This is a genomic window from Paraburkholderia sp. RL17-381-BIF-C, from assembly GCF_046026435.1.
Taxonomy (GTDB): domain Bacteria; phylum Pseudomonadota; class Gammaproteobacteria; order Burkholderiales; family Burkholderiaceae; genus Paraburkholderia.
Genome location: NZ_JARESX010000014.1, coordinates 1 through 56,954 on the forward strand (window position 1 = coordinate 1; position 56,954 = coordinate 56,954).

At 62.8% G+C, this 56,954-nt stretch carries 54 protein-coding genes and 1 tRNA gene (1 of these 55 running past the window's edge); 25 read left to right on the plus strand and 30 right to left on the minus strand.

Features of this window, described 5'->3' with window-relative positions; translation table 11 throughout:
• The first annotated feature begins 87 nt into the window (after positions 1–87).
• From P0D70_RS11405 to P0D70_RS11425, 5 genes are all read left to right on the plus strand, one after another.
• Positions 88–996 carry a dihydrodipicolinate synthase family protein gene (locus tag P0D70_RS11405; RefSeq protein ID WP_408184634.1) on the plus strand — a complete coding sequence of 303 codons (909 nt, stop codon included), beginning with the start codon at positions 88–90 and terminating at the stop codon, positions 994–996.
• 341 nt (positions 997–1,337) lie between these two features.
• Positions 1,338–2,177: an ABC transporter permease subunit gene (locus P0D70_RS11410; RefSeq protein WP_091792840.1), complete on the plus strand. Its 840-nt coding sequence runs from the start codon at positions 1,338–1,340 to the stop codon at positions 2,175–2,177.
• Positions 2,174–2,917, plus strand: a complete 744-nt coding sequence (locus tag P0D70_RS11415) for an ABC transporter ATP-binding protein (protein WP_408184554.1) — start codon at positions 2,174–2,176, stop codon at positions 2,915–2,917. Before P0D70_RS11410 ends, P0D70_RS11415 begins: the two co-directional genes overlap by 4 nt.
• Before the next feature lie 35 nt (positions 2,918–2,952).
• Positions 2,953–3,957, plus strand: a complete 1,005-nt coding sequence (locus tag P0D70_RS11420; protein WP_408184555.1) for an NrtA/SsuA/CpmA family ABC transporter substrate-binding protein — start codon at positions 2,953–2,955, stop codon at positions 3,955–3,957.
• 11 nt (positions 3,958–3,968) lie between these two features.
• Positions 3,969–5,183: an acyl-CoA dehydrogenase family protein gene (locus P0D70_RS11425; protein WP_408184556.1), complete on the plus strand. Its 1,215-nt coding sequence runs from the start codon at positions 3,969–3,971 to the stop codon at positions 5,181–5,183.
• 39 nt (positions 5,184–5,222) lie between these two features.
• Here the strand turns inward: P0D70_RS11425 and P0D70_RS11430 are convergent, their stop codons facing one another.
• Positions 5,223–6,284 (minus strand): LLM class flavin-dependent oxidoreductase, encoded by a 1,062-nt coding sequence (locus tag P0D70_RS11430; protein ID WP_408184557.1) that lies wholly within the window; start codon positions 6,282–6,284, stop codon positions 5,223–5,225.
• 418 nt (positions 6,285–6,702) lie between these two features.
• Here P0D70_RS11430 and P0D70_RS11435 point away from each other — a divergent pair, with 418 nt between their 5' ends.
• On the plus strand, positions 6,703–7,959 hold the full coding sequence (locus P0D70_RS11435; RefSeq protein WP_408184558.1) for a cation:proton antiporter domain-containing protein: 1,257 nt from the start codon (positions 6,703–6,705) through the stop codon (positions 7,957–7,959).
• Positions 7,960–8,047: 88 nt separating this feature from the next.
• Here P0D70_RS11435 and phoU read toward each other — a convergent pair whose 3' ends face one another.
• Complete coding sequence (gene phoU / locus P0D70_RS11440) at positions 8,048–8,755, minus strand: phosphate signaling complex protein PhoU (RefSeq protein WP_408184559.1); 708 nt, start codon at positions 8,753–8,755, stop codon at positions 8,048–8,050.
• A 67-nt stretch (positions 8,756–8,822) separates the two neighbouring features.
• Complete coding sequence (locus P0D70_RS11445) at positions 8,823–9,263, minus strand: hypothetical protein (RefSeq protein ID WP_408184560.1); 441 nt, start codon at positions 9,261–9,263, stop codon at positions 8,823–8,825.
• A gap of 402 nt (positions 9,264–9,665) precedes the next feature.
• Between P0D70_RS11445 and P0D70_RS11450 the strand changes: the two genes are divergently transcribed.
• Positions 9,666–9,863 (plus strand): DUF3562 domain-containing protein, encoded by a 198-nt coding sequence (locus P0D70_RS11450; protein ID WP_408184561.1) that lies wholly within the window; start codon positions 9,666–9,668, stop codon positions 9,861–9,863.
• Positions 9,864–10,019: 156 nt separating this feature from the next.
• Here the strand turns inward: P0D70_RS11450 and P0D70_RS11455 are convergent, their stop codons facing one another.
• A complete protein-coding gene (locus P0D70_RS11455) occupies positions 10,020–10,943 on the minus strand; it encodes a LysR family transcriptional regulator (protein ID WP_408184562.1) in 924 nt (307 codons plus the stop codon).
• 103 nt (positions 10,944–11,046) lie between these two features.
• Here P0D70_RS11455 and P0D70_RS11460 point away from each other — a divergent pair, with 103 nt between their 5' ends.
• The gene (locus P0D70_RS11460; protein ID WP_408184563.1) at positions 11,047–11,790 is read left to right on the plus strand and encodes an SDR family oxidoreductase; all 744 of its coding nucleotides are present in this window, start codon (positions 11,047–11,049) and stop codon (positions 11,788–11,790) included.
• Between the two features lie 61 nt (positions 11,791–11,851).
• On the opposite strand, the gene P0D70_RS11465 is transcribed toward P0D70_RS11460, so the two are convergent.
• A complete protein-coding gene (locus tag P0D70_RS11465) occupies positions 11,852–13,603 on the minus strand; it encodes an IlvD/Edd family dehydratase (RefSeq protein WP_408184564.1) in 1,752 nt (583 codons plus the stop codon).
• Positions 13,604–13,903: 300 nt separating this feature from the next.
• Between P0D70_RS11465 and P0D70_RS11470 the strand changes: the two genes are divergently transcribed.
• From P0D70_RS11470 to arsH, 4 genes are all read left to right on the plus strand, one after another.
• Positions 13,904–14,236, plus strand: a complete 333-nt coding sequence (locus P0D70_RS11470; RefSeq protein ID WP_408184565.1) for an ArsR/SmtB family transcription factor — start codon at positions 13,904–13,906, stop codon at positions 14,234–14,236.
• 129 nt (positions 14,237–14,365) lie between these two features.
• The gene (gene arsB / locus P0D70_RS11475) at positions 14,366–15,451 is read left to right on the plus strand and encodes an ACR3 family arsenite efflux transporter (protein ID WP_091792829.1); all 1,086 of its coding nucleotides are present in this window, start codon (positions 14,366–14,368) and stop codon (positions 15,449–15,451) included.
• The gene (gene arsC, locus P0D70_RS11480) at positions 15,448–15,870 is read left to right on the plus strand and encodes an arsenate reductase (glutaredoxin) (RefSeq protein ID WP_091792828.1); all 423 of its coding nucleotides are present in this window, start codon (positions 15,448–15,450) and stop codon (positions 15,868–15,870) included. Before arsB ends, arsC begins: the two co-directional genes overlap by 4 nt.
• Complete coding sequence (gene arsH, locus P0D70_RS11485) at positions 15,870–16,634, plus strand: arsenical resistance protein ArsH (RefSeq protein ID WP_408184566.1); 765 nt, start codon at positions 15,870–15,872, stop codon at positions 16,632–16,634. The genes arsC and arsH overlap by 1 nt, the downstream gene beginning before the upstream one ends.
• Positions 16,635–16,724: 90 nt before the next feature.
• Here arsH and P0D70_RS11490 read toward each other — a convergent pair whose 3' ends face one another.
• From P0D70_RS11490 to P0D70_RS11540, 11 genes are all read right to left on the minus strand, one after another.
• Complete coding sequence (locus P0D70_RS11490) at positions 16,725–17,951, minus strand: HlyD family secretion protein (protein WP_408184567.1); 1,227 nt, start codon at positions 17,949–17,951, stop codon at positions 16,725–16,727.
• On the minus strand, positions 17,952–19,472 hold the full coding sequence (locus tag P0D70_RS11495; protein ID WP_408184635.1) for an efflux transporter outer membrane subunit: 1,521 nt from the start codon (positions 19,470–19,472) through the stop codon (positions 17,952–17,954). It abuts the gene before it with no gap.
• A 44-nt stretch (positions 19,473–19,516) separates the two neighbouring features.
• Positions 19,517–20,503 carry a glycosyltransferase family 2 protein gene (locus P0D70_RS11500; protein ID WP_408184568.1) on the minus strand — a complete coding sequence of 329 codons (987 nt, stop codon included), beginning with the start codon at positions 20,501–20,503 and terminating at the stop codon, positions 19,517–19,519.
• Positions 20,504–20,513: 10 nt separating this feature from the next.
• Positions 20,514–22,034, minus strand: coding sequence for a DHA2 family efflux MFS transporter permease subunit (locus P0D70_RS11505; RefSeq protein ID WP_408184636.1), 1,521 nt, complete (start codon positions 22,032–22,034; stop codon positions 20,514–20,516).
• Positions 22,035–22,168: 134 nt separating this feature from the next.
• Entirely contained in the window at positions 22,169–23,500 is a 1,332-nt protein-coding gene (locus P0D70_RS11510) for a glycosyltransferase (protein WP_408184569.1), read from the minus strand.
• Positions 23,501–23,510: 10 nt separating this feature from the next.
• On the minus strand, positions 23,511–24,080 hold the full coding sequence (locus P0D70_RS11515; protein WP_408184570.1) for a methyltransferase family protein: 570 nt from the start codon (positions 24,078–24,080) through the stop codon (positions 23,511–23,513).
• Positions 24,081–24,094: 14 nt separating this feature from the next.
• The gene (locus tag P0D70_RS11520) at positions 24,095–25,057 is read right to left on the minus strand and encodes an alpha/beta fold hydrolase (RefSeq protein ID WP_408184571.1); all 963 of its coding nucleotides are present in this window, start codon (positions 25,055–25,057) and stop codon (positions 24,095–24,097) included.
• Positions 25,058–25,490: 433 nt separating this feature from the next.
• A complete protein-coding gene (gene argE / locus P0D70_RS11525) occupies positions 25,491–26,660 on the minus strand; it encodes an acetylornithine deacetylase (protein ID WP_408184572.1) in 1,170 nt (389 codons plus the stop codon).
• The gene (locus tag P0D70_RS11530; RefSeq protein ID WP_408184573.1) at positions 26,653–27,330 is read right to left on the minus strand and encodes a DUF1028 domain-containing protein; all 678 of its coding nucleotides are present in this window, start codon (positions 27,328–27,330) and stop codon (positions 26,653–26,655) included. Before P0D70_RS11530 ends, argE begins: the two co-directional genes overlap by 8 nt.
• A 10-nt stretch (positions 27,331–27,340) precedes the next feature.
• Complete coding sequence (locus P0D70_RS11535; protein ID WP_408184574.1) at positions 27,341–27,778, minus strand: RidA family protein; 438 nt, start codon at positions 27,776–27,778, stop codon at positions 27,341–27,343.
• Between the two features lie 59 nt (positions 27,779–27,837).
• Positions 27,838–29,181 (minus strand): flavin-containing monooxygenase, encoded by a 1,344-nt coding sequence (locus P0D70_RS11540; RefSeq protein WP_408184575.1) that lies wholly within the window; start codon positions 29,179–29,181, stop codon positions 27,838–27,840.
• A gap of 261 nt (positions 29,182–29,442) precedes the next feature.
• Between P0D70_RS11540 and P0D70_RS11545 the strand changes: the two genes are divergently transcribed.
• The 6 genes from P0D70_RS11545 (at position 29,443) to P0D70_RS11570 (ending at position 36,129) form a co-directional block, all read left to right on the plus strand.
• Positions 29,443–30,369, plus strand: a complete 927-nt coding sequence (locus P0D70_RS11545) for a LysR family transcriptional regulator (RefSeq protein WP_091792817.1) — start codon at positions 29,443–29,445, stop codon at positions 30,367–30,369.
• Between the two features lie 182 nt (positions 30,370–30,551).
• Entirely contained in the window at positions 30,552–31,715 is a 1,164-nt protein-coding gene (locus P0D70_RS11550; protein ID WP_408184576.1) for an SRPBCC family protein, read from the plus strand.
• Positions 31,716–31,744: 29 nt separating this feature from the next.
• Positions 31,745–32,926 (plus strand): ABC transporter ATP-binding protein, encoded by a 1,182-nt coding sequence (locus tag P0D70_RS11555; protein WP_408184577.1) that lies wholly within the window; start codon positions 31,745–31,747, stop codon positions 32,924–32,926.
• Position 32,927: 1 nt separating this feature from the next.
• Positions 32,928–33,974 carry an ABC transporter substrate-binding protein gene (locus P0D70_RS11560; RefSeq protein WP_091792814.1) on the plus strand — a complete coding sequence of 349 codons (1,047 nt, stop codon included), beginning with the start codon at positions 32,928–32,930 and terminating at the stop codon, positions 33,972–33,974.
• A gap of 37 nt (positions 33,975–34,011) precedes the next feature.
• Positions 34,012–35,265, plus strand: a complete 1,254-nt coding sequence (locus P0D70_RS11565) for an ABC transporter permease subunit (RefSeq protein WP_408184637.1) — start codon at positions 34,012–34,014, stop codon at positions 35,263–35,265.
• Between the two features lie 36 nt (positions 35,266–35,301).
• The gene (locus tag P0D70_RS11570; RefSeq protein WP_408184578.1) at positions 35,302–36,129 is read left to right on the plus strand and encodes an ABC transporter permease; all 828 of its coding nucleotides are present in this window, start codon (positions 35,302–35,304) and stop codon (positions 36,127–36,129) included.
• Between the two features lie 7 nt (positions 36,130–36,136).
• Here P0D70_RS11570 and P0D70_RS11575 read toward each other — a convergent pair whose 3' ends face one another.
• From P0D70_RS11575 to P0D70_RS11600, 6 genes are all read right to left on the minus strand, one after another.
• Entirely contained in the window at positions 36,137–36,712 is a 576-nt protein-coding gene (locus tag P0D70_RS11575) for a TMEM175 family protein (protein ID WP_408184579.1), read from the minus strand.
• A 141-nt stretch (positions 36,713–36,853) separates the two neighbouring features.
• Entirely contained in the window at positions 36,854–37,210 is a 357-nt protein-coding gene (locus P0D70_RS11580; RefSeq protein WP_408184580.1) for a cupin domain-containing protein, read from the minus strand.
• Positions 37,211–37,237: 27 nt separating this feature from the next.
• On the minus strand, positions 37,238–38,638 hold the full coding sequence (locus P0D70_RS11585; RefSeq protein ID WP_408184581.1) for an FAD-containing oxidoreductase: 1,401 nt from the start codon (positions 38,636–38,638) through the stop codon (positions 37,238–37,240).
• A 167-nt stretch (positions 38,639–38,805) separates the two neighbouring features.
• Entirely contained in the window at positions 38,806–38,994 is a 189-nt protein-coding gene (locus tag P0D70_RS11590) for a hypothetical protein (protein WP_091792808.1), read from the minus strand.
• 221 nt (positions 38,995–39,215) lie between these two features.
• On the minus strand, positions 39,216–41,525 hold the full coding sequence (locus P0D70_RS11595; RefSeq protein ID WP_408184582.1) for a putative bifunctional diguanylate cyclase/phosphodiesterase: 2,310 nt from the start codon (positions 41,523–41,525) through the stop codon (positions 39,216–39,218).
• A 291-nt stretch (positions 41,526–41,816) separates the two neighbouring features.
• Positions 41,817–42,629: an SH3 domain-containing protein gene (locus P0D70_RS11600; protein ID WP_408184583.1), complete on the minus strand. Its 813-nt coding sequence runs from the start codon at positions 42,627–42,629 to the stop codon at positions 41,817–41,819.
• A 299-nt stretch (positions 42,630–42,928) separates the two neighbouring features.
• Here P0D70_RS11600 and P0D70_RS11605 point away from each other — a divergent pair, with 299 nt between their 5' ends.
• Positions 42,929–43,507, plus strand: a complete 579-nt coding sequence (locus P0D70_RS11605) for a lysozyme inhibitor LprI family protein (protein WP_408184584.1) — start codon at positions 42,929–42,931, stop codon at positions 43,505–43,507.
• Between the two features lie 208 nt (positions 43,508–43,715).
• Here the strand turns inward: P0D70_RS11605 and P0D70_RS11610 are convergent, their stop codons facing one another.
• From P0D70_RS11610 to P0D70_RS11625, 4 genes are all read right to left on the minus strand, one after another.
• Complete coding sequence (locus P0D70_RS11610; RefSeq protein ID WP_408184585.1) at positions 43,716–44,258, minus strand: nucleoside deaminase; 543 nt, start codon at positions 44,256–44,258, stop codon at positions 43,716–43,718.
• A 43-nt stretch (positions 44,259–44,301) separates the two neighbouring features.
• Positions 44,302–45,432, minus strand: a complete 1,131-nt coding sequence (locus P0D70_RS11615) for a BMP family ABC transporter substrate-binding protein (RefSeq protein WP_091792804.1) — start codon at positions 45,430–45,432, stop codon at positions 44,302–44,304.
• 162 nt (positions 45,433–45,594) lie between these two features.
• Positions 45,595–45,903 (minus strand): helix-turn-helix domain-containing protein, encoded by a 309-nt coding sequence (locus P0D70_RS11620; RefSeq protein WP_408184586.1) that lies wholly within the window; start codon positions 45,901–45,903, stop codon positions 45,595–45,597.
• A 17-nt stretch (positions 45,904–45,920) separates the two neighbouring features.
• A complete protein-coding gene (locus P0D70_RS11625; RefSeq protein WP_408184587.1) occupies positions 45,921–47,363 on the minus strand; it encodes an aminotransferase-like domain-containing protein in 1,443 nt (480 codons plus the stop codon).
• Positions 47,364–47,534: 171 nt separating this feature from the next.
• On the opposite strand from P0D70_RS11625, the gene P0D70_RS11630 reads away from it, so the two are divergent.
• Entirely contained in the window at positions 47,535–49,850 is a 2,316-nt protein-coding gene (locus P0D70_RS11630; RefSeq protein WP_408184588.1) for an FdhF/YdeP family oxidoreductase, read from the plus strand.
• 24 nt (positions 49,851–49,874) lie between these two features.
• Here the strand turns inward: P0D70_RS11630 and P0D70_RS11635 are convergent, their stop codons facing one another.
• The 3 genes from P0D70_RS11635 to P0D70_RS11645 form a co-directional block, all read right to left on the minus strand.
• Positions 49,875–50,378, minus strand: a complete 504-nt coding sequence (locus P0D70_RS11635; RefSeq protein ID WP_091792800.1) for a M48 metallopeptidase family protein — start codon at positions 50,376–50,378, stop codon at positions 49,875–49,877.
• Positions 50,379–50,397: 19 nt separating this feature from the next.
• Positions 50,398–51,030 carry a hypothetical protein gene (locus P0D70_RS11640; RefSeq protein WP_408184589.1) on the minus strand — a complete coding sequence of 211 codons (633 nt, stop codon included), beginning with the start codon at positions 51,028–51,030 and terminating at the stop codon, positions 50,398–50,400.
• A 192-nt stretch (positions 51,031–51,222) separates the two neighbouring features.
• A tRNA-Leu gene (locus P0D70_RS11645) sits at positions 51,223–51,307 on the minus strand.
• A gap of 194 nt (positions 51,308–51,501) precedes the next feature.
• On the opposite strand from P0D70_RS11645, the gene P0D70_RS11650 reads away from it, so the two are divergent.
• Positions 51,502–52,572 carry a LacI family DNA-binding transcriptional regulator gene (locus tag P0D70_RS11650; protein WP_408184590.1) on the plus strand — a complete coding sequence of 357 codons (1,071 nt, stop codon included), beginning with the start codon at positions 51,502–51,504 and terminating at the stop codon, positions 52,570–52,572.
• Between the two features lie 111 nt (positions 52,573–52,683).
• Here the strand turns inward: P0D70_RS11650 and P0D70_RS11655 are convergent, their stop codons facing one another.
• Entirely contained in the window at positions 52,684–53,337 is a 654-nt protein-coding gene (locus P0D70_RS11655) for a hypothetical protein (protein WP_091792797.1), read from the minus strand.
• A 489-nt stretch (positions 53,338–53,826) separates the two neighbouring features.
• On the opposite strand from P0D70_RS11655, the gene P0D70_RS11660 reads away from it, so the two are divergent.
• The 4 genes in view from P0D70_RS11660 to P0D70_RS11675 are tightly spaced (at most 47 nt apart) and all read left to right on the plus strand, a layout consistent with a single transcriptional unit that may run on beyond the window.
• Positions 53,827–54,876 carry an ABC transporter substrate-binding protein gene (locus P0D70_RS11660; protein WP_091792796.1) on the plus strand — a complete coding sequence of 350 codons (1,050 nt, stop codon included), beginning with the start codon at positions 53,827–53,829 and terminating at the stop codon, positions 54,874–54,876.
• Positions 54,873–55,697 carry an ABC transporter permease gene (locus tag P0D70_RS11665; protein ID WP_091792795.1) on the plus strand — a complete coding sequence of 275 codons (825 nt, stop codon included), beginning with the start codon at positions 54,873–54,875 and terminating at the stop codon, positions 55,695–55,697. The genes P0D70_RS11660 and P0D70_RS11665 overlap by 4 nt, the downstream gene beginning before the upstream one ends.
• 47 nt (positions 55,698–55,744) lie before the next feature.
• Positions 55,745–56,647 (plus strand): ABC transporter permease, encoded by a 903-nt coding sequence (locus P0D70_RS11670; RefSeq protein WP_408184591.1) that lies wholly within the window; start codon positions 55,745–55,747, stop codon positions 56,645–56,647.
• Positions 56,644–56,954, plus strand: partial view of an ABC transporter ATP-binding protein gene (locus P0D70_RS11675; protein ID WP_408184592.1) — the 5' end (the start) only. Its footprint extends 736 nt past the window's final position; only the first 311 of its 1,047 coding nucleotides appear in the window; the start codon lies at positions 56,644–56,646; its stop codon lies beyond the right edge, outside the window. The genes P0D70_RS11670 and P0D70_RS11675 overlap by 4 nt, the downstream gene beginning before the upstream one ends.

A 56,954-nucleotide genomic window follows, 5' to 3' on the forward strand; every position in this document is an offset into this window, starting at 1 on the left:
TGCGGATCTGGATTTCCTGGTGGGATCGAGCGGTGCGCCGGTGCCGCGCGACTCGCACTGATCCTGAACTGGCAGCGGATGCTATCCATGACACCTGACACCCATTCTTCACCGAGCGGAATCTGGCCTGTCCTCTACGCCTTCTTCGACTCCCGCAACCAGTTGGATCGCGAAGCGCAAAGAATTCAGATCAACGCGACGATCGCGGCGGGCGCGCGGAGCATCGTCATACTCGGTCTCGCGACCGAGGTAAACCGGTTGACGCTCGAAGAGAAACATCGCCTGATCGACTGGGCCAGCGAAGACATCGCGGCACGTGTCCCGCTCGTCGTGACGATCACGGGCGACACCGTGGACGCGCAAGTCGCGCTGGCTAACTACGCCGTTGAACGCGGTGCTTCCTGGCTGATCCTTCAGCCTCCGTCGATGCGCGACAAACCGGAGTCGTTCTATTTCGACTTCTTTGCCGCGGTGATGCAGCGCACACACGCCCCCGCAGGCATTCAGAACGCCCCGGAATATCTGGGCGTCGGCCTGTCAGCGGAATCGATTGTGACGCTTGCGAGTCAATGCCCCAACTTCCGCCTGCTTAAAGGCGAGGGACCGGCGACAACGATTCAGCACACCGTCGACCGGCTGCGCGGGCTCGGTCACACGTTACCGGTCTTCAATGGCAGAGGTGGGCAAGAACTTGTCGACAACCTGCGAGCCGGATGTGCGGGACTGATCGTAGCGCCAGACACCTTCGACCGGCAGGTCGCGATACACCGGGCATTCGCTAACGGACTCGAACGGGAAGCCGAAGCACTGTACGCGCAAACGTTGCCGGCTATCGTCTTTGTGATGCAGTCGCTCGACGCGCTCACGTGCTACGGCAAACGGATCGCCGCGTGGCGCATGGGCTTCGACGTGCAGCACGATCGCGGCGTCGCGCCGACGGCGTTTGGGCTGGAATGCGCGCGGCGCTTCGCCATGCAGCTCGGTCCCTTCGGCTAACGAAAAACCGCACACGCCGGCTAGAAACGCCAACCTTCCGCCACTTACACCCGTGCCGCGCAAACCTGCGCGGGCCCTCGGCAACGGCGTCATCACGCGCCAGGCATTGCCGCCCTCGAGCAATGCTTCAGAACTGAAAAGCAAAGCATAAATAACTGTTTGTCATCGCAATGCGAATCGGCCTTTAATAACAAACTCGCCTTCGCGAGGCACCGCCTTTTGCCGATACAAATTCGCCGTCCGGATCGCTGGGCAAAATGAAGCCGCCCTGAGGTGTGTTGACCCGTACTGGCTCCATCTCGGAGCAGTCCTTTTTCACGGCTTATCTGGGACCAACCGACATGGCTGATGTCACCTATTCACGCAACGGCTATGCCGCTTCGCCCCGGTTTTACCGGGGCGTTTCGAAACGCACGCTCTACAGGTGGCTTTCGTGGGCCGTTCCAGCACTCGTGCTCGTGCTGTGGCAAGTCGCGGCGCGCATTGGACTGATTGCGCCACAGGTTCTCCCGGCTCCGAGCAGCGTAGCCGCAAGCGCGTTGGATCTGGCCAGAAACGGTGATCTCTTCATTCACCTCGGCGTGTCGCTATTGCGTGCCGCTACGGGATTTGCAATCGGTGGAACGATCGGACTCGCGCTCGGCATTCTGGTCGGCTTCTCGCCGCTCGCTCAGGCGCTGCTGGATCGTTCGATCCAGATGGTGCGCGCAATTCCTTTCCTCGCGATGCTGCCGCTCGTCATCGTCTGGTTCGGCGTGGGCGAGGCGGCGAAAATCTTTCTGGTCGCGCTTGCCGTGCTCTTCCCCATCTACATCAACACCATGCTGGGCATTCGCCAGATTGATCCGAAGCTGATGGAACTCGCGAAGGTGATCGGCTTGAACCGGAGCGCGGTCGTGCGGCGCATCATTCTGCCTGGCGCGATGCCGTCGATCCTGACGGGCGTGCGTTACGCACTCGCCCATGCCTGGCTCGCGCTCGTCATTGCGGAAACGCTTGCGACAACGAAAGGCATCGGCTTTCTGGCCATGGATGCCCGCGAATTCCTTCAGACCAACGTCATTCTGTTGACCATCATCATCTACGCGATCGTCGGCGTCGTGGCGGACGCGCTGGTGCGGTTGCTCGAAGCGCGCTTCCTCTCATGGCATGCGAATTACGCCAAAGGAGCACGCCAGTGAGCCTCGATCTTGCACTGCCCCAGGATGCCGCCGTTCAGGCGCTCAATGAGGAACGGGTGAACCGCTCGCCGCTCGCCGTATCGGTGCGCGGTCTGCAACGCAGCTACGGCACGCGTGTCGTCATCGATGCGCTGGATCTCGATATCCGCGAAGGTGAATTTGTCGCGCTGCTCGGAGAAAGCGGTTGTGGCAAGACCACCCTGTTGCGTGCGCTGGCCGGGCTCGATCTACCCGACGCCGGCCAGATCCGTGCGCCCGAACGGCCTTCCGTCGTGTTCCAGGAGCACCGCCTGCTGCCTTGGGCGACGCTGTGGGAGAACGTCGCGCTCGGTCATGAAACGACGATCGGCCGTGCGGGAGCGGCGCGTGCGTTGGCCGAAGTCGGACTCTCCGGCCGGGAAGACGACTGGCCGCGCAATCTCTCCGGCGGTCAGGCGCAACGCGTGGCGCTGGCGCGCGGCCTCGTGCGCGATCCCGCGCTGCTGCTGCTCGATGAACCGTTCGCGGCGCTCGACGCGCTCACGCGCATCAAGATGCACGGACTCGTCAAGGAACTCGTCGCGCGCCATCACCCTGGCGTGCTGCTCGTCACGCATGACGTCGACGAGGCGCTCACGCTCGCCGACAGGATTCTTGTCATGCGCGCGGGGCGCATCGCGGCGTCCTTCCAACCCAACAACCACACGCCGCAGGCACTGCGGCCAATCCTGCTCGACGAGCTCGGCGTTCAGTCTCACTGAGCGCTTTTCCGCATGACTCCAAGGAACTGACAAGGATGAACGATTCTTTACTGAGCCGCCGCCAGTTGTTGCGCGCGGCGGGTGGCCTGCTGGCCGGCGCCGCCGCCAGCGGACTGTTTCCGGCTCGCGCCGCCGAGCCGCGCAAGCTGACCCGCAACACCGATACGGTTCGCGTCGGCTGGGGCTACGGCGCCCTGCCGGACATCGCCAAACAGCGCGGTGTGTTCGAAAAGACACTGGCTGCAAAGGGCATCAAGGTCGAATGGGTCGGGCCGTTCCCCAACCATGCGCCGTCGATTCAGGCGGTCGTCGGCGGCAGCGCGGATTTCGGCTTCTGGGGATCGACGACGCCGGCGCTGGCCGCGATGCTGGCCGGCTCCCCTCTCGTCTTCAACGCGTTCGACATCTATTCGCCGCGCTCGACCGCGATCATCGTGAAGAAATCGAGCGGTATCAATTCGGTCGCCGATCTCGTGGGCCGCAAGGTCGCGGTCAATCGTTCGGGACTGGGCGAATTCCTGTTGATTGCCGCGCTGGAGAAGCATCACATCGACCGCAGCAAGGTCGAGTTCGTCTACCTGAATCCGCCCGATGCCGCGCCGGCGTTTGCGCAAGGCGTAGTGGACGCGTGGTCGATGTGGTCGCCGGCCGTGGACATCGCACGCCATGCCAACGACGCGAAGGACATTTTCAACGAAGGACGCGACCTCGATTTCCTGATCGATTACAGCTCGCTCGTGACACGCCGAAAATTTACCGAAGAGAATTCCGAGCTGATTCGCGCGGTGATCGATGCGTACTACGTCGAAGGCGCGTGGCAGTCGGCACATTCCGCCGAATCCGAACAGCTCGTGCAGCAGGAAGCCAGATATCCGGATCAGGTGCGCGACTATCTGACGAGCCTGAAGCGCGTGAACCAATTCCACGAACCGGACGACGCCGCGTTCATCGCGCAGTTCCAACGTGCCGCCGATTGGCTCGCGGAACGCAAGATCATCAAGTCGCGAATCAAGGTCGCGGACTACAGCGTGAAGGTTTGATAGGACATACGATGGCAACCAGACTCGTCTCACCCTTGTCCGCCACACTCGGTTTCGCCGATGCGCTAACCCATATCGCAGCGACCGCGGTGGAGCGGGAACGCAATCACCGTTTGCCGCATGAGGAGATCGCGACGCTCAAGGCGCTCGGCTTCGGCGCGCTGCGCCTGCCTGCGCAGGCCGGCGGCCGCGGTGTGTCGTTGAGCGAACTTTTCGTCGTGGCGCGCGACGTTGCGGCAGCGGATTCGAACATCGCCCACGCGTTCCGCAATCATCTGTGGCAAGTCGAAGCGGCGCTCAGACGCCGGGATCACCCGTTCCATGCGCACGTTCTCGATCTGACGGGCAAGAACAAAACCGTTGGCCTCAGCTTCACCGACAGCGACGCCGTGGCGGCGGGCGCGCGTCCGAGCCAGGTGCTGAGCCGGCTCGAATGGGACGAAGCGCGCCGCGCGTATATCGGCTCTGGCGAGAAGGTCTACGCGACCGGCAACCTCTACAACGACGCATTCGTTGGACTCGCGGTGGAAAGCCGTGAGGGCCGAACCGTGCAATACGTGCTCGACCGGGGCCAGGGTGTCGGCAACGATGACGACTGGCAGGGATTTGGTCAGCGCCTGACGGGCTCGGGTACGGCGAAGTTTCATGCCGTGACGGTGCCCGCGGCGCACGTGTATCCCACAGACCCACCGCGCGGCGAAGAAGCGGCGCCGTGGGGCTACACCTTTCATCAGGTCTATCTGACCAACTGCATTGCAGGCATCGTGCGGCGGGTCGCGTTGGACGCCGTCGAGGTGTTGCGCGCACGCGGGCGCAACTTCTATCACGGCGACGCGGCGCATCCCAGCGACGAGCCGGTACTGCAAACGCTGCTTGGCCGGATTCGCGCCTACGCCGCCAGCGTCGAGGCAACCGCCGATCGTGCCGTAGCGGCGCTTCAGCGCACCTGGGACAGCTATGGCACAGCCGACGAATATGACACCACGCTCGCCGCAACGCTCTCGGCGGCGGAAGCCAAGGTCGTGATCGACGATCTCGCCCCGCAGATCGCCAGTTGGCTGATCGATCTCGGGTCGGGCTCGGTCGTATCTCGCGTGGGCGCGCTGGACCGGCATTGGCGCAACATCAAGGTGATTGCTTCGCACAATCCGCGCCTATACAAGGAGCGGTTGCTTGGGCAGAACCTCTTGACCGGACAGCTTCCGCCCACCGGCGCGTTCTTCTGATTGAACACCGGATCGCGCGCGATCCGGAAACGGTTGCGCTCAGTTCGAAAGAAGCCGGCGAACGCGCGGCACGACCTCTTCCGCAAAGCTGCGCATGTCGGCTTCGAAAGGCTGGAACTGCAGCATGAAGAGTTCGATGCCCGCGCGGTGAAACGCGGCAACGCGCTGCGCGACGGTGTCGTAATCGCCGACCAGTCCCGCGGCCGTGCCGCCATTCGAGCCGACACGCGGCGATTGCGCGAAGGTCTGGTGCATCACCGCTTTCGGATCGATATTGGCTTTCTGCCGCTCGCGCAGCGGCTTGTCCAGCTCGGCCAGCGCGAACAGATGCGCGAGATGCCCCTCTGCCTGCGCCTGTGTCTCGCGTGCGATCACGAAAGCCGACAGACCGAAACGCAATGCAGCCTGCCCGGCGGGACGCGGACGAGCGGATACATCGTCGATCAGACGCGCGACCTCGTCGTGCGGCTGACCGTTGATGAACCACACGTCGCCGTGCGCCGCCACCAGTTCGCGCGCCGGCTCCGACTCGCCGCCGACATAGATGCGCGGACGCGCGCGAAACGGATCAGCGGGACGCAACTGATATTCGTCGATACGAAAGTTGTCGCCGTGATGATTCACCACTTCGCCGCGCAACAGCGCCGCCACGACTTCGATCCATTCGCGGCCGTAGGCGTAGCGTTCATCGTGCTCAGGAAAGCCAATGCCGGCACGTTCCAGCTCTGGACGATTCCACGCGTTCACCAGGTTGATCGCAAAGCGCCCGCCGCTGATGTGCTCGATCTGCTGAGCCATCTTCGCGAGCACGACCGGATGATAGAGATAAGGCTTGATCGCCGTGATGATCTCGATGCGCGACGTGAGCGCCGCCAATGCAGCCGACGCGGTCCATGCCTCGAGCTGGTCGAGCGAAGGATCATGCGGATTGACAGTGTGTTGAGCGACGAGCACCGAGTCGTAGCCGAGGCGCTCGGCCTCGAGTACAAGAGCCTTGTTGCGCTCCCATGAGGCGTCATAGGGTTCGGCGGGATCCTGCAACGCGGCGCGGCTACCGTGCACGAGCGCCCAGACGCCGAAGCGTGGAAGTTTGACTGACATCGCTTTTGATATTCGGAAGGCGGAAGAGCAAAACGCCCATGCTAACCCTGCCCGCGCGCGCGGCCTTCCAATTTCTATCGATATGGAAGTGACGGAAAGGCATTAAGAAAGCGAGGCGCCTCGCTGCTGGCCAGGAAATCTCGATTGCGATTGCATGGAGCCGGGACGCAACACGCTATCGGGTCAACCCCAGGATGCCGGATACAAGTCGCAGCTCTCTACGCACTACCGCGCATTCCTTGATCTCCGGCAAATAACTGCGGCGTAAGCTGCCTAGGCTTAAACACAGGATGGGACTGCGTCTCCCGTCCATGCAGCGATCAGCGACAGCGGGTGCGCTTCCTGCCGACCAATACACCATGTTTGAAACGCAACACCCGGATGGCGGCACATCATCGGGTATTCGAAGGATTGGCCAATGTTACTGATCGCCGCGTTCATTTCGCTCGTGTTCCTTTACAGTCTGGTGTCGCGAAGACTGGAGAAGACGGCTATCACCGCACCGATTCTGTTCACCGCAGCCGGCGCCCTGCTCGCGATTTTTCCTGAAGCAGCAACCGAGCTAGTGCTCGACCGTAAAGGCTTGCTCCTCGTTGCGGAGCTGGGGCTTGTCATGACGCTCTTCACGGACGCCTCACGCGTCAGCCCGGGGATGTTGAAGGGCCATACGAACCTGCCAGTCCGCCTACTGAGCATCGGCATGCTGCTAACGATCGTGCTCGGCGCACTATGCGCCATGGTCGTTTTCCGAACGATTTCCTGGTGGGAGGCCGGCATTCTCGGCGCGATTCTCGCACCGACCGATGCCGGGCTCGGTCAGGTGATCGTGAACAGCGAGCTGGTGCCACAACGGATCCGTCAGGCGCTGAATGTCGAGGCAGGGCTCAATGACGGGCTCGCAGTCCCCTTCATGATGTTTTTCATTGCACTGGCGGTGGCGCAAGAGACCCACACTGGCGGCGCCGTGTTCGTCAGATTTGTCGTTGAGCAGCTCGGCTACGGAGCGCTTGTTGGACTCGTTATCGGGCTTCTAGGCGGCTGGCTGCTAGGCCTTTCGCGCCGCAAGAAGTGGATGGCCGAGCCGCTGGCCCAACTCGGTGTGGTGACGCTGCCACTCGCTTGCGTGCTGGCTTCGGACGCCGTCGGCGCGAGTATGTTCATCGCGGCTTTCGTGGCAGGACTCGCCACTCAAGTGGGCTTTAACGAGGTTGGCAAACATAGCGTCGAGTTTGCCGAAGATTGGGGCCAACTTTTCAACCTGTTCGTGTTCTTTCTCTTCGGTCTGGTCGTTAGCCGGGTGTGGGCGCACTTCAGTCTCGTCGTGGTGATCTACGGCGTACTGAGCCTGACATTGATTCGCATGGTGCCGGTAGCGATTGCGCTGATAGGCACGCACCTCAGCCGTCCGACCGTCTTGTTCATGGGTTGGTTCGGTCCGAGGGGGCTTGCGTCCATCGTCCTTGCACTGGTTTATCTCGAAGGAGAATTGAATCTGCCGGCCGAATCCATTATCAAACAAGCCGTCATGGCGACCGTACTGTTCAGCATTTTTGCCCACGGGATCACAGCACTAGTGGGCACGCGACGCTACGCAAAAGCGATTACTCCCTTGAGCAGCAGTGCGCCGGAGCATGAGACGGTCGCGCCCGCTGTGGAGTATGTTGAGGATGCCTGAGGCATCTAAGGCATAACCCGACAGCCAGATTGAATTGTCGAGCAAACGCATGATGGTTGAATCCAGCCCGACTATCAGCATCTCGGCCTTATTTGCCGTAGATTTCGTGCCCACGCTGCTTTCTATGCTCGTGGCGAATGTCGGTACCCCGAACGACATAGACGACGGATTCCGCGATGTTGGTGGCATGGTCGCCGATACGCTCGATGGATTTCGCAATCAACAGGTAGTCGAGCCCAATCCGGACTGTCCGGGGGTCTTCCTTCATGGAGGTGACAAGCTTGACTACGCCGGCCCGAAATTCGGCGTCGATGGCTTCGTCGTCGCGGACAATCTGTGCGGCCGCCGTTGCATCCATGCGCGCAAATGCGTTGAGCGCTCTGCGAAGCATCTGCGTGGCCATTTCCCCAGAAGTCTTGATTTCAGCGATATTGAGTTTCCACGCGCCCGCATCCACGGCGACGCGGCGAGTTCGCTTCGCTATCTTGCGTGCCTCGTCGCCAACACGCTCAAGGTTGGCTGCGCACTTCAACGTCGCCATCAGAAGGCGCAAGTCGGAGGCTGCCGGCTGCCGGCGGGCAATCACGTTGACCACTTCGTCGTCGATCTCTATTTCCATGAGATTGAGCCGGCGTTCAGCATCGCCAACATGCTCGATAAGCGCCAGATCGAACGATTTCAGCGCTTCCAGCACGCACGCTATCTGTGACTCGACCAACCCGCCCATTTCGAGCAGCTTCGTGGAGACCCGAGCGAGTTCGGTATCAAACCTGCTTGAAAGATGCTTGTCTGGCATGATCTGCTCGACTAGAAGTGGCGATGCTGTGCCGACGCGGGTTGCCTGCAGCACAGCAAGCGCCGCGTTACGATTTTGCGGGTCGACCGGTTTTAACTGTTTCGACAGCCGAAATCGCCTCAAGCAGGCGTTTCATTGATGCCGTCTCGAGCAGAACCAAGCCCGCTCGCAGAAGCTCACTCTTCTTCACCGACACGCCCGCGTCCAGGCACTTCTGTTTCAGTGCCGCAATCTTTTCATAGTCGGACTTCGGCATTGTGAAGCTGTCACGTACGACCTTCTCCTTCTTTTGACGCTGCGCTTTTTCCTCTACGGCTATCTCGATTGGTGTGGCTTCCTGCGGCACCACACGCTTTTGTTTCTTCGCCTTTGTCGGAGCAGCCCGAGTATCGGCGGCTACCGCTTCCGGCGCTTCCGCCTGCCTCTCCTCGGGTAGCGCATGGCCATTGGCATGCTTCGGAAAGTGAGAGGCCTTCTTCGTCGCCTTCCTGACGCGGGGTTCAATCATGGTCAACTCCAGATTTAACAAACGATATAAACAGTATATACCGTTTAAGAAATCTTTCCTGGCAGCAGGATGAATGGTCCCGACGCGCCGCATGAGCCGAAAACTGTCCACAGAATCTGTTCGCAAGGCTGTGGACAACACATGGGCAAGCTCGACAAGTCGTTGATAGGACAGCTTTTGTGTGACGCGCGCTATACACGGGCGAGGATCAGGGCCGGATGACTTTTTTACTATGGAGTAGGCACACCGCGTACTGGAAGATTGCTCAGTATGTTCAGACAAGTCGACGACAACTGACATGCGTCAACCATAGGCCGATTCAATTTGCGCGCAGGCCGGCAACGTCGTCTAATCGACTTCCCGCTGGCTTGCATCCCTCTCTTTGAACGCCAGGAGCACGTAATGGCCGACCTCAACTTTGACGACGTCGTCAAGGCAATTGCATCTGACACCAACACCCCGACCGAGACCGTATCGAGGATGTACGCTGAGACGTGGGCCCAATACAGTGACGGGGCGCGCGTGCTGGACTATCTGACGGTTCTCGTCGCTAAACGCGTCCGCGAAAATCTGCGTGGAATCGCGCAAGACAGGCACTAGCCGACGGCCACAAGATCTACCTGAGCGTTTCGCGGCGCCCGACTTCCACAGGTGGTCTGTTGTTGAAGAAGACAGACCAGTTCGGCTCGACCGACTCTCGAAGTCTTTCGGCCGCCTGTCGGCATACCGTCATTCTGATTGATCAGTTTTCCTCTATTAGCGCGCGTCGAACTTAGACGCGTACTTCTGCCTTTTAAACGCGGCCACCACGAACTCAATGAACACCCGCGTCTTTGCCGGAAGCAGTTTCTTGTTCGGGTAATAGAGCGAAATCGGACCCTGCTCGGCGTACCAGGCCGGCAGCAAACGCACCAGCGCGCCGCTCGATAGCCAGCGGAACGCGTGGGGCATCGGCAGAAACGCGACGCCGTAGCCGAGAATTGCCGCGTGCGCGATCGCCTCAGGGTCATCCAGGATGATGCGCGTTCGACACTCCGCCTGGCATTGTTCGCCAACCTGGTTCTTGAGCGTCCACACCCTGAGGCGTCCGGTCTCGGCCGAGCGACGCACGATCCCTTCGAATTGGCTGAGTTCCGACGGGTGTTTCGGCATCGTGCGGCTCGACATGTACGCAGGAGACGCGGCGACGATCACATGCGTGCGCGCAAGTTCACGCGCTACGATCCCCGGTGTCAGTTCTATTCCGCCCCCGATAGCCACGTCGAAGCCGCCGGCAATCAGATCGACAGGCCGGTTGTCAAAATGCCAGTCCGGTACGATCGCTGGATATAAATCGAGGAATTCGCCGAGCAGCGGCACCAGATACTCACGGCCGAATGCGAGTCCCAGGCTAACCTTGAGCGTCCCGGCCGGTTTTCCGTCTTGCGTGACGACATTGGCGAACGCATCCTGCAAGGCCGTAAAAGGCTGGGTGACGTCACTCAGAAACTGCTCGCCGGCTGCGGTCAGCGTGAGACTGCGTGTGCTGCGCTGGAACAGCCGCAGTCCAAGCGTCGCCTCCAGTCTCGCCACGTTTTTGCTGACCGCGGCCGGCGTCAGACCCAGTCGACGAGCCGCCGCGGAGAAACTCCCGTGCTCTGCGCTGAGAAGAAACGATTCGACCAGGTTGAGCGCTTCCATATCATTTGATACAAGTGGTTGAAAGAGATAGTCTAGATCACCCGCTACTCAAGCTTGAATGTCAGGACGATACTCCTTTCATCAACTCTTCTGGGAACACAACATGACTTCGAATCTGACTGGCAAAGTGGCGTTCGTGACCGGCGGCGGCCGTGGGATTGGCGCGGCGATCGTGCGGCGCCTCGCGCAAGACGGCGCAGCTGTCGCCTTCACCTACAAAGGCTCGGCGGCCACCGCCAATGCACTTGCTCAAAGCATTGCGGACAGCGGCGGACGAGCCATTGCGCTGCAGGCGGACGCCGGCGACGCCAGCGCTTTGACCCGCGCCATCGACGAGGCCGCTGCGAAGTTCGGCAAGATCGACATCCTCGTCAACAACGCAGGCGTTCTTTTGATGGGCCCGGTGGACACCTTCTCGCTGGAAGACTTCGACACCACGCTTCAGGTCAACGTCCGTGCGGTGTTCGTCGCCATCAAAGCTGTTCTGCCGCATATGGGCAATGGCGGCCGTATCGTGAACATCGGTAGCTGCAATGCCGAGCGCATGCCGTTCGCCGGCGGCGCGGCCTATGCGATGAGCAAGTCCGCCCTGCAAGGGCTGGTTCAAGGGTTGGCCCGCGATCTCGGGCCGCGGGGAATTACGGTCAACAACGTTCAGCCGGGCCCGACCGATACGGATATGAATCCCGAGTCCGGCGACTTCGCCACTGCGCTGCACGGCCTGATGGCGATCCAGCGCCACGCGCATCCCGACGAAATTGCCGGCATGGTTGCCTATGTGACCAGCCCGGAAGCGGGATTCGTCACCGGCGCGAGCCTGACCATTGATGGCGGCTTCAACGCCTAAGCGCACGAGGTGTTGCGCAACGAGCCGCCCCGCCCGTGTCCTACGGTGAGGGGCGGACTCGTTAGCCCTTCGGCGTCGTGCCGACACGCCTCGGCGCGCGCAAGAAATCGAAATCGACGCCCTGGTCGGCCTGCAACACGGTGTCGAGGAACAGCTTCTGATAGCCGCGCTCGGCTGTCGGCATATCGATGAGCGCGGCCCCCGCGCGGCGCGCCAGTTCGGTGTCCGATACGAGCAGCGCAATTTCGCGGGCGGGTACGTTCAGCCGGATGCGGTCGCCGTTCTGCACATGCGCCAACGGGCCGCCGACGGCCGCCTCGGGCGTCACGTGCAGCACGATGGTGCCGAAGGCGGTGCCGCTCATGCGCCCGTCGGATATCCGCACGATGTCCTTCACACCCGCGCGCGCGAGCTTCTTCGGGATGGGAATGTAGCCGGCTTCAGGCATCCCCGGTGCGCCTTTCGGGCCGATGTTCTTCAATACCAGAATGTCGTCGGCCGTGACATCGAGATCGTCCGAGTCGATACGCTCAGCCATGTCCTTGACGTTCTCGAACACGACCGCGCGTCCCTCGTGCTGCATGAGCCGGGCATTGGCGGCCGATTGCTTGATGATCGCGCCGCGAGGCGCGAGGTTGCCCGTCAGAACGGCAATGCCGCCTTGCGGATAAATCGGGTCGGCGATGGTGCGCACCACGTTCTGCTCGAAGCCGGGGCCGGCCAGTTCGATCTCCTCGCCCAGTGTGCGGCCAGTCACCGTCATCGCATCGAGCTTGAGCAGCGGCTTGAGTTCGCGCAGCAACGTCGCCATGCCGCCGGCATGATGAAAGTCTTCCATGTAGTGCTGGCCGGATGGTTTCAGGTCCAGCAACACCGGCGTTTCGCGGCCCATGCGGTCCAGTGCCTGCAGATCGACATCCAGTCCCATGCGTCCCGCTATGGCGGTCAGGTGAACGATCGCGTTGGTCGAGCCGCCGATCGCCAACAACACGCGTATGGCGTTCTCGAATGCATCGGCGGTGAGGATCCTGTCGATGGTCAGGCCGCTCCGCGCCATCCGCACGGCCTGGGCGCCCGTCTCCTCCGCGATGCGGATACGGTCCGCGGTCACTGCCGGCGGCGATGCGCCGCCCGGCACGGTCATCCCCAACGCTTCGGCCACGCATGCCATGGTGCTGGCGGTGCCCATCACCGAACAGGTGCCCACGCTCGCCACCAGCTGATTGTTCACGGCGGCGATTTCCTGGCTATCGATCTCGTCCGCGCGAAATTGTCCCCAGTAGCGCCGGCAATCGGTGCACGCCCCGACACGCTCGCCACGGTGAGAGCCCGTCAGCATGGAACCCGTGATCAGCTGGATGGCGGGAATGTTCGCCGATGCAGCGCCCATTAACTGCGCCGGCACGGTCTTGTCGCAACCGCCGATCAGTACGACCGCGTCCATCGGCTGGGCGCGGATCATCTCCTCGGTATCCATCGACATCAGGTTGCGCAGGTACATGCTGGTCGGCTGCGAAAAACTCTCATGGATGGAAATGGTCGGGAAATCCATCGGCAAGCCGCCAGCCAGCATCACGCCGCGCTTGACCGCCTCGATCAATTGCGGCGCGTTGCCATGGCACGGGTTGTACGCGCTGCCGGTGTTGGAGATGCCGACTACCGGCCGATCCAGCGCTTCGTCCGTGTAACCGGCCCCTTTGATGAAGGCTTTGCGCAAGAACAGCGAGAAGCCGCTGTCGCCATAGTTCGTGAGACCTTTGCGGATTCCGGTGGCCGGTGCGGTGAGCGATTCTTCTGGTTTGGTCTTGGACATGGGGATACCCGGCGAAAGAATGAGTGGCAAAGGGGCCAGGCAGGTGCGGGAAGCGATGCTGCGCACCCGCGTGGCGGGACAACATTCACATTCATTATCGAAAATGCGGGACAACACAAGAACGCACTGTTGATATTTTCAAACAACAAAGATTTTTCTGGTCGGCGCGAGCGCTGCATCGAACCAGCGGTCCGCCACCGAGCGGGGTTGACCGCTCGCCTATCGAGCACCGCCACATCCCGCCTCATCGTCATTTCAACAATACTTGAAATGTAGAAACAAAACCTCTATCGTTCGGGTATGGACTCAAACCTCGTTGTACGCGCCTTGAGCGCGCTTGCCCATGAATCGCGCCTCGCGATCTTCCGGCTGCTGGTCGTAGCCGGCCCGGACGGCATGGCTGCCGGCGAAATCGCCCAGCAGCTCGGGCTTTCCCCTTCCAGCCTTTCGTTTCACCTGAAGGATTTGTCACATGCAGATCTGGTGACGCCGCGACAGGACGGACGGTTCGTCATCTACACGGCGAACTTTGACGCCATGACCGGTTTGATCGGCTTCCTGACCGAGAACTGTTGCGCGGGAGAGACCTGCGCGGCGAGCACTCTCCCAGGCTGCTGCGCAGACAAAGCATGAAGCGTGGCCGCAACCCTATCGCGGTTGCGAATCTGAGCGACAACAGCCGGCTTTACCTTGCCCTGTTCGATCACAACGCGATTCAGACAGCAATCCCTGACGTTGGCGCAAGCCGTGTAGAGGAATTTAATGAGCAGCACTAATACAGCGGCCGGCGGCGAACGACCGGCTATCGGTTTTTTCGAGCGTTACCTGACGGTCTGGGTCGCGCTCTGCATCGTTGGTGGCATCCTCCTTGGCCAACTGCTTCCCCTGCTCTTCCAGGCAATCGCCCGCATGGAAGTGGCGCAGGTCAATCTGCCGGTCGGTGCACTCATCTGGGTGATGATCATCCCGATGCTGGTCAAGATCGACTTTGCGGCGATGTCCCAGGTCAAGAGCCAGTGGCGCGGCATTGGTGTCACGCTGTTCGTGAACTGGTTCGTCAAACCATTCTCAATGGCGCTGCTCGGCTGGATTTTCATCCGTCATGTGTTTGCGCCGTGGCTTCCCGCCGATCAACTCGACAGCTATATCGCAGGCCTGATCCTGCTGGCCGCCGCGCCCTGCACGGCGATGGTGTTCGTCTGGTCGCAACTCTGCAAGGGCGATCCGTATTTCACGCTTTCGCAAGTCGCCCTGAACGACTCCATCATGATCGTAGCTTTTGCGCCGCTTGTTGCGCTGTTGCTCGGCCTGTCCGCGATCACGGTGCCGTGGGATACGCTGCTCATGTCGGTCGGACTCTACATCGTGATCCCCGTGGTGCTCGCCCAGTTTCTGCGCCGGCATTTGCTGGCCGGGGGCGACGCGCATTTCCGCCAGGCGGTCGCACGCATGGGCCCCTATTCGATCAGCGCCTTGCTCGCGACACTCGTGCTGCTGTTTGCGTTTCAGGGGCAAGCGATCATCCGGGAGCCGCTCGTTATCGCCATGCTCGCGGTGCCGATCCTCATTCAGGTGTTCTTCAACTCCGGCCTTGCGTACCTGTTGAACCGCCGGCTCGGCGTCGCGCATTGTGTTGCGGGGCCGTCCAGTCTGATCGGCGCCAGCAATTTCTTCGAACTGGCCGTCGCCACGGCAATCAGCCTGTTCGGGTTTCATTCCGGCGCGGCGCTCGCCACGGTGGTCGGTGTGCTGATCGAGGTGCCGGTGATGCTGTTCGTCGTCGGCATTGTCAACCGTTCTCAGCACTGGTACGAAGCGAAACACATCAGCAATGGGGAACCGCTATGAACGTCACGATCTATCACAATCCCGACTGCGGCACGTCGCGCAACACGCTGGCCATGATCCGCAATGCCGGGATCGAACCGGAAATAATCGAGTACCTGAAGACCCCGCCTGAGCGGGAGACACTGAAGCAGCTCATTGCTCGCGCCGGCTTGACCGTACGCGCTGCGCTGCGCGAAAAGGGCACGCCCTACGCGGAACTCGGTCTGGGCGATGCATCCCTGAGCGATGAGCAGTTGCTCGACGCCATGCTGGAACATCCGATCCTGATCAACCGTCCGTTTGTGATTACGCCGCTTGGTGTGCGCCTGTGCCGGCCGTCCGAGGCGGTGCTCGATATCCTGCCCGCCGCGCAGCAGGGCTCATTCGCGAAAGAAGACGGCGAGCAGGTTGTCGATAGCGAAGGGCGGAGGCTCCTTTAATGACGCAGGATCTCCCCAACGTCAGCGCGCCGCACCTCGACACGCCGGATCTGCGCAAGCTCGAACCGGGCACGGTTTCGCAACACGCACCTCGAATCCTGCTGCTGTACGGCTCGTTACGCGCCACCTCATATAGCCGGCTTCTCACATTCGAAGCCGAACGCATCCTGCGCCATTTCGGCGCGGAAACCCAGGTTTTCGATCCACACGGTTTGCCACTAGTGGACAGCGTGCCGGCCGACCATCCGAAGGTGGTCGAACTGCGCGAACTCTCGGAATGGTCGGAAGGACAGGTCTGGTGCAGCCCGGAACGTCACGGCACGCTGACGGCCGTATTCAAGAACCAGATCGACTGGCTACCGCTCGAAAGCGGCGGCGTTCGCCCAACACAAGGCCGTACGCTCGCGGTGATGCAGGTGTGCGGCGGCTCGCAGTCGTTCAACGCCGTGAACGCGTTGCGCATTCTCGGCCGGTGGATGCGTATGGTGACCATTCCGAATCAGTCGTCGGTGGCGAAGGCCTGGCAGGAATTCGACGCAACCGGCCGGATGAAGCCCTCGGCGTATTACGACCGCGTGGTCGACGTGATGGAGGAACTGTTCAAGTTCACGCTGCTGGTGCGTGACAGGTCGGACTATCTGACTGATCGCTACAGCGAGCGGAAGGAAGCACACCCGGAGCTTGCCACGACACTCGCGGCCGCCGCCATGAATCAGGAAGCAGCGACCGCCAATGCGGACACCGACGACAATGAAACGGAGTGATCGCGACGCCGGCCGGCGAGCTATCGAGGCATGGGCGCTCGCCGTTGCGCAGTTCGTTCGTGGTGCGGTAAACCGTGACGCCGCGGATCGCTAACTGTCACCGCCGCGGTCGCTATTCTCCCGAATGATCTTCTCGATCAACGCGTCCGCATCGCGCGACACGTTGTCATGCACACGCGTGCTTTGCGTCGGCGCCGGCGTATCGTTGCCGATCAGATGTCCGCTGCGCACGTGCGTATCCACCGACACCTGCATAGACAAGCCGAGCCGCAGCGGATGCGCGGCGAGATCAGCCGGGTCGAGCGAGATCACGATCGGCACGCGCTGCACGACCTTGATCCAGTTGCCGGCGGCGTTCTGCGACGGCAGCATCGAAAACGCGCTACCCGTGCCCGCCGAAAAGCCTTCGACGCGGCCGTGATACACCACCTGCGAGCCGTACACATCCGACACGATGCGCACCGCCTGCCCCACGCGCATGCTGCGAATCTGGCCTTCCTTGAAATTGGCCTCGACCCACAGCCGTTCGAGCGGAATGATCGACATCAACGCGAGACCCGGCCCGACTTGCTGACCGATCTGTACCGAGCGCTGGCCGACCGTGCCGTCGACGGGCGACACGATAGTCGTGCGTTGCAGATTGCGATAGGCAAGGCGCAATTGCGCCGCAGCTTGCAGAACGGGTGGGCTCGCCTCGACCGGGAACTTGCCGCCGAGCGCGCGCGCCGCGTCCAGCTGAACCTGCGCCGAAGCCAGATTCGCCTGCGCCACGGCCACCGCCTCGCGGGCGCGCGCCAGTTCTTCCGGCGACACGACTTCGACTGACGCGTGGTCGCGCGCCGCCAGCGCGCGCTGCGCCAACGCCAGTTCGGCACGGCGCGCGTCGATGGATTGCACGTACAGCTTGCGCGAGATCGTTGCGTTCGCCACCTGCCGCACGGCCAGCGTCAGTTGCGCGCGCGCCTGGGCGAACGCCGCGGCCGCTTCGGCGTCGTCGAGCCTGACGAGCGCCTCACCCGCGCGTACCTGGCGCGTGTTGTCCACCAGAATATCGGTGACAGTACCCGGTATCTGCGCGGCGATCTGGACGATATTGCCGGCGACGTAGGCGTCGTCGGTCTCCTCAAAGAAGCGCGCGCTCAACCCCCACCACGTCGCCCATGCGGCGCCGGCGAGCGCCACCATGCCGAAGAAAATGGCGAAGCGACGCCGGCGCGTCGCACGGATGCGATCGTGCGCGCCGTGCGCTACGTTTGCCGCGTTGACCTGTTCCTCGGTCCAGCCGGCGGCATCATGTGCCTGTTTATCGTTGTGCATTCAATCGAAGTGCGTATCCGTAATGCGCGCGTGAGAGGGAAAAGAAGTCTGATAGTGCGAGAGCGGTGCGCCGGCCACCTTGCGTTCGTCGAAGCCGCCGCCGAGCGCGCCGACCAGCGCAACCTGCAACAGCCTGCGGCGGCCCTGCAGATCGACCTGCTGCGCGCGTTCGTCGAGCAGCGAGAGATCGGCGAGCGTCACGTCCTTCTGCATGCCGATACCGCGCCGGTGCCGCTCCTCGGCAATCGCGACGATGCGTGCGGCCGCATCTACCGCGCGAGTCTGCTCGTTCGTGAGCGTGTCCACCGTGCGCAATGAAGTGAGCTGACGCGCGACCTCGCCGAGCGCTTCGTCGACGGTCTTGTTGTAGAGGCTCACCGTCGCGTCGACATTCGCATAGTCGCCGCCGAGTTGCGCGCGCAGGCGGGTCCGGTCGAACACCGGCAACGAGATGGCCGGGCCGATCGAGCCGGTCATCGCCGCGCGCGAGAACAGCGCGGCAGGCGTCAACGCAGTCAAGCCGGCAAACGCCACGAGATTCACGTCGGGATAGAACTGCGCACGCGTGACATCGACGCTCGCGAGTGCCGCTTCGGCGCGTAACCGCGCCGCCACGATATCGGGGCGACGTCCCAGCAGATCGACCGGCAGTTGCGCCGGCATCGGCGCGTCGGCCCCCGCGGCCAGTTGCGGCCGATGAAGCGACAACCCGCGCTCCGGCCCGCGCCCCGTCATGACGCCGATCTGCAACTCGGTGAGCGTGATGCGCTCGTCGTTGAGCGCCTGCTGCGCGGCGAGCCGGCTTTGCTTGAGCGTTGCATCCGCGGCGTCGTAGGCGTTATCGAGGCCGCGCGCGCTACGTTCGCGCAACACCGCATCGACCCGCTCCGCCGCCTGCTGCTTCTGCCGCAGAATGTCCTGCATCGCGAACGCGCGGTCGAGTTCGCAGTAGAGCGTGACCAGCGCGACTGTCAGCGTGAGCCGCACCTGCTCGGCATCGATCCGTGCCGCGTCGCGCGACGAGAGCAGACCGCGTGAGAGCGCCGCATTCCTGCCCCACAGATCGAGCTGATAGCTCAAGCCCGCGATCAGCGCGGCGGGCGACACCGTCGGGTCGTTGAACACCTGCACCGGAATCTGCTGGCCGCCGACTGAAACGTTGGCCACATCCGCCGGCTGAGGCAAGCGGGTTTTGCTCACGGTCGCCACCGCCGTGCCCGTGAGGCCCGTCAGCGACGCGAACTGTTCGAGCTGCGCCTGCGCGGCGCTCACGCGTGCCTTCGCGACCTGCAGGTCGGGACTATTCTGCAGGGCTTCGGCGACCAGTTCATCCAGTTGCGAATCGCGATACCGCCCGACCCAGTCCGGCGCGGGCCACGCGCCGTGGGTGCCCGGACCAGCGGTTTGCGCGAGCGCATCGGCGGAAGGTTTGCGAGGCTGAACGTTCGCATGCAGACCCGCATCGCTGACGCAGCCGCTCAGTGCCGATGCAATCAGCAGCAAGGCGCACGAATGGCGCATGCGGTGGCGGATGAGGTGGCGAATGAGGCGTCGCATCGACTGCTTCATGAGTGGTGCGTGCGAGGCATCGCACCTTCAGTCGCCGCTGGCGTATTCACGGCGGCCGCCCTCGCCGCTCTGGCCGCGAGCCGAGGACGGGTTTCTCCAAGCGGCCCCATCCGGGCGAACAATCCATCTATGAGACCCAGCGCAATCGCATTCAGTTTGTCGAGCTTGTGTTTCTCCAGCAGCACGATCTGCACGATCTGCCATAGCGTCAACAGGTTCGGTACGACCGCGACCGGCAGACGCAGTCCATATTGCAGCGCCAGCTGCATTGCGTTACGCGCACTGTAGTAGCGGCGAAATGCAGGGTGATTCATCGTCGTCACTTCGAAGGGGCCTAATTGATGGCGGTGGCGCGTGCCGATCCGATGCGACAGCACCAGCGACGGCACGACATAGACAGGCACATTGCGCAGCAGCGCACGCAGGCAATACTCGGTGTCCACGTGATCGATGAACAGCGATTCGTCGAAGCGGCCGAGCCGCGCGAACGCTTCACGCGAAATCACGCAACCCGACGAGATCAGGAACGCGCAGCGCTGCAAGCCGGCATCCATGCGCAACGACAATCTTTCGACACCCAGACCGCTGGTCGACAGTTCCGGCAGAAAGCGTTGATCGTTTTCATCGAAGATGCGCGGGCCGGCCATGAACGCAGTACCGTTCACCGACGCACACCGGTCGCGCATCACGTCGAAATAGCCGGACGGCGCTTCGGAATCCTGGTCGAACAGCGCGACCGCATCCGCGCCCCGCTCGAACAGCACACGCAGGCCGCAGTTGAATGCACCGGCAATGCCGTGGCGATTGCCGTGATGCAGCAGCTCGATCCCTGCTTCGCCCAGCACCAGGGCCGCGCGACTGTCCGGCTGCGGAGAATTGTCGACCACCAGCAGGCGGTCGCACTCGTCGCGCATCGCCACGGCTCGCATCAACTGCGCCTCGCCCGGATGAAACAGGATGATCAACGCGCCCAGGATCGTCATGACTCTGCTCCTAGTGACCTAAGGTCATCGCGGCGCCGCGTTTGGGACGCGTCAGCCACATCATCGCGGCGAGCACGAGGCAGGTGATGCTCGCCATGTAGAACATGTCGCCGGTCGCCATCATGTACGCCTGTTGCTGCACGATATGGTGCAACGTGCTCAGTTCGCGCGCGCCGTCGATACCCATGCCGTGCAGGATCTGAACGAAGCGCTGCGTGTTGCCGGACGACTTCGCCACCGACTGCGCAACCACGTCGTAGTGATACAGCGCGCGGTTGTCCCACAGCGTCACGCTCATTGCCGTACCGAAGGCCGCCGACAGCGTGCGTAGAAAGTTCGACAGACTGGACGCCGCAGCGAGTTTGTCGTCGGACACGCGTGAGAGCGTCGCGGCGGTCAACGGAATAAAAAAGCACGGCAGGCCGATGCCCTGAATCAGGCCAGGCGTGATGATCTGCGTAAAGGTCATCGTCAGCGTGAAGTGCGCGTCCCACCACAGCACGCCCGCAAAGATCAGAAAGCCGAACGTAGCGAGCACGCGTGCGTCGAAACGCGCCGAGAAAATGCCGACGAGAATCGAGAACACCAGCGCGAGTATGCCGAGCGGAGCAGTGGCGAGCCCGGCCTGAAACGCGGTGTAGCCCATCACGGCCTGGAGCCACAACGGGAAGATCACGCCGACTACCGAGAAACTCATCATCCCGAGTGAAATGATCAGCACGCAAAACGAGAACGTGCGGTCGCGAAACAGGCTGAGATCGATCACTGGATCCTTCTCGCCCGCTTCCCAGATCAGCAGCGACACGATCGCAAGCGCGGCGACGATCGCGAGCGTCAGGATCAGCGGCGAATCAAACCAGCCCCGGTCATGGCCGAGATCGAGCACGGCCTGCAACGACCCGACGCCGACGATCAGCAGCACGATGCCCGGCAGATCGACCGGCGCGGCTTTCGCACCGTGCGCGTTGCGGGTATCGGGACGCAGCAGTGTCATGCACACCGCGAACGAAAAGATGCCGATCGGCAGATTGATCAGGAAAATCCACGGCCACGAGAAACTGTCGATAATCCAGCCGCCGACCACGGGCCCGAGGATCGGCGCGAGCAGCACGGTCATCGCCCACAGCGCAAGAGCCACCACGCGCTTGTCGGGTGGGAACGTACGCAACAGGATGGTTTGCGAGAGCGGCACCATCGGCCCCGAAAAAAGGCCCTGCAATGCGCGGCACACGACCAGCAGATGAAAGTCGCCGGCCACGCCGCAGAGCAGCGACGTCAGCGTGAAAAGAATCACCGCCGCGAGAAAGAGGCGGGTTTCGCCGAGACGTCGCGAAAGCCATCCCGTCAGCGGCACGGCGATCGCGGCCGCGACGGAGTAGGAACTGATCACCCACGTGCCCTGGCTATTGGACACGCCGAGGCCACCCGAAATGGCGGGGACCGCCACGTTGGTCACCGTCGAGTCGAGCACCTCGATGAACGTTGCGAGCGAAAGCGCAAAGGTGAGCAACGCGAGGCGGGCGCCGCGCATGGTTCGATTGTTGTGCTCGTTGTGCTCGTTGTGCTTTTCGCGCCCGCTGTCCACGCCGGCGCGCGCGTCACGGCCCGAGCCGCCTCGCGCGCCAAGGCTTGACCCGGCGCCCTCAGGCATTCGCGCTGCGGCGCTCATACGCCCTGCCCGCTCAACGCCAACGCGGGCGACAACACGCGAGTGTCGGCGGGCACACGCAAGCCCGTTTGCATGAATCCCTCGATCTCGCGCGCCGCCGCTTCGCATCCATCCGGCGACGCGGCGAGCCGGTCGTGCACGCGCCCACACTGCGTCGCGAGCGACGGACTCCCGAGCACCTGCCTGAGCGCGCGGGTCAACGTCCGCGCCTCGATCGGTCCATCCACCCGAACCCCGCACCCACTCGCGACGACGCGCTGCGCGTTGTCGAACTGATCGTGTGCGAATGGCGTCACGACTTGAGGGATACCGGCGGCATACGCCAGCGCCGCCGTGCCAATGCCGCCGTGATGCACCAGCGCGCGACAACGCGGTAACAGCGTCTGCAGCGGTACATAGCGGCGCTCGATCAACGTGGAGAACGAACTCGCCTCATTCGCAGCAGCGCGATCCTCGACAGGCGCGTCGGGCCGCAAAAGAATGCCGCGCAACCCGCTCTCGCGGAGCGTGTCGCGCACCGCTCGCGCATAACGCGCCTGATCGATCAACGTCGAGCCCGCCGTGAACACCACGGGCCGTTCGCCCGCGGCGAGAAACGCGTCGAGTTGCGGATCGGGTGCGCACGCAACGGTGTCGTTGAACAGCGGAAAGCCGCTCATGCGATACGGAGCCGGCCAGTCGGGCTGCGGCTGCGCGAACCAGTCGGGAAAAAGACAGAGCACGCGATCGGTCGAATGCAACCATTGGCCGAAGATGCGCGTGGCCGGTTCGAGACCCAGCTCCGCGCGCAACGCGTTCAGCGCCGGACCGCACACCTTGTCGAGCGCGTACCGTTCGATCGAATGCATCAGCGCTGCCTTTACCGCGAGCGGCAAACGTCGTGGAATGGTGAGCCGCGGATGGGTCGGCGGAGCGTGCGCGGAAAGCAAGGTGGACGGCGACACCTGCACGGACACGAACGGCACCCGGTATAGCTCCTGCATCAGCCGGGCGGAAAAAGCCCATAACGTGCCCACCAGCACCGTGTCGGGAGTGGTCAGTGATGCCAGCGTGTCGAAATGCGCTCGCAGGGTCGGCGCAATGACCGCCCACAAGGTGCGAAACGACGTGCGCGGATTCCATAGCGCCGGATTCGCCATCGCGTCGGCGTAGTCGGCCGCTGTGCCGATCGGCACGAACATGAAGCCGCGGCGCGTCGCCGCTGCCGCGAACGGCGGATGCGTGCAGAACACGATCTCGTGTCCGCGCGCCGCGAGTGCCGCGCCGATGCCGAGCAGCGGATGCACGTCGCCCGCGGAGCCGATTGCGGTGATGATGACTCTTGTCATGCCCGGCGGCTCAGAAGAGACCCGGGATCAACGCAGCGACGTCGCGGCGATACTGCGAATAGGCGCGGCCGAAGTGGCCGGTCAGCCAGCTCTCCTCCACCCGCACCTTGTACGCGAGCGAAGCGAAAATCAGTAGCAAGCCGAGCGCGCCGCGCCATTGCATGCCGATCAGCACGCCGCCCGCGAGCGCCAGCAGGCAACCGGTGTAGATCGGGTGCCGTACGAGCCCGTACGGGCCGCTGCGCACCAGTTCATGATCTTCCTTCAGCGTGACCGACACGCTCCAGTTGGTGCCAAGATGCAGGCGCGCCCACACTGAAAACGCGAGGCCGGCAAGCAGCACGGCAAGGCCGGCGCATTGCAGCGCACCGATCGAATGCGAGTCGAACGACCACGCCGCGGCATTGAAGTCCGGCAGCACGATTAGCGCGCCGCCGGCGATCAGCGGAATCGACTGCAAGGTGCGCGACACGGATGCCTCTTTTCGCGCGGTCTCCTTGACCTGGTTCGACGTGGCGATCCAGTACAGCAGCCACACTGTCCACGGTACGACGATGGCGATGCTCTGAGCGATATTCACGATGGTTCGACCTGTTAGAACGAGTGATCGGCAGCGGCCTGCAACGCGGGAGTTGCGACGTTCGCGATGGCGGGTTCGGGCACGAGCGGGAGCGAAGCGCGGCCGCTCGGCCCGTCGAAGCAGTCGAGCGCGCGCACGGGTTGCTGAACCGGCGCGGCGCCGAAGTAATCCATAATCGCCGTGCGCACCTGACGCAGCGCGGCGCGCCCTTCCAGATCGAGGAAATGCCCGGCCTGATCGATGGTCGCAAACTCCGCACGCTTCAGATGATGGCCGAGCGAGCGGACATCGTCGGGCGTGGTGTACGCATCGAGCTCGCCGTTGATGAACTTCAGTCCGCAGTCTATGTTGCTGAATTCGTGCAGATACTGCTCCGGGCGAATCGCCAGAATCTGGTCGACATGAAACGCCACCTGGTGCTGCTCGTCACGCGGCAGCGTCGACAGGTAGCGGTAGTTGTAGAGCTTCATGATCCGCGGCAAATGACAGCCCACAGTGTCGTTGAGCAGTTGCGCGGCCTTCAGGTTTTCGCCCGCGGCGATGTAGTCGCGCGCCGCGGTCACGTACGCGGTCATGGCCTCGTTGAGCAGCGGCGAGAACGACGCGATCACCGCGCGGCGCACGCTCGTGCGCGCTCGCGAGAGCGCAAGCAGCGACGCCACGCCGCCCCAGGACACCGATAACAGGAAGCCCGGCTCGAATAAGCCGATGAGATACAACAGAATGTCGACTTCATCGTCTTTGGTAAGAATGAAGCCGCATTCGTTATGCGCTTTCGATTGCCCCGCATAGGGCAAATCGAAACAGATTGGGTTATAGCGTTCGCCGAGGTATTTGATTGTCTGTCCAAACGACGCCGTGGTGGCTAACGCGCCGTTGATCAGAATGACACTCTCGAAGGCCGGATCGAATACGTGACGTTCAACGTAGACTTTCAGGCCCGCCGGTAGCGGAACAAGGAGTTTTTCGATGGGCATGGCGTATTCGCAGGCACTTGCGCAAGGCAAATGCGTACTGACACCGCGTCCGCGCGAGCGAACGCCTTGCGGCCGTACTACCGTGGATCAGGCCCATGCGACTTGCCATTACACCTTTACGCCGGCAAATCCGATCCGCGACGACCGCTGCTACACCGAACACACGCATCGCCGGACATGATGCCTGCCCGCTCCCCGCAGCGCGCCTGACCTCAGGCCGCTTCAATCGAGCGTTCGATGCCTCGTGATATTTCTTATATTTAATTGAAAAGCATTACTTCAATCGCTACTGCTTGTCATTCGTCGACGCCAGTCTTGCCGCTTTGCGTGAAGCCTTGATGTCAACATACGATAACGGAATGCTTTTTAACATGTTTCAAAAATAAAAGCTAAAAAATCATTGAGCGAATGTTCGAAATCGGCAAGTGAAATATTATTGAAAGGATGCGCTCGAGAGGTAGTCCGCGAGGCGAATCAACATCGCATCGCAATCGCGCATTTGCTCGACGGTGACAAACTCGTCGGGCTTATGTCCCTGGTCCATACTGCCCGGGCCGCAGACCACCGTGGGAATGCCGGCCTGCTCGAAGAGCCCACCCTCGGTGCCGAATGCGACCGTGCCGAATTCAGTCGAGCCGCTGAGCAGCGCGAGAAGCCGCGCCGCTTCGCTATCGGGCGATGTCGCCAATCCCGGATAGGCGGAAAGCGGCTGAAGGCGGATGCCGGTGTCGGACTTCACGGCTCGCATCTTCGGCAGCAACTCGGCTTCGGCGTAAGTTTGCAACTGGTCGGCCACCGTGTGCGCATTAAAGCCCGGCAGCGCGCGCACTTCGAAGTCGAATTCGCATTCGGCCGGCACGATGTTGAGCGCACGGCCGCCTTTGATCACACCCGTCTGCACGGTCGAGAACGGCGGATCGAAGCGTTCGTCGTGATGCTCGGGTTGCGCCAGCTGTTCGCCGATTTCTTCAAGACGACTGATCATCCGCGCCGCGTATTGAATCGCGTTGACGCCATAAGGCGCGTAAGCCGAATGACAAGGCGCGCCTTTCACGTGACAGCGCATTGCCAGTTTGCCCTTGTGACCCAGCACCGGCTTGAGCCCGGTAGGCTCGCCGATCAGACACAGAGCCGGCTTGTGCGGCCGCTGCTCCAGGTCCGCCAACATGGAACGCACGCCGAGGCATCCTACTTCCTCGTCGTACGAGAACGCGAGGTGCACCGGCAGCTTCAGTTCCCGTTCGATGAACATGGGCACCGCCGCCAGCACCGAAGCGATAAAGCCTTTCATGTCGGCCGTGCCGCGGCCATACAGCCGCCCTTCGCGTTCAGTGAGACGAAATGCATCGACGGTCCATGGCTGGCCGTCAACAGGCACCACGTCGGTGTGCCCGGACAGCACGACGCCGCCTCCCTCACACGGACCGATGGTCGCGAACAGATTCGCCTTGGTGCGCTCGGCGTTGTAGAACAGCTCGCACTCGACACCCAGTTCCTCGAGGTAAGTCCGAATGAACTCGATCATCTCCAGATTCGAGTCGCGGCTGACAGTGGCGAAACTGATCAGCCGCTCTAGCAGCGCACGGCTCGATCGGTCATTCATTGCCTGGCACTCCGTAGCTGGGCGCGGCGGTCGGATTCAACGCGCGAGTGATGTAGTCCTGCATCTGCGGCCGATAAGCCTGCCATAGACCGTCGAGCTGACCGATGGGATCTTCATTCGCCCAATCGACGCGCAAGTCGACGATCGGCCAGCTCGGCTCGCCCACGATCTTGAGCGCCGCGGAATGCACGGGGCCTGCTTCGCCGCCGGCAGCCATCGCGGCATGCATGGCCGCGAGCAGGCGCTCGGCCAGCGTGCCGGCTGCCTGCTCGAACGCAGGAACCATCGCCTCGATCACTTCGACACCGGCGAGCATGTTGCCCGCCGCGACGCATTGCGCGCCGGCAACAGCGTGATAGGCGCCCAGCGCTTCCTTGCCGCTGAAGAAAGCCGTGCGGCCCTGGCTATCGATCACCGTCACCTGCCTGTACTCGCTCCACTCGCTCCCGCCGAGCGCTTGCTCCAATGCCGCGGCCGGATCCAACTGTCCGTTCTCCAGAAGATCGAGAACCTGCGGGCCGAGCGCAGGCAGCGTGACGTTCTGCGTCGCCACCGCGCCCACGCCTGCGCGCACCCACGGGCATCGCGCGCCCACCGCGATACTGGACGAACTGATCGCGATGCCAAGCTGCCCGGACTTGGCACACCGTCCGACGATAGAGAATGTCATGTCCCGCTCCTTAAGCCGCCGGCGGCGTCCATCCATCCGGAATGACGGCGACGACATCGATTTCCATCAACCACTGCGGCTGACCCAGTGCGACCACCACGAGGCCCGTGGAAATCGGAAACACGCCCTTCAGCCACTTGCCGACTTCCTGATAGACCGGCTCGCGATAACGGATGTCTGTCAGGAACGTCGTCGTCTTGACGACGTGCGACAAATCGCTGCCCGCCTCCTCGAGCAACTGCTTGACGTTCTTCATTGCCTGCTCGGCCTGAGCGCGCGGATCGCCGAGGCCGACCAGACGGCCGTCGAAATCCGTGCCCACCTGACCGCGCACATACACGGTATTGCCGGCGCGCACGGCCTGACAAAGATCGTTGTCGAGTGTCTGGTTCGGATACGTATCCTTCGTGTTGAACATGCGGATACGGGTGTGCGTAGGTTGGCTCATCAATGCACCTCAATGCTAGGAAGAAATGGATCGCGGATTAAAGACGCATGCACATCAGTTCAGCCCATCGCGCTGACTTTATGAACAGGTGAATGGCCGGAAGTATTGTCACCGCTTTCGTCGCGGCCGTGCTGTGCATCTGGCTGCGCACCGTCGTAATACGCGAGATATTTGCGCTGCGTGATGATGTGATCGGCGATGTGCTTCGCGTCGTGCCACACGCCCCAGATAAACGCAGAGCCACGACGCGACAACCAGGGCAGTCCGAGGAAGTAAACGCCGGGTTCCTTCGACACGCCGCGCTGATGTTTCGGCTTGCCCTTTTCATCGAAAGCGTCGACGTTCAGCCAGTTGAAATCGAGCGCATAGCCGGTTGCCCAGACAATCGACGTCACGCCGGCTTTAGCCAGATCGAGATCGTGCAACGGATGCGTCACGCAATCCGGATCCGCGGGAATGATGCGGGCTTCGGGCTCCTCCGGAAGATCGAGGCCATTGCGGGCCGCATAAGCGTCGGCCGCGTCCAGCAGCGACAGATAGTTCTCGTCGCCGCGCGCGATGTTCTCCGCCAGATCCGTTTCGAAAGTCGCCACGCCATGCTCGAACGATTTCGTCAATCCGACGAGCGTGATGCCCTGCTGCGCGAGACGCCGGAAGTCCACCGTATGGCCTCCGCGCGCGCCGCTCACCGCAATGGTGACGTGTTCCCTGCCGGGCTTCATGACTTCCGCGTCCCATTCGCCGAGCACGCCCAGCCACCAGCAGAAATCGCGGCCGCGATAGGCGCGCGGCGGGCGATCATGCGCGCCAACCGACAGATAGACGCGCTTGCCCGCGCGTTGCAACTCGTCGGCGATCTGCACGCCTGACGATCCCGCGCCCACCACCAACACGCCGCCCTCGGGCAATTGTGCGGGATTGCGGTAGTCGGCGGAATGAATCTGCGTGAGACTCGAATCCTGCGGCGCGATCGGCGGAATCACCGGGCGTTGAAAAGGGCCGGTGGCGACCACCACGCGATTGGCCTCGATCGTGCCCTCCGATGTTTCGATCGTGAAGCCCTGCCGTCCCGCATTGCGCACGACCTTCCTGACTTCTACGCCGGTGCGAATCGGTGCATCGAACTTCTTTGCATAGGCGACGAAATAGTCCGCGACCTGCTCTTTCGGCGCGAAACCGTTAGGGTCGACCTCCGCGAACTCGAGATTGGGAAACCGATCGTGCCATGCGGGGCCGTTGGCGACCAGCGAATCCCAACGTCCCGTGCGCCAGCGCTCGGCGATTCGATCGCGCTCCAGGACGAGGTGTGGCACGCCGAGCCTGCTCAGGTGTTCGCTCATGGCGATGCCGGCCTGGCCGGCACCGACCACGAGCGTATCGATTGACGTTGTTTCCACTGTCATGGCTGTGTCCTTCTGAATGGCGGAATGTTTCGATTCGGCTGCGGCCTCGCGGCCTTCAAGCGCTCGCAACCGTGGCGGACCCCAGTCGTGTTTTCCGATGGCGCGTACCGCCTTGGGCCGTTCGTGTCGGTGAAAATCTACGCGCCCCTCCCGAATCTGAAAAATATATTTAAAAAATGCATAGCATCGGATTTTCCTATGCATGTCTTTTTGGCCGCCGCACAATCCCATCATTGAAGGCCCTGAGATGGAGCGTTGTCGATGGAGAGCCACCCCCTGCGCTACTCGTTGCGCCAGTTGCGTTATTTCGTGGTCACGGCGGAGGCGCTGTCCTTCACCGCCGCCGCGAAGCGTCTGCATATTTCGCAGCCGTCCATCTCGACGGCGCTCGCGGACCTCGAAGTGTCGTTCGGTGTGCAACTGTTCATACGGCATCACGCAAGCGGACTCTCGCTCACGCAAGCGGGACGCGATCTGCTTGGGCAAGCGCGCAATCTGCTGAAGATTGCGGAAGAATTGCAGATGGCCGCGAAGGAAATGGACGGCGGCATGACGGGCGCCATCGCGCTCGGCTGCCTCGTTTCGCTCGCGCCGCCGCTCATGCCGAGGCTCATCAGCCGCTTCACGGCCGAGCACTCGGGCATTTCGTTCCGCACTGTCGAAGCGCATCAGGACGGCCTCCTGCGTGGCCTGCACGACGGTTCGCTCGACATCGCCCTCACCTATAGCCTCGACCTGACCGAGGACATCGCCTTCACGCCGCTGCTGTCGCTGCCGCCTTATGCGATTCTGCCGCGCACGCATCGCCTCGCGCGCGCCCGCAAGGTATCGCTCGCGGATCTCCTGCCCGAGCCATATGTAATGCTCGATCTGCCACACAGCCGCGAGTATTTCGCCGCGCTCTTCGATGCGGTGGGCAACCGCCCTGTGCCCGCGTACCGCTCGTCACAGCCTGAGGTCGTACGCGGCATGGTGGCCAACGGTCTCGGCTATAGCCTGCTCAATTTTCCGCTCAAATCGAATCGCACCGTGGACGGTGAAGAGTTCGTCATTAAACGTTTCAAAGACAACGTCAACGCCACGATGCTCGGCATTGCGCAGTCACGTACGATGAAACCGCGCCAGGTCGTGCATCGCTTCGCGTCGTTCTGCGAGACGTACATTCGGCGACTGCATCTCGACGATTGATCGGCAAAGCGCGCTTACACGCGTCGAACGGGCCGCCGCTGTATAGGTAAAAACTTTGCTTTGTATCTAAAAACAATATTTTGGCTTGCAATTTGGCTTGATAGATTTGTGTCCATGTTGAGCGCCACGCCACAAAGCCTCGTGCTGGTGCGCTCTTACCGTGATGAACCCAGGAGGACACCATGGCCCACCCGTCAGAGACGATTGCAGTGCAAGCGCTGGTCGACGAACTGCAGACGGGTTGCGAGCGGTCATTCGGCGATGCGCATGCAATGCCACCCGGTGTCTATACGTCGCCTGAATTCCTCGCGCTGGAAGAGCGCACGATCTTCCAGCGCGAATGGCAATGCGTGGGCCGCGCCAGTGCGCTCAAAGCGCCAGGCGATTACCTGACCACGCGTATCGGCGCACAACCGATCGTGATCTTGCGCGACGAACAGATGCAGCTCAAGGCGATGTCGAACGTGTGCCTGCATCGCATGTCGGTGCTGCTCGAAGGGCGCGGCAATGTGCGTCGCATCGTCTGCCCGTATCACGCGTGGAACTATTCCCTCGACGGCGCGCTGCAAGGTGCACCGCTCATGGACCGGCAAGCGGGCTTCTGCAAGGAAGCCTACAGGCTGCCCGCCGTGCGTTGCGAAGAATGGCAAGGCTGGCTCTACGTCACACTCGACCAGAACGCGCCGCCCGTCCATCTTCAACTCGCCAAACTGGGCGAGCTGGTTGGCGCATACGGCATGTCCGACTACATTGAAACCTTCTATGAAGAGCACGTGTGGGACACGAACTGGAAGATCCTCGCGGAAAACTTCATGGAGAGCTATCACCTGCCGATGCTGCATCGCGCGACGGTAGGCCCGCATTCGCGGCTCGACGAAATGGAATGCCCGCCGGGCTACCCGGCCTTCAACTATCACTGGATCACGAAGGAAGCGAGCTTGCCTATCGGCAATGCGCATCCGGATAACACACGTCTCACGGGACACTGGCGCAAGACCACGGCACTGCTCGCCATCTACCCGACGCATCTCGTCACGCTCACGCCGGGTTACTTCTGGTATCTCGTGCTGCAGCCTCAAGGCGTGGGGCGCGTGCATATCCGCTTTGGCGGCGGCCTTGCGCCCGAATTCATCGCCGATCCCGCGGCCAACGCGCACATGACGACGTTGAAGAAGCTGCTCGACGAAGTGAACGCCGAAGACAAACGCGGCGTGGAAGCCGTCTTTCGCGGCGTGCATGCGCCGCTCGCGAAACCCGGCCATCTGAGTCATCTCGAACGCCCGAACTACGATTTCGCGCGCTATCTTGCGAGCAAAGTCGCCACGGCGACACTCGGCGCGCACTGAACCCGCTTCACCGACAGGACGCAATCACGATGTCAAACCCTTCCTTCATTTCGTTCTCGGGCGTGAGCAAAACGTATGACGGCACGCAAAATGTCGTCGACGATTTGAACCTCGACGTGCGCAAGGGAGAATTCCTGTCGCTGCTCGGCCCGTCCGGCTCGGGCAAGACGACCACGCTCATGATGCTCGCGGGATTCGAATCGCCCACGCACGGCGAGATCCGCCTGGATGGCCGCAGGCTCGACGACAAGCCGCCGCATCAACGCGACATCGGCATGGTGTTTCAGAACTACGCGCTCTTTCCGCATCTGACGATTGCGGAGAACGTCGCGTTTCCGCTCTCCGTGCGGCACGTGAGCCGCGCTGAACAGAAAACGCGCGTGAAGCGCGCACTCGAAATGATCGAGCTGCCGCATCTGGCGAACCGGCGCCCCGTGCAACTCTCGGGCGGACAGCAGCAGCGCGTGGCGCTCGCGCGCGCGCTCGTGTTCGAGCCGAGCGTCGTGCTGATGGACGAACCACTCGGCGCGCTCGACAAACGCCTGCGCGAAACCATGCAATACGAAATCATGCGCCTGCATCGCGAGCTGTCGCTCACGATCGTCTATGTGACGCACGATCAGGCCGAAGCGCTGACCATGTCCGATCGCGTCGCCGTGTTCTCCGACGGCCGCATCCAGCAAGCCGCCACGCCGAGCGAACTCTACGAGAACGCGCAGAACGCGTTCGTCGCCAACTTCGTCGGCGAGAACAACGGGTTGAGCGGACGTGTCGTCAATGTGGGCGACGACTGGGCGACGCTCGCGCTGTCGGACGGCAGCGTGATTCGCGGCCGTTGCGAACCCGGCCTGCGCGCGGGCGACGAAGCGATGCTCGCGTTGCGCCCCGAGCGCGCGCATATCCCGAGCGCGGAAGGCCTGCACGTCGACGAAAACAGCAACGTGGTGCGTGCGCGCGTCGAGGAACTGGTGTATTGCGGCGATCACCATCGCGTCCACCTGAAGCTCGGTTCGCGCGATTCCCTCGTCGTGAAAGTGCCCAACACGCAGCGCCACGCGCTGCCTTCGCCCGGCAACGAGATCGACGTCGCCTGGCGCCACGACGACTGCAAGATTCTCGCGGCGGCCGCGCCACGCAGCGCGCCCACGCTCCACGTATCCACACCGCCGTCACCTTCCATCATCACTACAGCAGCCGCAGGAGCCAACTGAAATGCGCACTCTTCACAAAGCACAAAGCGCCGCACTCGCCGCACTCGCATTCGCCACCGTGACCGTCCAGGCCGCGGAGACGCTCTCCGTCGTGACCTTCGGCGGCGCATATGAAGCGGCCGCGAAAAAGGCCTATTTCGAACCGTTCACGCAGGCCACCGGCATCGGCTTTTCGACCGAATCGTACGACGGCGGTCTCGCCAAGCTCTCCGCCATGGAGCAGGCGAAGAACACCACGTGGGACCTGATCGACCTCGAAACGAACGACGCGATCACCGCCTGCGACGAAGGCCTCCTGCAGAAGTTCGACAAGAAGTCGCTCGGCAAAACGAGCGACTTCATTCCCGGCTCGATCAGCGATTGCGCGGTCGCGAGCATGGTCTGGTCCACGGTCTATGCGTACGATGCCAGCAAGCTGAAGACCGCCCCGACCACCGTCAACGACTTCTTCGATCTGCAGAAATTCCCCGGCAAGCGCGGCCTGCGCAAATCGCCAAAGGTAACGATGGAATGGGCGCTGATCGCCGACGGCGTCGATCCGAAGGATGTCTATAAAGTGCTCGGCACGCCCGCCGGCGTGGATCGCGCGTTCAAGAAACTCGACACGATCAAGAAGAGCATCGTGTGGTGGGAGTCGGGTGCGCAGGCGCCGCAGTTGCTCGCGGACGGCGCGGTCGTGATGACGCAGGCCTACAACGGCCGTATCGACGACGCAGCGAAGAAGGACAACAAGCCGTTCAAGGCCGTCTGGGACGCACAGGTCTACGACTTCGACTGGTGGGGCGTTCCGACAGGCGCGAAGCATGCCGACGCCGCTGCGAAATTCATCGTCTCCGCCTCGCAGCCGAAGGCGTATGCGGACCTGTCGAAGTACATCGCCTACGCGCCGCCGCGCAAGGACGCGATCGCGCTGGTCGACAAGCAGCGCCTCGCCGATCTGCCGACCTCGCCGCAGAACTTCAAGCGCGCGCTGCAGATCAACGCAGGCTTCTGGGCCGACAACGCGGACCAGATCAACAAGCGCTTCCAGGTCTGGCTGACGCAATAAACCCATCGTCCGACGAGAGCCCAACTTGACTACCAGCATGCCCGCCCCGGCCCGCGCCTCATCCCTGGGCTCTCCGACGAGAGCCGACGGCGGCGCTTCATTTCAGAAAGCGCGTCGTCGCGCATCGGTGCGGGCATTGCTGCTCGCGCTGCCGCTCATCGTGTTCCTCGTGTCGACGTTCATCGCGCCGATCGCGCTGCTGCTCGCGCGCAGCGTGCAGAACCATGAAATGTCCAGCAGCATGCCCGCCCTCACACGCGCGCTTGATGCGTGGGACGGCCGCGGCGTGCCGGACGAACATACCTTCGCCCTGCTCGCTGCGGGCCTCAAAGAAGCGCAGCAGAGCGGCCAACTCGGCACCGTCGCGCGCCGGCTGAACTTCGAGCAGGCCGAGTTCCGCAGCCTCCTGATGCGCACCGCGCGCCAACTTCCCGCCGATGCGCTGCCCGCGTGGAAACCGGCGCTCGTCGAACTCGACGAACGCTGGAATTCGCCGGAAACCTGGCGCCTGCTCAAGCGCGCCGCCGCGTCGCCGACGCCCGACTATCTGCTCGCCGCCGTCGACGCGCAAGTCACGCCGCAAGGATCGGTCGCGTTCGTGCCGGACAACGCCTCGATTTATCGGCAGGCCTTCTTGCGCACGATCTCGATCAGCGCCACGGTCACGCTGCTGTGCCTCGTGCTCGGCTATCCGGTGGCATGGCTGCTCGCGAACCTGCCCGCGAAAAGCAGCAACCGCCTGATGCTCTTCGTGATCGTGCCGTTCTGGACCTCGCTGCTCGTGCGCACCACCGCGTGGTACGTGCTGCTGCAGCCGGGCGGCGTCATCAACAGCCTGCTGACGGGTCTGGGTCTCGCCACGCATCCGCTGCCGCTCATCTTCAACCGCACCGGCGTGCTGATCGGCATGACGCACGTGCTGCTGCCCTACATGATTCTCGCGATCTATTCGGTGATGAAAAGCGTGTCGCCCGTCTACCTGCGCGCGGCGCAATCGCTCGGCGCGCATCCGTTCACCGCGTTCGTGCGGGTCTACATACCGCAGACGCTGCCAGGCGTGGGCGCCGGCTGCTTCCTCGTGTTCGTGCTCGCGCTCGGTTACTACATCACGCCCGCGCTGCTCGGCGGCGCAGGCGACGAGATGATCAGCCAGCTCATTGCGATCCAGACCAACACGCAGCTCAACTGGGGACTCGCCGGCGCACTCTCGGCCTATCTGGTGATTTTCACGGCGATCTTCTATTTCCTGTTCAACCGCATCGTCGGTATCGACCGCTTGCGCTTTGGTTAAGCCCGGTCGAACACGCGCACACGACGAAGGAACGACATGCAAGACAAACGCAACAAGGTGCTGACGGAACGCATCGCCACACGCTGGGTGCGAGTACACACGGCGCTCGTGCTTTTCTTTCTGATTGCGCCGATTCTCGCCATCATCCCGCTCTCATTCAATTCGGGTTCGTACTTCTCGTACCCGATGCAGGGCTTCTCGTTCCGCTGGTATGAGCAGGCGCTCACGAGCGCGGACTGGCAACGCTCGCTCCTGAACAGCATCGGCATCGGCGCGGCGTCTACGTTGATCGCCACGTGTCTCGGCACGCTCGCCGCGCTGGGTCTTTCGCGCGCGCAGTTTCCGCTGCGCTCGCTGATCATGCCGATCATCATTTCGCCGATGATCGTGCCGATCGTCGTGGTCGCGGCGGGCTTCTATCTGATCTTCGCGCCGCTCGGCCTCGTCAACTCGTATCCCGGCGTGGTGCTGGCGCACGCGGCGCTCGGCACGCCATTCGTCGTGATCACCGTGACCGCATCGCTGCTGTCGTTCGATCAGAGTTTGTTGCGCGCCGCTTCCGGGCTCGGCGCGGCGCCCTGGGTCACGTTCCGGCGCGTCACGCTGCCGCTCATCATGCCGGCGGTCGCAACCGGCAGCGTGTTCGCCTTCGCGACCTCGTTCGATGAAGTGATCGTGATTCTGTTCATTGGCGGCCCGGATCAAACCACCGTACCGCGACAGATGTGGAGCGGCATTCGCGACTCGATCGACCCCTCGATTCTCGCCGTCGCGACGATGCTGATCGTATTCGCCGTGCTGCTCTTCGCGAGCATCAACTGGCTGCGCGGGCGCGCGGCCGCCGCCAGCAGCGCGCTCACCTGATGCGCGCTCACGCTTCCATCACGTGTTCGATACGGCGATCCGGCACCAGCCACCACGCGGCGGCGAGCGTATAAAGCGCCGCCGAACCCCACGGCACGACGAACGCCAGCGCGATACCCGTGAGATAGATCACGACCGAAACCTTGCCCTTGAAGTCATTGCCGATCGCTTTCGCGAGAGTCGAATCCTCGCCGTGCTCGCGAATCAGCACCCGCATGAGGATGAAATAGGCGATCGCCGACATGAACAGCACCACGCCGTACATCGCGGTCGGCCAGGAGGCGAGATGGTTTTCGCCGACCCAGTGCGTGACGGCCGGCAGCAGCGACAGCCAGAACAGCAGATGGAGGTTCGCCCACAGCACCGCGCCGTTGACCTTCTGCACGGCATGGAACATGTGATGATGATTGTTCCAGTAGATGCCCACGTAGATGAAACTCAGCACATATGCGCAGAACACGGGGAGCACCGGGCGCAGCGCCGCGAGATCGAAGCCTTCCGGCACCTTCAACTCGAGCACCATGATCGTGATGATGATGGCGATCACGCCATCGCTGAAGGCTTCGACACGTCCTTTGCCCATGGATTGGATTCCTGATGATGGTGTTGAATGCGGTTGCGCGCCAAGGCGGCCCGCACTCCGCGGGCGACCCGCGCCGCTGCCGATTATCCGCGAAGCCGTAACGATTTGTCGATCCGGCCGGGTTCGACCCGCGTGCCGTGTTCAGCGCGAAGCGTCGTCCGGGTAGTAGACGGCGAGCCACACGCTGGGCTCCCGGTCGCTTGTCCATGCCACCCGATGCCGGCAATGCGCTTCGATCAGCACGTGATCGCCGGGCTTCATCGAAAGCGGCTCGGCCTCGCCTTCGAATTCGAGCGTGGCCGCGCCGCTCAGCAGCACGACAAACTCGGCGCGAGGACTGTCGTACCAGAAGCCCGGCGGGCTGGCGTGCCCCATCGAGACGATCCGCTCGATGCTCACGCCACCCTGCTCCACCAGGGCGTCGACCTGCTCGCCCTCGCTCCCGCCCGCCGACGCGCCGGGGTCGAACAGATTGCCGCTCCGCATCACACGCTTCATCGTGGCTGCTCCGCTTGTGCGTACCGCTCACTTCATGGGCTTGAGCCCGTCGAGCAAGGTCGGCACCAGTTCGCTGATGGTCGGATGAATATGCATGGCGTACTGCAAAGTCGGATACGGCGCGCCCGCCGTCATGATGTCGATGAAGGTATGAATCGCCTCGTCGCCTTCAATGCCGTGAATGGCCGCCCCGAGAATCTGCTTGCTCTGCGCGTCGACCATCACCTTCATGAAGCCATCGGTCTCGCCGCGTTCGCGCGCACGGCCCACGCGCGACATCGGCATGGTGGCGATCAGCGCATCGCGGCCCGCTTTGCGCACCTCGGCCTCCGAAGCGCCGACACGCGCAAGCGGCGGATCGACGAACACGGCATACGCCATGATGCGTGCGTCCACGGTGCGCGCGCCGCCGTCGAGCAGGTTGGCCGCGACGATCTGAAAGTCGTCGTAGGAAGTGTGGGTAAAAGCGCCACGCCCGTTGACGTCGCCGATCGCCCACACGCCCGGCACGTTGGTGCGCAACTGGCCGTCCACGGGAATCGTGCCGTGCTTGTCCGTCGTGATGCCGGCGGCCGCGAGGCCGAGGTCGTCGGTATTCGGCTCACGGCCGGTGGCGAACAGCAGATGCGACGCTTCGAGCGCCGGAATGTTCTGCTCGAAGCCGATACACACTTCGTTCGGGTGATGCGGATGCGGCTCGACTCGCGAAGGCTGCACGCCGAAGTGAAACTCGACACCCTCGCGGGCGAGCACCTTCTGCACGGATTCGGCGAAGTCGGCGTCCTCGCGGGTGAGCACGCGTTCGCCGCGCACCAGCACGGTCACGCGGCTGCCAAAGCGGCGAAAGATCTGCGCGAATTCGAGCGCGATATAGCTCGCGCCGACAATCACCAGATGACCCGGCAATTCCGTCAGTTCGAGCAGATTGGAGTTCGTGTAGTACGGAATCCGCTCGAGACCGTGGAGCGGCGGCACGACGGCGCGCGTGCCTGTGTTGATGAAGATTTCGTCGGCGCTGAGCTCGTCGAGCAGCTTGCCGTCCGGTCCGCTAACCGAAAGCGCATGAGGTCCGGTAAAGCGCGCATGGCCTTTGAACACGCCCACGTTCTTCGCGCCGCGCAGCCATTTCTCGACGCCGTCGCGCGACTGCCCGATGATCCTGTCCTTGCGCGCCTTGACGGCCGCCAGATCGACGCTGACCGCCCCGCTCAGTTGCACGCCGAGTTCCGCGCAATGGCGCGCGACATGCGCCGCGCGAGCACTGGCGACGTAGGATTTGGTCGGGGTGCAGCCGACGTTCACGCACGTGCCGCCAAAGGCCCCGCGCTCGATGACCGCGGTTTTACGGCCGCTTTGACCGAGACGCACGGCAAGCGGCGCGCCGCCTTGTCCCGTACCGATCACGACTGCATCGAAGTGCTGTGACATGGCAACTCTCCGGAAGCTGGGATGCATGTCGTAGCATCTTACCCTCAGCCTCTCGAATCGCCATGCTGCGTTGCCGGTTGCCGGTGGTTGCTGATCACCGACTAATTGTCATTCGAATGCCAACTGTTCCGGATTATTGCTTCTCACCGTCCGCAAAGCCGCGAGGCTTAATCGTGGCAATGCACGGCGCAGATCAATTCACGCGAGCGTTGCAGCGCGGCCTGCGCGCCGCGCGACGCCACGACCCAGCCGACCTGGCCCAGGTTGAAATCCTGCGACACCATCACCTGCATGAGGGCGACCATCGGCAATAGCACCGACGGCCGGTAAAGCTGGTTCCTGATCAAAGCTGGCATGACAACTCCCGTCGAGCGGCGCCGCTTCGGCTTCGCTCTATTCACGTTTCGATGGGAGGATTGTAGGGAGGTGGCCCTCGCGGATAAATACCGCTAACGCGAAGGCACTTGTTTGTCAAACCGAACAATCGAATCCGGCCCCACGCGCCCGCGCACGACGAAATCCCGCGCAGCCAAGCCTGGCAAGGCGCACAGGCTTGCGCGCGTAAGCGCCGGCGCGCTCAGGACGCGTCGACCAGACCGATCTGCGCGTCCCACAAACTACGCGCATACGCACTGGCCCCGACCGGGCGGCTGTAAAAATAGCCCTGCTGCTTGTCGCAATGGATCGCGCGCAGGAACGCCGCCTGTTCGGCGGTTTCCACCCCTTCGGCGGTAACGTTCATGCCGAGCGAGTGCGCCATCGCCACCACGGCCTGCGTAATCGCAATCGAATCGCGATGATCCGGCAAGCCGGCGACGAACGAGCGGTCGATCTTCAGGTTATGCAGCGGAAAGCGTTTCAGATAAGACAGCGACGAATAACCTGTGCCGAAATCGTCGACGGAAATGCGCACGCCCATGTCGTTCAGCGTGCTCAGCATGGGCAACACGGTTTCGCTGTCGCTCATTAGCAGCCGTTCGGTGATTTCCAGTTCCAGCGCCGACGGCTCGAGCCCGGATTGCATCAGGCAGCGCTGGATGCGCTCCACCAGGCCGTCGTTGAACTGCCGGGGCGACAGGTTCACCGCGACGATCAGTTCCGGCGCCAGCGTGCGCCGCCATTGCGCCACCTGCTCGCAGGCCCGCGCCAGCACGAAGTTGCCGATCTCGCCGATCAGGCCCGCATCTTCGGCGACGGGGATGAATTCCCCCGGCGACACGTTGCCCAGTTCGCTGTTGTACCAGCGCAGCAGCGCTTCCGCGCCGATCGTGCGGCCGTCGCGGCTGTCGACGATCGGCTGGTACACGAGGCTCAGTTCGTTGGAAGCGAGCGCGCGCCGCAGCGATTGCTCGATCGTGAAGCGCCGTTGCAACTGCTGATTCAGCTCGGCGGTGAAGAACTGGAAGTTGTTGCGGCCGCGCTGTTTGGCGTGATACATGGCCGAATCGGCGTTGCGCATCAGCGTGGCCACATCCTGGCCGTCCTCGGGAAAGCGGCTGATGCCGATCGACGCGCCCAGGTAGTACTCGTTGTCCGCCACCGCGAACGGCTCCGCGATCATGTCGAGGATGCGCCGCGCGAGGCCGATCAGCTGCCCGGTGTTCTCATACGCGCTGACCACGATCACGAATTCGTCGCCGCCCACCCGCGCGAGCGTGTCCTCCGGCGAGATACACGCCGAGAGCCGTTGCGCCACGCTGCAAAGCAGGGAGTCGCCAGCCTCGTGACCCGCGGTGTCGTTGACCTTCTTGAAGCCGTCCAGGTCGACGAACAGCACGGCGACGCTCGCCAGTTCGCCGACGCCGGACGCGGTGTCGAGCGAGAACAGATCGCGCAGCCGCTCGGTGAGGTACGCGCGGTTGTAGAGGCCGGTGAGCGAATCGCGGGTAGCGAGGAATTTGAGTTGCCGTTGCGCTTCGCGCACGGGTCCGATGTCCGTAAACGAGATCAGCACCGAGCTGGGCTCGGTATCGCCCGGCTTGATGATCGGCACCACGTTCTCGGTGATCCAGACGATGTCGCCGCCAATCAGCTCCACGCCGATCGTGACACCCAGCACGGGTTTGCCGGTGGCGAGCACCTGAGCGGTCGGGCGCGCGGCCTCGGTGACGAGCGAGCCGTCCTCGTGATACGCGCGCACCATCACCGACTGAATACTGCGGCCGACGAGCTCCGGCGTTGCGCGCAAGATCCGCTGCGCGCTCGGGTTGCAGGCCAACACCACGCCCGCGCGCGACTGCACGACGATCCCTTCGATCAGGTGATGGACCACCAGACGGTGATGCTCCTCGCTGTGCGCGAGCCGCTGCGCCATGGCGTCCTGATGCACGGCCAGACCAACGCTGCGGCCGATGTCGCGCAGCATCGCTTCTTCTTCGGCACTGGGGCGGCGCGACGTGCGGTAATACACCGCGAATGCGCCGAGCACCACGCCGGAATCGTTCTCAAAGTGCACCGACCAGCAGGACCGCAGGCCGATCGGCAACGCGAGGTGCCGGTAGTCGGCCCACAGCGGATCGGTTTCGATATCGTCGACGGCGACGAGACGCCGCTCGAACATCGCAGTCCCGCATGAGCCCACCTGTGGCCCGATCATCACGCCGTCGATGGCCGCGCTGTAGTGCCTGGGCAGCGAAGGCGCGCCGCCGACCCTGGCGTGCACGCCGTCGGCGTCGAGCAACAGGATCGAACAGGACGCACCTTCCCCCAGCAGCGCTTCCGCGCGGCGGCATACTTCGTCGAGCAATTCCGGCAGCGGTGTGTTCTGCGTAATCAATCGCAACACCGTGCGCTCGGACGCGAGCACGCCTTCGGCCAGATTCGCACAGTAGCGAATGCCTTCAGGCGCGGCTCCCGTCTTGTTTTCTGATGTCGCTTCGCAAGTCATTTGTGCGCCCCCTAACCCGACATCGGCAGTTTAGTGTACGCGGCACACCGGGGTTTACGCGAGGGTCGCGAATTTTATTCTTCGCGCATCGCGCAATGCCCGCTTGATCTCGACTGTCAATCACCGGATCAAACGGTTCAGTTGCCGGGACGAGATGACGGCATTCTGTTCGGGTTCCGCAGGCGGGGTTCCGACACTGCTTGGCGGAACGCCGGAACCCGAATCAAGCATTAGCCTGTCGCGACGGCTTTTTTGGTGACTTTTTGATATTTGTCGGCCGCGTGGTTGCGATCAGCCGTGCTGGTCCGGTGGGCGGCCCCCGCCGCCGCCCTTTTCTCCGCCGCCGTTTCCGCCGCCATGCCCACCGTTTCCGCCGCCCGGCGGCCGACCGCCACCACCTCCGCCACCTTGAGGCGGATGGCCGCCCGCGTTCCCCGGCGGCGGACCGCCCTGCGGCCTTCCCCCGTCATGCCCGGACGGCGGTCCACCCTGCGGCCTTCCCCCGTCGTGTCCCGGCGGCGATCCACCCTGCGGCCTTCCCCCGTCATGCCCCGACGACGGGCCGCCCTGCGGCCTTCCTCCGTCGTGTCCCGGCGGCGGTCCACCCTGCGGCCTGCCACCTCCGTGCCCCGGCGGCGGACCGCCCGGTGGACGACCTCCGGGTGGCCGTCCGGCGTCAGGACGCGGCGGAGGCGGCGGCGGATGATGCGCCCAGCGCGATTGCTGGCCGTACCAAGGTCGTCCGCGATAGTAATCGCCCCAATACGTGCCAATCGAGAACGTCACGATGGGCAGGCCGATCACCGTACCGTAGTTCATCACAGGCACATTGGCGCCCTGATACGGATAGCTGAGCCGCCCCGCATAGACCCAGCCGCGCAGATTGGGCGCGGCGATATCACACCATTCATAGTTACTGATACACCCCATCACGCTCACCGGCACACCGCCCGGCAGTTGCGTCACGACCGGGTAGTCGGAGGCCGGGCCCGCGCGCACGTTGACCGTGCCATTCGTGTACGCCTGCGACTGTGCGCACGCCACGGCGGGCAATGCCAGCACGCCGGCCGCCGCATAAAGACATCGAACGAGGTGTTGTTTCATTCTTTCTCCCGATTCAGCGTCCGCGGTCCGCCGCCGGCACGCCTCTGCTGATGCGTTATGAATATTGTTTCTTCTTGCACAACTCATCGCGTTGCCGCGCGATGCCAGCTACCTGTAAGGACGTTGCACGGCGCGTGCCTGAAAGCGTTCAGTCGATCCTCAATCGATTCTTGCGGCGTCTTCGCCTGGCAAGATTTGGTAACCACCCGGTCGAAGTCACGCGTTTTTCCGGCGTCCATGTTTCGGCAATCCGACCGATCATCGCTTCCATGAAAAAGCCATGCACTGCCGGGACTGCGATGAACCTCCTCCGTCCGCTTCTGATCGCCGCGCTCATGCTCACGCATCCGCTCGCCCATGCCGCGAGCTTCGACTGCAATAAGGGGCGCTCGCTGACCGAGAAGATGATTTGCCACGACCCCGCGCTCTCGAAGCTCGACGACACCCTCGGGCAACTGTACTGGAAAGCCCGGCGGCGAGTCGCCAACCGGCGCGCCTTTCTCACCGACAGCGACAGTAAGTGGGCATGGCGGGAAGCAAATTGCCGTGACTCGGCGTGTCTGGGGACGTGGTACGCAACGCGCATCGAAGAACTGCAGCAGCTGATAGAAAGCCTGCAAGCGGGGACGCCGCAGCCGTTTGCCTCACCGGCCGAACCGGACTCGCGCAGCAGGCCGGTCGTGGCTCCTGAGCAGTCCACCGGCATGGCGATGCTTCAGTGCACGGCGGCGAATCCGGGGATCGTAGTGAACGAGCAGTGCTCAGCCGTGCTCACGGAGAACGGCAGTCAATGGAAACACAAGCCGCATGACGGCGGCTGGTTTTGCGGCGTGGCCACACTGGCGCCGGCGGAACTGCAGGCGGACGCCGCGAACTAGGAAGGCTGTTGCGCATACCTGCCGCGCCAACGCGGCGATACAGGCGCGCGCTTACGCGAGCAGGCGAGATGGCGAGCAGGAAGGCGAGCACCGAGGTGCGCGCTATGCGTGGACACGCCGCCAGCGACAAGGCAAGACGCCCTTCTCCCGGAACCGCGAAAAGCGCCGCTCGGGAGAAGGGAAAAAGCCAGGAAGGAAGAAACCGCCGCTACCGACCGCTCCAGAATCTGCGCTGAACTTCCATCACCTCGGCTTCCACCTCGGGGATCGGCCCGATCACCTCCACCGGTTTCTGGCAATGATCGAAGACATACCGGCAATCCACGCTCATGGTGGGATTCTCGGCGTGATCGCCGGTCGCTTCCAGCAAGCGCTTTTCGGTCATGCCGAACACGACCCGGCCGATGTTGGCCCAATACATCGTCCCGGCGCACATGCAGCACGGTTCGACCGATGTGTACAGCGTGCAACTCCACAAATACTCCGGCGTGAAGTTCAACGCGGCCACGCGCGCGAGCACCGACTCGGCGTGATTCACCGTATCGACGTTGCCCTGCTCCATCAGCACCGTCTCCTGGTCCGGGCCGACCAGCACCGCGCCGAACGGATGGTGCCCTAGCAGCGTCGCCCGTTCGGCCACCCGGCTCGAATGCTGCAGATGCCGCACGATCTGCTCGTGCGTGGGCGTCAAACCCTGCGGCGGATAGTTCGAGGCCGCAGCGGCGGCCCCGCTCGAGACGGTCAGACTCACGGGCGATCTCCTTGAATAATAGTTAGATTTGCGAAGCAAATTATTACTTCGGCAGCGTACCGTCCACGCCCTCTACGAACCAGTTCAAACGCAGCAGTTCCGGATCGCTCAGCGACTTGCCGGCGGCCACCTTCACCGCGCCGGACTGATCCATGATCGGTCCGGCAAACGGATTGAACTTGCCGGAGATGATGTCGTCGCGCTTCTGGCTCAAGGCTTTCTGCGCGGTCGGCGACACGGCTTCAGTGTTGATGTCGGCGAGATCGATCGCCTTCTCTTTCAGCCCCCACCACACCGGCGAGTTGTTCCATGTGCCCGACATCACCTGCTCCACCAGATGCGTGTAGTACACGCCCCAGTTGCTCACGCACGCACCCAGTTGCGCATTCGGCCCGAACTTCTTCATATTCGAGTCCCAGCCGAACGCATGCACCTTCTTCTGCTCGGCGGTCTGCATCGTCGCCGTCGAATCGGTGTTCTGGATCAGCACGTCGGCGCCCTGGCCGATCAGCGTTTCGGCGGCCTGCTTTTCGCGGCCCGGATCGAACCAGCTATTGATCCACACCACTTTCACGCGCGCCTTTGGATTGACCGAACGCGCACCCATCGTGAATGCATTGATGTTGCGCACCACTTCAGGCACCGGCACCGAGCCGACAAAACCGAGCGTGTTCGACTTGGTCGTATAGCCCGCGACGAGGCCGGCCAGGTATGCGCTTTGATAGGTGCGTACGTCGTAGGTGGCGAAGTTGGCCGCCTTCTTGTAGCCGGTCGCATGCTCGAACACGGTGTCCGGGAAGTCCTTGGCCACTTTCAGTTCGAAATCCTGGAAGCCGAAACTCGAGCCCACCACGATCTTGTTGCCCTTCGACGCCAGGTCGCGGAACACGCGCTCCGAATCCGCCGACTCCGGCACGTTTTCCACGCGCGTCACTTTGACCTTGTCGCCGAACTTCGCCTCGACTTCCTTCACGCCCTGCTCGTGAGCGTAGGTCCAGCCCGCGTCGCCCGGATTGCCGAGATAGACGAAGGCGATGCCGATCGGCTGCGTGGTGGCGGCGGCCGCCCCGGCGGCGCTGAATGCCAGCGTCGCGCCAAGCGTTGCCGCGAGTACGGTTCGGACGGTTTTGATGCGCAGTGAATGATGCAGCGCTCGCGCCAGCGTTGTTTTCATGAATTCTCCGAAGATGGTTGAAGGTGCCTGCCCCAGCGCTCGGGATAACCCGGGCAAGGCTCCAGCATAGGGGGCCATATTCGAAGGTCAATTTCAGCGGCAAAATTATTATTCGTTATCCCGCCCATAACGAAACCCGTATTTTGGTGACCGGACGACGCCTCAGTGAAGTTTCGGCGGCGGGTCCGGCTGAACTTCATCGGGAGCCTCGCCGTCGCCGAACAACTCGCCGCACAGCGTTTCGCCGAGTTCGCTCAGGCGCGCCGTGCCGGTGCCTTCCTCGCTGAAGGTGGTGAGCACCAGACCACCGTCGACGAGCGCCGTTAAATGCCGCCGCAGGCCGCTCATCGGCACGCCGGCCTGCTTCGACAGTTTGGCGAGCGACCACACGCCGCCCGGCGTTTCCCGATGCGCTCGCCAGAGTTGCATCAGCACGGCGGCGAGCACCGGATCGAGTTCGTCGTCTTCCATGGTGAGTCTCCTTGTCCTTACGCCATCTGCGTGACCAGTTCGCCGAGCGTCTTCAACGCCGCTTCGGTCTGCGCCGTCCACGGATAGCTGTAGTTGAGCCGGATAAAGTGGCGAAAATCGTTGCGCGTCGAAAACATCGTGCCAGGCCCAACGGTGATGCCGCGCGCGAGCGCCGCCTGGTAAAGCCGCATCGAATCGACGCTGTCCGGCAACTCGACCCACAGCACATAGCCGCCTTGCGGCGTCGACATGCGCGTGCCCGCCGGAAAAAACCGCTGCACCATCGCCATCATGATGCTCGCCTGCTGCCGGTAGACCTTGCGCACGTGCCGCAAGTGGCGGTCGTAGCCGTCCTGCCGCAAATAGTCGGCGACCGCGACTTGCGGCACCGACGGCGTGGTCAGCGTGTTGAGAAACTTCAGCTTCTCGACCTGCGCGCGATAGCGTCCCGGCAGCGCCCAGCCGATCCGGTACGACGCGGTCAGACTCTTCGAAAACGACGCGCAATGCAACACCAGCCCTTTGGTGTCGAAGTTCTTCAAGGTCGACGGCCGCGTCTCGCCGAAGTACAGCTCCTGATAGACGTCGTTCTCGATCACGGGAATCTCGTGCGCGGCGAGCAGTTCCACCAGTTGCCGCTTGCGCGTATCGGGCATGCGGAAGCCGAGCGGATTCTGGAAGTTCGGCATCACCATGCACGCTGCGACTTTCTGCTCGGCGATCACCTGCGCGAGCGCCGCGATGTCGATGCCATGAACCGGATGCGTCGTCACCTCGATCGCGCGCATGCCCAGCCGCTCGATGGCGTGCAGCATCGCGTAATAGGTGGGCGACTCGACCGCGACGGTGTCGCCCGGTTTCGCGACCGCCTGCAGACTCAGGTTGATCGCTTCGGTCGCGCCGAGCGTGATGATGATCTCGCCGGGATCGACCGGCACGCCGTTTTCGGCGTAGCGCCGGGCGATCTGCCGGATCAGTTCCGGATTGCCGGGCGGCAGGTCGTCGATCAGATTCCAGCTCGCCTGGCGTCGCGCGATCGCGTTCGCATACTGGTTGATGCGCCGCCACGGGAACAGCGACGGATCCGGATACGGCGAGCCGAACGGCACGGCCTCGTGCGCGCGGATGCTGCGCAAGGTCGACAGCACGAGGCGGCTCACGTCCACGGTCGCCGCGACCGGCGGTGTCTGTGGCGCTTGCGGCGGCCGCGGGCGGCCGGGCTGCGGCGCGTCGAGCGCCGCCGACAGCGCCGCGGCGTCGCGCACGAAATAGCCCGACTGCGGGCGCGTCTCGACAATCCCCCGGTTTTCCAGCAACGCGTAAGCGTGCAACACCGTCTTGATGCTGACGCCGTGTTGCTGGCTCGCCTGCCGCACGGAGAGAATCCGCTCGCCGGCCGCGAATACGCCGCGGCGCACGGCTTCCGTGATTTCGTCGGCGAGTTTTTCGTACAGATTCAAGGGCCTGGATCGAGCAAAAACATGGGTGGGAGCGTCAGTCTATGACAAAAACCCGCCAACTGTATCCCTCACCTTTCCAAATTTCTGTATGCTGCGCACTTTTTGGAACACAGTAGGCTTGCACCTATCAGCCTCTCCAGGCGCGTTCAGGCCCGACACCGCGGCACCCTCATGAAGAAACCCGAAGCTCGCATCGAACCGTACACGCACCCCGCCGCCGGCTGGGGCGCCCTCCAGTACGTCGCCATCAATCTCATCAAGGAAAAGGTGACGGGCGGCGACTACCGCATGCTGCTCAAGCAGAATCAGCCGAACGGCTTCGACTGCCCGGGCTGCGCGTGGCCGGATCGCGAGCACGCGTCCACCTTCGAGTTCTGCGAAAACGGCGTGAAAGCCGTGGCCGCGGAAGCGACCAGCAAACGCGTGACGCCCGCATTCTTCGAGCAGCACACGGTCACCGAACTGATGGCGCAATCGGACTTCGAACTCGAACAGCACGGTCGCCTGACCGACCCGCTCGTCTACGACGCGCTGCGCGACCGTTATGTGCCGATCGGCTGGGACGAGGCGTTCGAGCTGATCGCCGCGCACCTGAAGCGGCTAGACGATCCGGACCGCGCCGCCTTCTACACCTCGGGACGCGCGAGCAACGAAGCCGCGTTCCTCTACCAGCTGTTCGTGCGCATGTACGGCACCAACAACTTCCCCGACTGCTCGAACATGTGCCACGAGGCGACCAGCCGCGGCTTGCCGCATACGGTCGGCATCGGTAAGGGCACGGTCACGCTCGACGACTTCGAACACGCAGATACGCTGCTGATCTTCGGCCAGAATCCGGCCACCAACCATCCGCGGATGCTTGGCGAGCTGCGCGAGTGCGCCAAACGCGGCGCAACCATCGTGTCGATCAATCCGCTCAAGGAGCGCGGCCTCGAACGCTTTGCGAGCCCGCAGCATCCGGTCGAAATGCTGACGATGGGCAGCACGAAGATCAGCTCCGTGTTCATTCGCCCGAAAGTCGGCGGCGACTTCGCGCTGATCAAGGGCGTCGCCAAGCGCGTGATCGAACTCGACGACGAAGCATTGATCTCGGGTCTCGACCGCGTGCTCGACATCGCCTTTATCGCCGGGCATACCGTGGGTTTCGACGCGTTCGCCGACGACCTGCGCGCCGAAAGCTGGGACACCATCGTCGCCGAAGCAGGCGTGCCGTTCGAGGACGTGCTGAAGCTCGCCGACATCTACGTGAAGGGACGCGCCGTGATTTCGACGTGGGGCATGGGCCTCACGCAGCACAAGAACTCGGTGCCGACGGTGCAGATCCTGTCGAACCTGATGATGATGCGCGGCAATATCGGCCGACGCGGCGCGGGCCTGTGCCCGGTGCGTGGGCACTCGAACGTGCAAGGCGACCGCACGGTCGGCATCGAGGAACGGCCGACGCAGGCGTTCCTCGACCGGCTCGGCGAAGTCTACGATTTCGAGCCGCCGCGCGAGCACGGACTCGACGTCGTCAACACCATTCAGGCGATGCTCGACGGCAAGGTGAAAGTATTCATTGGACTCGGCGGCAATTTCTCGATTGCGACGCCGGACACACCGCGCACGTGGGACGCCATGCGTTCGTGCGATCTCACCGTGCACATCACCACCAAGCTGAACCGCAGCCACCTCGTGCATGGCCGCGACGCGCTGATTCTGCCGACGCTCGGGCGCACCGAGATCGACTTGCAGAACGGTGTCGCGCAAGGCGTGAGCGTCGAGGACTCGATGAGCATGGTGCATATCTCGTACGGCATGAACAAACCGGCTTCGGAGAATCTGTTGTCGGAGATCGCGATCGTCGCGCGCATGGCGCATGCGACGCTCGGCAGCGCGAAAGTGGATTGGCTCGCGCAGGCAGCGGACTATTCGCTGATTCGCGACGGCATCGCCAAAGTGATCGAGGGATTCACGGACTACAACGAGCGGCTGAAGAACCCTGGCGGCTTTCATCTCGGCGTGGCCTCACGCGAGCGGATCTGGAAAACGCCGAGCGGCAAGGCGCAGTTCCTCGTGCATGCGATCGACACGGCGACGCCGATTCATCAGGCGCGCAAGCAACATGGCGAGCGGCTGATGACGTTGATGACGACGCGCTCGCACGATCAGTACAACACGACGATTTACGGCCTCGACGACCGTTATCGCGGTGTGTATGGTCAGCGTCGCGTGCTGTTCGCGAACAGGGACGATCTCGCGATGCTGGAGTTCGAGGCGGGGCAACGCGTGGATATCACGAGCGTGTGGGCCGATGGGATCGAACGTCACGCGGACGGTTTTCTGCTCGTCGAGTACGACATTCCGCGCGGCTGTCTCGGCGCCTATTATCCGGAGACGAATCCGCTGGTGCCGCTCTCGTCGGTCGCCGACGGCGCGGGAACGCCGACGTCGAAATCGATTCCGGTGTTGTTGACGGCTTCCGCGGCTGGCGCGATTGCGACTTGATGCACGAGACCTGACGCTGGATCGTCAGGTCTGCTTTTTCGCCAGTTCCCGATGCGTCAGGTAGAGACGCAAGTCGAATTCGATCTGGTGGTAACCCGGCTGCATGAACTCGCACAGGCGGTAAAACGCCTTGTTGTGATCGCTTTCCTTCAGATGAGCGAGTTCGTGCACCACGATCATTTTCAGAAATTCCGGCGCGGCAGATTTGAACAGCGACGCGATGCGGATTTCCTTCTTCGCCTTCAGCTTGCCGCCTTGCACGCGGGAAATGCTCGTATGCAGACCCAGCGCGTGGCGCACCACGTCGAGTTTGCTGTCGTACGTGACCTTGTCGATCTGCTCCGCGCTGCGCAGGTGCTCGCGTTTCAGGTCCGCGCAATACGCGTAAAGCGCCCGGTCCGTTTGGACCTCGTGCGTGTTGGGGTAGCGCGCGACGAGGTACGCGCCGAGTTGGTCTTCGGCTATCAGCTGTTTGACCTTCTCCTGGAGCGCGGCTGGGTAGCCGGTGAGGTATTTCAGGTGGGACATGCTTCGGCTCGGCGCTCGGTCAACCGGCGCGGCGATTGTCTTCGCAATCGTCCCAATAGCGCAGCGGGTCGCGATGATCGGGGTATTGCGTGTCCAGCCAGTCGGAGAGAATCTTCCACTGCGGATGGTTCGGACCGCTTCTCGTGTCCCAGAACGATTCCTTCAACACAGCGTTGTTTCGGCCGCGGTCCCGCACGACGATCCGGCAGTGATCGTTCGACTCATGGAATTCCGCCTTCAGGTAGTAGCGCGGGAGTATCTGCAGCATCGCGCCTTCCACGATCCGGCCCTGCGCACGAACCACACCCGCGCATTCGATTCGCAGAACACCGTCCACCGATTTGTCCGCGCGCCAGCCGACCGGCAGGCGCACCACGCATTCGTCCTTGCCGACCTTGATCCAGTCCATCCGCCAGATGCGGGCGAGCGCATCGCGCATGGCTGCCGCATCTTCGTAACCGGGCGGCAGTTCGAACTGGGCCGGCAGCACGACGAGTGCATCGCCAGCCGGCGTTGTGCCGGCCGGCTTTTGAAATGGATCGTCGTCGAAGGGATTCGAGGGGCGGCTGGCCCTGGTGTTGCTGGCGCTCGGCAAATCCCCGAAAAGGCTTTCGGCTGCGCGGCGTGCGCGCTTCGATTTTTCGTTGCCCATCGATTTCTCCGTTGGAGTTGGGTTGCCTTGGTGTGACACGCAGGTTGACTACGTCATAGCATCGCACGTCGTCGAACACGTGGGCGAGCGGCTGCGCATTTCAGATACGGCGGGAAGGAAAGGCGTCTGATCCGGTTGCGCGCAGGTTGAACCGGGTTCGGCTGAAAGCGCGCAAGTCCTTGGCGGGACGATTGGTGCCGGGGACCGGACTTGAACCGGCAAGCTGTGAAGCGGCGGATTTTAAGTCCGCTATGTTTACCAATTTCATCACCCCGGCAGGGGTCAGAACGCATGTGGACGCGAATTCTACCATTTCGCGGCAGGCGTACCAAACCGCCGCGGCACCCGCCCCGTACCGCGATTTTCAGGCGCGGCACAACCCAAAAACCGAATTCATCCGGGGGTCACAAACGTTGCCGATAATCCGCTCACGGAAACTCACGAAAACGTTTACGACCCGAGCGGAAACCCATGACTCCGACGATCAAAGATGTCGCTGCCCACGCCGGTTTCTCCATCGCCACGGTATCGCGCGCGATCAACGCGCCGCATACCGTCAACCCGGTCACGCTCGACAAAGTGCGCCAGTCCATCGACGCGCTGAACTTCCGCCCCAGCCCGCTTGGCCGCCAATTGCGCGGCGAACGCACGCGCCTGATCGGCGTGATCCTGCCGACGCTCGCCAATCCCGTATTCGCCGAGTGCCTGCAAGGTATCGACGAACTCGCCTCGGCGCAAGGCTACCGGCTCATGCTGATGACCACGCAGTACGACGCCGACCGTGAACGCCACGCTATCGAGACGCTCCGCGAACACCGCGTGGAAGGACTGATCCTGACCGTCGCCGATGCCGACACGCACCCGCTGCTCGACGAACTCGACCGCGCGGGCCTGCTCTACGTGCTGATGCATAACGACACGGTACGCCGTCCGTCGGTCGCCGTCGACAACCGTCTCGCGGCCTACGACGGCGTGCGCATGCTGATCGCTCACGGCCATCGCCGTATTCTCATGCTGGCGGGCACGCTGGCTGCCTCAGACCGCGCCCGCCAGCGGCATCTCGGCTATTCGCAGGCCATGCAACAAGCCGGCTTGACGCCGGCGCCCGCGCTCGAGCTCGATTTCAACGCGGAGGAGTTGTCGCCCGCGGTGCTCGCCCATCTGACGAGCGGCGCGAACCGTCCCAGTGCCCTCTTCTGCAGCAACGATCTGCTGGCGATGGTGGTCATGCGTGGCCTGCGCCGCGCGCGCCTGCAGATTCCTCACGACATGTCGATTCTCGGCTTCGACGGACTCGCGATGGGCGAACTGCTGTCGCCGCCGCTTGCCAGCATCTGCGCGCCGAATCGGGAAATCGGCTGTGCGGCCTGGGAGCGTTTGCTGGCGCGCGTCACCGGCAGTTACGAAGCCTTGAATGAAACATCGCTCACGCTGACCTTGCCGCACAGCTTGCGCGAGGGCGCCACCATCGCGGCGATTTCGAACCGCAACGAGCCCTCGCGGGTGCGGGCCTCGGAAAATGCCGAGCGGCCGTTTGTATGAGACGCCCGCGCATTGCTCGCTGGTGACTGCTGAAGCCCGACTGCTGAAGCCCGAGGCGCCGCACCTCATCCGGACACCGAAATGGGCACGGGCTCGGGCAGAAAGAAAAAACTATTTCAACGTGGCATTGAATATCACCGACCTTACGGCCACTTCGTCGACCGCTCCAGAGATATTAAAGCTGCCATGTATCGTCTCGTTGGACCTGAACGTGCCTTTCGCACCTTTATACTCCGGACTCACATAAAAATTAACCCCAAATGTAAAATGCTTAGCCCCGTTCAAGCACTTCTTTTCCTTTGAATCCCCTACGTCATATAGTTTAACGTACGAGTTATCAGGGGGAATAAATCCGGAATTATCGGTGCATGCGTCGTTGGTAATTTTAACAGTGTAGTATATTCCCTGTGCCGTTGTCCTATACAAAACAGCATGATGGGAATTGCCGCTGGCATCCGTAACGGACACATATTTATAGTCCGTCGAAGCCGGCCGGTTATTCTTGGCCCTCAATGCCTGGCCGCCCTGCCCGAGATCGCAGTTCGAGGTGATGTTGTCGTCGGTGGGCGTGATGGACATGCCTCCGGCCGGGCTGATCGCGGCGTACCCGGACTTGGGCGCAACCACGTTCTGAAACACCAGATTGTCGATATTCAAATCCACAGCGTCGTGGGTTTTCTCGAAATAACATTCCGTGGCTGCGTGAGCAGGCGCGCAAACAGATAAAAGCACGGCAGTCATGGCCAACAATAGATTGGTTTTCATACAAGCCTCTAATATCAAAATTGAGATTACCTTCGAACAAACCGGGACAAAAACACAACAGCTTCGCAACGCCTCCGTTTTCTGAAATTAAATCCGCTTTACCGTCATGCCGCGTAACAAGCGGCAATTTCATAGTGAATTTCGCCCTGCTCACCGCCCATCGGAGAACTCCTAAAATCACGGAAAACCGGAATTGGGATTTCCCTGCGAATTAGCCGGCGCAAGAAAATGCGGCGCAGATATAAGGTCAAGAATCAACTGATCCAGTCAAACAGGAACCCGGAGAACGGCCGCCCGAACGGCAAGCCACACGTCATAGCGTCGTCACATACGTTCCCGATAATCCGCTCGACGAAAACGTTTACATCGCCAGACAGTACGGCACACAAGCGATGTCCGGCAGCCCGCATCGCGCCACCTGTATGGCGTCAGTTCACCCGTACTCGACACCACCGCTGAAGCCACCTTGTCCATCTCTGGGAGATTGCTGTGACCCGCCGTTCCTCCACCGCTTTTGTTCGAGTGCGTCAATTGGCGCGCGCCGCGTTCGCCGCCTCGGCACTTGTCATGACTCTGGCCGCACCCTCGCTCGCGCATGCCGACGAAACCGCGATCTGCTACAACTGCCCGCCCGAATGGGCCGACTGGGCGAGCCAGATCAAGGCGATCCAGCAGAAGACCGGCATTCGCGTGCCGTTCGACAACAAGAATTCCGGCCAGTCGATCGCCCAGCTCATGGCCGAACAGAAGAGCCCGGTCGCCGACGTGGTGTACCTCGGCGTCTCATCGGCTTTCCAGGCGAAGGACAAGGGCGTGATCCAGCCGTACAAGCCCGCGCATTGGGATGACATTCCCGCCAACATGAAGGACCCGCAAGGTTACTGGTTCACGATTCATTCGGGCACGCTAGGCTTTTTCGTCAACAAGGACGCGCTCGAAGGCAAGCCCGTGCCGCGCTCTTGGGCCGACCTGCTCAAGCCCGAGTACAAAGGCATGATCGGCTACCTCGACCCGTCGAGCGCGTTCGTCGGCTATGCGGGCGCGGTGGCGGTGAATCAGGCACTCGGCGGCACGCTCGATAACTTCGAGCCGGGCCTCGACTGGTTTCGCAAGCTAAAGGCCAATGCGCCGATCGTGCCGAAGCAGACCGCCTACGCGCGCGTGATGTCCGGCGAAATTCCGATCCTGCTCGACTACGATTTCGACGCCTACCGCGCGAAGTACAAGGATCACGCGAACGTCGAGTTCGTGATTCCGAAGGAAGGCACGATCTCCGTCCCGTACGTGATGAGTCTGGTGAAGGGCGCGCCGCACGAGGCCAACGGCAAGAAGGTGCTCGATTTCGTGCTCTCCGACGAAGGCCAGAAGCTGTGGGCCGACGCCTATCTGCGCCCGGTCCGCGCAAACGCGATGACGGCCGACACCGCCGCGAAATTCCTGCCGGCTAGCGACTATGCGCGCGCCAAACCGGTGGACTTCGGCAAGATGGCCGAGAAGCAGTCGAGCTTCGGCGAGCGTTATCTGCAGGTGATGCATTGAACGACATCACGTTCCCGCTGCGCTGGCGCATCGCGTTGATCGCGCCGGCGCTGGCGGTATTCATCGCCTTCTGGCTGTTGCCGATGGGCGCGCTCGCGCAGTTGAGCGGCGACGGCCACGCGTTCGCCACCTATCGCGCGATGCTGACGAATCCGCGCTACATGTCGAGTCTCGGCGCGACCGTGCTGTTGTCCGCGGCGGTCACGGCGGCGACGCTGGTGCTCTCGGTGATCGCGGGATTGCTGCTGGCGCGCCGCGAGTTTCCTTTGAAGCGCACGCTGCTCGCGCTGCTCACCTTTCCGCTGGCGTTTCCGGGTGTGGTGGTCGGCTTCATGGTCATCATGCTCGCCGGGCGCCAGGGGCTGGTCGGCGCGCTCTCGCTGAAACTCACGGGCGACCGCTGGGTATTCGCTTATTCGATGAGCGGCCTCTTTCTCGGCTACCTGTACTTCTCGATTCCGCGCGTGATCGTCACCGTGATGGCCTCGGCGACCAAGCTCGATGCATCGCTGGAAGAAGCCGCGCGCTCGCTCGGCGCGTCGCCGTGGCGCATCACGCGCGACATCGTGTTGCCCGCGCTCTCGCCTGGTCTGATCGCGGCGGGCGCGGTGTGCTTCGCCACCGCGATGGGCGCATTCGGCACCGCCTTCACACTCGCCACCGACATCGACGTGCTGCCGATGACCATTTACACCGAGTTCACCCTCAACGCGAACATGGTGACCGCCGCGGGCCTCTCGATCGTGCTCGGCATGGTGACGTGGGCCGTGCTGGCGTTGGCGCGCAGCGTGAGCGGTTCGGCCGTGGCGGCAAGCGCATGAACGGTATGTTCAAACCTGGCGCCGCCAGACCGGAAGACAGGACCTCAATGAATTCCATCACCGCTTCTCTACAGCCGGCAACGAAGCCGCGCTCGCGTGCGCGCCTGCCGGCCGCCAGAACGTGGCTCGCAGCCGGACAATGGCTCGTGACGCTGCTGCTATGCGCGTTCCTGATCGTGCCAGTCGTCATGTCGATCATGGCGGGTCTGACGGTCAACTACTTCAAAGGCGTATCGAGCGGACTCACGCTGCGCTGGCTCGAAGAAGTGTGGACGCAATATCACGGCTCGGTATTTCTCTCGCTCGAAGTGGCGGCGGCGACCCTCCTCATCACGCTGCTCACCGGCGTGCCGGCGGGTTACGTACTCGCGCGCAGCAAGACGAGGCTCTCGCGCATCATCGAAGAATTTCTGGTGCTGCCGATCGCGCTGCCTGGCCTCGCGTCGGCGCTCGCGCTGCTGGTGGTCTACGGCGGCTTCACGATGTTCCGCATGAGCGTGGCGTTTATCGTCGTCGGCCATGTGGTGTTCACGCTGCCCTTCATGGTGCGCGCGGTCGCCGCCGTGTGCGCGAGCAGCGATCTGCGCACGCTCGAAGAAGGCGCGGCGAGTCTCGGCGCGAGCTTTCTGCAACGCTTCGTGACGATCGTGCTGCCCAACGCGCGCCCCGGCATCGTGGCCGGCGCGCTGGCGGTGCTCACGCTCTCCATCGGCGAATTCAATCTGACGTGGATGCTGCACACGCCCGATACCAAAACGCTGCCGGTGGGTCTCGCGGACACGTATGCGTCATTGCGCATCGAGATCGGCAGCGCCTACACGATTCTGTTTTTCATCATGACGATGCCCCTGCTCGTCGCGATGCAATGGCTCGGTGTCGATGCGACCGGCCAGCGCAGCGCGGCGAAAAAACGCGCCGCCGTCTCTCCTTCTAAGTCGCTCAAACCATGAAACTTGCCTCCGTACCCATCGCGCTGACGCAATGCGCGAAAACGTTTCGCGGCACGCGCGTGCTCGAGCCGCTCGATCTGCATATCGACGCCGGTGAAACGCTGGTATTGCTCGGGCCGTCCGGCTGCGGCAAGACCACGACGCTGCGCATGATCGCGGGGCTCGAAACGCCGGACGCCGGCGGCCGCATCGCGTTCGGCGACGACGACGTCACCGCCTTGCCGATCGAAAAGCGCCAGGTCGGCATGGTGTTCCAGAGCTATGCGCTGTTTCCGAACCTGACAGTGCGCGGCAATATCGGCTATGG

Excerpts from the sequence above, each read along its gene's own strand:
- P0D70_RS11405 (WP_408184634.1), top strand. The coding sequence starts at position 88 with ATGACACCTGACACCCATTCTTCACCGAGCGGAATCTGGCCTGTCCTC.
- P0D70_RS11410 (WP_091792840.1), top strand. The coding sequence starts at position 1,338 with ATGGCTGATGTCACCTATTCACGCAACGGCTATGCCGCTTCGCCCCGG.
- P0D70_RS11420 (WP_408184555.1), top strand. The coding sequence starts at position 2,953 with ATGAACGATTCTTTACTGAGCCGCCGCCAGTTGTTGCGCGCGGCGGGT.
- P0D70_RS11425 (WP_408184556.1), top strand. The coding sequence starts at position 3,969 with ATGGCAACCAGACTCGTCTCACCCTTGTCCGCCACACTCGGTTTCGCC.
- P0D70_RS11430 (WP_408184557.1), bottom strand. The coding sequence starts at position 6,284 with ATGTCAGTCAAACTTCCACGCTTCGGCGTCTGGGCGCTCGTGCACGGT.
- P0D70_RS11435 (WP_408184558.1), top strand. The coding sequence starts at position 6,703 with ATGTTACTGATCGCCGCGTTCATTTCGCTCGTGTTCCTTTACAGTCTG.
- phoU (WP_408184559.1), bottom strand. The coding sequence starts at position 8,755 with ATGCCAGACAAGCATCTTTCAAGCAGGTTTGATACCGAACTCGCTCGG.
- P0D70_RS11445 (WP_408184560.1), bottom strand. The coding sequence starts at position 9,263 with ATGATTGAACCCCGCGTCAGGAAGGCGACGAAGAAGGCCTCTCACTTT.
- P0D70_RS11450 (WP_408184561.1), top strand. The coding sequence starts at position 9,666 with ATGGCCGACCTCAACTTTGACGACGTCGTCAAGGCAATTGCATCTGAC.
- P0D70_RS11455 (WP_408184562.1), bottom strand. The coding sequence starts at position 10,943 with ATGGAAGCGCTCAACCTGGTCGAATCGTTTCTTCTCAGCGCAGAGCAC.
- P0D70_RS11460 (WP_408184563.1), top strand. The coding sequence starts at position 11,047 with ATGACTTCGAATCTGACTGGCAAAGTGGCGTTCGTGACCGGCGGCGGC.
- P0D70_RS11465 (WP_408184564.1), bottom strand. The coding sequence starts at position 13,603 with ATGTCCAAGACCAAACCAGAAGAATCGCTCACCGCACCGGCCACCGGA.
- P0D70_RS11470 (WP_408184565.1), top strand. The coding sequence starts at position 13,904 with ATGGACTCAAACCTCGTTGTACGCGCCTTGAGCGCGCTTGCCCATGAA.
- arsB (WP_091792829.1), top strand. The coding sequence starts at position 14,366 with ATGAGCAGCACTAATACAGCGGCCGGCGGCGAACGACCGGCTATCGGT.
- arsC (WP_091792828.1), top strand. The coding sequence starts at position 15,448 with ATGAACGTCACGATCTATCACAATCCCGACTGCGGCACGTCGCGCAAC.
- arsH (WP_408184566.1), top strand. The coding sequence starts at position 15,870 with ATGACGCAGGATCTCCCCAACGTCAGCGCGCCGCACCTCGACACGCCG.
- P0D70_RS11490 (WP_408184567.1), bottom strand. The coding sequence starts at position 17,951 with ATGCACAACGATAAACAGGCACATGATGCCGCCGGCTGGACCGAGGAA.
- P0D70_RS11495 (WP_408184635.1), bottom strand. The coding sequence starts at position 19,472 with ATGCGCCATTCGTGCGCCTTGCTGCTGATTGCATCGGCACTGAGCGGC.
- P0D70_RS11500 (WP_408184568.1), bottom strand. The coding sequence starts at position 20,503 with ATGACGATCCTGGGCGCGTTGATCATCCTGTTTCATCCGGGCGAGGCG.
- P0D70_RS11505 (WP_408184636.1), bottom strand. The coding sequence starts at position 22,034 with ATGCGCGGCGCCCGCCTCGCGTTGCTCACCTTTGCGCTTTCGCTCGCA.
- P0D70_RS11510 (WP_408184569.1), bottom strand. The coding sequence starts at position 23,500 with ATGACAAGAGTCATCATCACCGCAATCGGCTCCGCGGGCGACGTGCAT.
- P0D70_RS11520 (WP_408184571.1), bottom strand. The coding sequence starts at position 25,057 with ATGCCCATCGAAAAACTCCTTGTTCCGCTACCGGCGGGCCTGAAAGTC.
- argE (WP_408184572.1), bottom strand. The coding sequence starts at position 26,660 with ATGAATGACCGATCGAGCCGTGCGCTGCTAGAGCGGCTGATCAGTTTC.
- P0D70_RS11530 (WP_408184573.1), bottom strand. The coding sequence starts at position 27,330 with ATGACATTCTCTATCGTCGGACGGTGTGCCAAGTCCGGGCAGCTTGGC.
- P0D70_RS11535 (WP_408184574.1), bottom strand. The coding sequence starts at position 27,778 with ATGAGCCAACCTACGCACACCCGTATCCGCATGTTCAACACGAAGGAT.
- P0D70_RS11540 (WP_408184575.1), bottom strand. The coding sequence starts at position 29,181 with ATGACAGTGGAAACAACGTCAATCGATACGCTCGTGGTCGGTGCCGGC.
- P0D70_RS11545 (WP_091792817.1), top strand. The coding sequence starts at position 29,443 with ATGGAGAGCCACCCCCTGCGCTACTCGTTGCGCCAGTTGCGTTATTTC.
- P0D70_RS11550 (WP_408184576.1), top strand. The coding sequence starts at position 30,552 with ATGGCCCACCCGTCAGAGACGATTGCAGTGCAAGCGCTGGTCGACGAA.
- P0D70_RS11555 (WP_408184577.1), top strand. The coding sequence starts at position 31,745 with ATGTCAAACCCTTCCTTCATTTCGTTCTCGGGCGTGAGCAAAACGTAT.
- P0D70_RS11560 (WP_091792814.1), top strand. The coding sequence starts at position 32,928 with ATGCGCACTCTTCACAAAGCACAAAGCGCCGCACTCGCCGCACTCGCA.
- P0D70_RS11565 (WP_408184637.1), top strand. The coding sequence starts at position 34,012 with ATGCCCGCCCCGGCCCGCGCCTCATCCCTGGGCTCTCCGACGAGAGCC.
- P0D70_RS11570 (WP_408184578.1), top strand. The coding sequence starts at position 35,302 with ATGCAAGACAAACGCAACAAGGTGCTGACGGAACGCATCGCCACACGC.
- P0D70_RS11575 (WP_408184579.1), bottom strand. The coding sequence starts at position 36,712 with ATGGGCAAAGGACGTGTCGAAGCCTTCAGCGATGGCGTGATCGCCATC.
- P0D70_RS11580 (WP_408184580.1), bottom strand. The coding sequence starts at position 37,210 with ATGAAGCGTGTGATGCGGAGCGGCAATCTGTTCGACCCCGGCGCGTCG.
- P0D70_RS11585 (WP_408184581.1), bottom strand. The coding sequence starts at position 38,638 with ATGTCACAGCACTTCGATGCAGTCGTGATCGGTACGGGACAAGGCGGC.
- P0D70_RS11590 (WP_091792808.1), bottom strand. The coding sequence starts at position 38,994 with ATGCCAGCTTTGATCAGGAACCAGCTTTACCGGCCGTCGGTGCTATTG.
- P0D70_RS11595 (WP_408184582.1), bottom strand. The coding sequence starts at position 41,525 with ATGACTTGCGAAGCGACATCAGAAAACAAGACGGGAGCCGCGCCTGAA.
- P0D70_RS11600 (WP_408184583.1), bottom strand. The coding sequence starts at position 42,629 with ATGAAACAACACCTCGTTCGATGTCTTTATGCGGCGGCCGGCGTGCTG.
- P0D70_RS11605 (WP_408184584.1), top strand. The coding sequence starts at position 42,929 with ATGAACCTCCTCCGTCCGCTTCTGATCGCCGCGCTCATGCTCACGCAT.
- P0D70_RS11615 (WP_091792804.1), bottom strand. The coding sequence starts at position 45,432 with ATGAAAACAACGCTGGCGCGAGCGCTGCATCATTCACTGCGCATCAAA.
- P0D70_RS11620 (WP_408184586.1), bottom strand. The coding sequence starts at position 45,903 with ATGGAAGACGACGAACTCGATCCGGTGCTCGCCGCCGTGCTGATGCAA.
- P0D70_RS11630 (WP_408184588.1), top strand. The coding sequence starts at position 47,535 with ATGAAGAAACCCGAAGCTCGCATCGAACCGTACACGCACCCCGCCGCC.
- P0D70_RS11635 (WP_091792800.1), bottom strand. The coding sequence starts at position 50,378 with ATGTCCCACCTGAAATACCTCACCGGCTACCCAGCCGCGCTCCAGGAG.
- P0D70_RS11640 (WP_408184589.1), bottom strand. The coding sequence starts at position 51,030 with ATGGGCAACGAAAAATCGAAGCGCGCACGCCGCGCAGCCGAAAGCCTT.
- P0D70_RS11650 (WP_408184590.1), top strand. The coding sequence starts at position 51,502 with ATGACTCCGACGATCAAAGATGTCGCTGCCCACGCCGGTTTCTCCATC.
- P0D70_RS11655 (WP_091792797.1), bottom strand. The coding sequence starts at position 53,337 with ATGAAAACCAATCTATTGTTGGCCATGACTGCCGTGCTTTTATCTGTT.
- P0D70_RS11670 (WP_408184591.1), top strand. The coding sequence starts at position 55,745 with ATGAATTCCATCACCGCTTCTCTACAGCCGGCAACGAAGCCGCGCTCG.